Below are 55524 nucleotides of genomic sequence, written 5' to 3' on the forward strand. Positions count from 1 at the left end.
CCTCGCACCTACCGTCCGCATCTGACGCTGGCGCGCGATAGTTGCCTGCCAGTGCAGATCGGCTCGCCACGCTTTGCCTGGCGTGCGGAGGAGCTGGTGCTGTACCGGTCCGAGCAGGGTCGCTATCGGTCATTGGCCACATGGCCCTTGGGCTGACCCGCCACCCCAGACAGAGCTGCCGGCAGCGGTCACCCTCCCTTGGAGGGGGAGCGCCTGTTTCCCTAGGTAACAATACTTAACCGAAGCGGCGACCTTTGAGCCATGCGGCCTGTGCCGCAAACGCCCGTTTAGAGCCTTTGTTCTAAATACGCCCTTATTGGCACAGTTCATGCCCTTCAGCTCCTGCTGCAGTACCGCATCCAGGACGGAAGCGGGTGGCTGACGCAAGGACGGATCACTGCCTATCTCACCGTTCGAGAGCACCCCATGAATAATAAGAAGACTCTGCTCGCCCTCTTTGTCGGAAGCAGCCTGCTGCTGTCCGGCCAGGCCGACGCCGGCCTGTTCGGCTCCACCGGCTACACCAAGACCAAGTACCCGATCGTGCTCACCCACGGCATGCTCGGTTTCGACAGCATCCTCGGCATCGATTACTGGTACGGCATCCCGTCGTCCCTGCGTTCGGACGGTGCCAGCGTCTACATCACCGAAGTCAGCCAACTGAATACCTCCGAGCTGCGTGGCGAAGAGCTGCTCGATCAGGTGGAAGAAATCGCCGCCATCAGCGGCAAGGGCAAGGTCAATCTGGTCGGCCACAGCCATGGCGGCCCGACCATCCGCTACGTCGCCGCCATCCGTCCGGACCTGATTGCCTCGGTCACCAGTGTCGGCGCACCGCACAAGGGCTCCGACACCGCCGACTTCCTGCGTCAGATTCCGCCGGGCTCGGCCGGTGAGGCGCTGGTCGCCGGTATCGTCAACGGCCTGGGCGCACTGATCAACTTCCTCTCCGGCAGCCCCAGCACCACCCCGCAGAATGCCCTCGGCGCCCTCGAGTCGCTCAACAGCCAGGGCGCGGCGGCATTCAACGCCAAGTACCCGCAGGGCATTCCGACCAGCTCCTGCGGCGAAGGCGCCTACAAGGTCAACGGCGTCAGCTACTACTCGTGGAGCGGCACCAGCCCGCTGACCAACATCCTGGACGTCAGCGACGTTCTGATGGGCGCCAGCTCGCTGACCTTCGACGAGGCCAACGACGGCCTGGTCGGCCGCTGCAGCTCGCACCTGGGCAAAGTGATCCGCGACAACTACCGGATGAACCACCTCGACGAGGTCAACCAGACCTTCGGCCTGACCAGCCTGTTCGAGACCGACCCGGTCACCGTGTACCGCCAGCAGGCCAACCGCCTCAAGCTGGCCGGCCTCTGAGCCATCGATCGGGGCCCGCTCGGGCCCCGATGTTTTTCTCCTGCCGAGTCTCGCCGTGAACAAGCCACTGCTATTGGCCGTGCCCCTGCTGATCGGGGCGGGCGTCGCCGCTACCCTCTACTTCAATCCGCTTGATCCACAAGGCCAGCCGCCTGCGCCGCCAACGCCCGCCGAGGCTCCCGCGCCGCTGGCGCCGCCACAACCGGAGCAGGCTGCCCAACAGCCACCGGCGCTGACCGCCGGTATTACCCCGCTGCCCCCCTCCTTCGCCGGCACCCAGGTGGACGGTCAGTTCCGCGTCGACGCCAACGGCAATCTGCTGATCAGCATCGATATCCGACGCATCTTCGATTACTTCCTCAGCGCCTATGGCGAAGAGAGCATCAAGGTCAGCATCGAGCGCCTGCAGGCCTACGTGCGCAGCCAGCTCGACGAGCCGGCGGAAGGCCAGGCCCTGGCCTTGCTGGCGCAATATCTGGACTACAAACGCCAACTGATCCAACTGGAGAAGGACCTGCCGCAGATGGCCAGCCTGAACGCCATGCGCCAGCGTGAGCAGGCGGTGCAGAACCTACGCGCCAGTCTGTTTAGCTCCGAGGCGCACCAGGCCTTCTTCGCCCAGGAAGAGGCCTACAACCAGTTCACTCTGCAGCGCCTGGCAATCCGCCACGACCAATCGCTGAACGACCAGCAGAAAGCCGAGGCCATTGACCGCCTGCGTGCCGGCCTGCCGGAAGAGCTGCAGGAAATGGTGGTACCGCAGCTGCAGGCCGAACTGCGCCAGCAGACCGCCGCCCTGCAGGCCGAAGGCGCCAGCCCGGCGCAGATCCAGCAGCTGCGCCTGCAGCTGGTCGGCGCCGAAGCCACCGCACGCCTGGAGGCGCTGGACCAGCAACGCCAGCAGTGGCAACAGCGACTCAACGGCTATCGCCAGGAAAAGGCCCGCATCGAAGCCAACAGCGGGCTCAGCGAAGCGGATAGGCAGAGCGCCATCGCCAGCCTGGCAGCTGAGCGCTTCGACGAGCGCGAACGCCTGCGCCTGGAAGCCGCCGAGCAACTGGCCGAGAGTCGGGAGAAAAAGCTCTGAACGCAAAAAGGCCCGCAATGGCGGGCCTCTTTACTGGCGGTCGGATCAGCGAGCGATGGCGCGATCCAGGGACAGCTTGCCGGCGCCTTCGATGACCAGCACGGCGCTGATCAGGCCAAGGATCATGGCGTACTCGAAGCCGTTGTTGGTGATGAAGAAGCCGTTGGCCCAGTGCACGGTCACCGCGGCAACCACCATGGAGACCAGCAGGGAAACTGCCGCCGGGCGAACCAGCAGGCCGACCACCAGAGCCAGGCCGCCGAAGAACTCGGCGCTACCGGCCAGCGCGGCCATCAGGTAGCCAGGGGTGATGCCGATGCTTTCCATCCACTGGGCGACGCCTTCCAGGCCGTAGCCACCGAACCAGCCGAACAGCTTCTGCGCGCCGTGGGCGGCGAAGGTCAGGCCGGTGACGATGCGCAGCAGGGTGATGCCGTAGCCGGCGTTGGAGGACATCAGGGTGGAGATCAGCTTGTTCATGTGCCAGTTCCTTGTGGAGGAGTTGTTTGAGTTGGTGAGGCACATATTATTCGAATTTAACGATCATGAAAGCGCAAATTTGCACTTATAAGAATCAGATAATTCGATTAATTACTGCTACTGAGCTTTTGTTTCTGCGGCTCCAGCAGAAAGCGTTCCCGATCATAGGCAAGGTAGTACTTGTTAACCGCGTTGACGTAGCTGACCACCCCCATGCCCATCTGCTCCATGGCCACCCGTTCCACCTGGAAGAACCAGCGGTTGGAGTTCAACCCGCGGCGCCGCGCCTCGGCGCGCAGCCCCTGCACGCGTTGTGGCCCCATGTTGTAGGCGGCCAGGACGAAGGCCATGCGTTCGGCCTCGGCGATCTGCCGGCTGGAGAAGAACTCGCGGCGGATGCGCGCCATATAGCGGGTGGCGGCCAGCACGTTATTGTCCAGTGCCTGGATATTGCCGACGCCCACGCTGCGCGCCGCCGCCGGGGTGATTTGCATCAGCCCGGTGGCACCCGAGGCACCACGCGCCGCCGGGTTGAGGGTGGATTCCTTGTAGGCCACGGCGGCCAGCTGCAACCAATCCAGGTCCTGCTTCTCGCCGTGCTTCTGCAGCACGCTGCGTACTCGCTCCAGGCGTTGCCGGTCGCCCCGGGTCACAATTGGGTTGCGCACCTTGTAGGAGCGCCGATAGACGCGCTGGAACGCCGAATCCTGGTCGCTCGGCGCCCGGTAGCCGGCCAGAAAACGATCGACGCTGGCGCGCAGCATGGGTGACTCGCGGCGCACGAACCAGCTCATGTCGCCCTTCTCGCCCACTACCAGTTGCCGTTCGATACGCAGCCCCGGCATGACCTTCTGCCAGCGCTCGGCGATCGGCAGCTCCACTGCCGTCCAGGGATAGATGCCGGCCTGGACCATCTCCAGCACATCCTCGACGGCCAGGCTGGAGTCGGCCCACTCCACCACTATCGGCGGCCTCTTGTGCTGGGCCAGCTGCTGATTGACCTCGCGCAGGGCATCGCTGACGGCGCTGCCGACCGGCAGCGTCAGGCTGCGCCCGGACATGTCCTGCAGATGCTTGTAGTGGCGGTTACGCCGATTACCGACCACCACCAGCGGCACGTCGCTGCGGATCGCCGCGCTGGCGCTGATGCCGAGCCCCGGGTGGGCATCGAGCAGCTCGCCGGGGGCCACCAGATCGCCCTCGCCCTTCTGCAGGGCGGCGACCAGCTGATCCTTGGGCTTGGGGATGATCTTCAAACGCAGGTCACGACCATTGCGCGCATTGCGGTTGAGGTACTGACCGAAGGCACGCAGGCGCTGGTATTCGAGGCCGATGGCCTGGCCCTTGATTTCGGCGGAACTGTTGCGGCTCTGGTTGACTAGCACACGCAGCTCACCACTCTTGCGGATCTCAGCGAGGTCGCGCTGGCTACCCGCGTGCGGCAGGTTGCCCCCGAGGCCGCTCAGACGAGCATGGGCCGGGACAATTGCCAGGCAGCAGAGCAGGAACAGCAACGCTCGCGTCATCGGGCCTCAGGGTGAAACCGGGTCAAAGCTTGGCCCAGCCGGGCGACAGATGGTTCCGCCGCGAGGGCCGCGGAGGTTGGCACAGCGGCTTTCAATCCGCCAGTCCGAGCTGGTAATAAACATTAACAAGCATACATAACCACCTGTAATTACTTGCTTTATTACGGGAAGCAAGGCTCTGGTATGCTGCCCCGCTCGGCTTGTGAGGGTAGCACCATGCAACTCATCGACATCGGCGTCAATCTGACCCACCCCAGCCTCGCTCGGGAGCGTGACGCGGTACTCGCTCGCGCCCGCGCAGCCGGCGTTTGCCAATTGGTGCTGACCGGCACCAGCCTGGAGGAAAGCGAACAGGCGCTGAATTTCTGCCGGGAGCTGGATGAAAGCGGCCTGCAGCTGTTCAGTACGGCAGGTGTGCACCCCCACGATGCCAGCCAATGGAACGCCGACAGCGCGCGCCACCTGCGCGCCCTGCTGATAGAGGCGCCAGTGCGTGCCGTGGGCGAATGCGGGCTGGACTTCAACCGTGATTTCTCACCACGGCCGCAGCAAGAAAAAGCCCTGGAGGAACAGCTGGCGCTAGCGGCGGAGTTGCAGATGCCGGTATTCCTGCATGAGCGCGAGGCCGGCGAGCGCCTCATCACCATCCTCCGCCAATTCCGCGACCGCCTGCCCGCTGCGGTGGTGCACTGTTTCACCGGCGAGAAGGCGACGCTGTACAGCTACCTGGATCTGGACCTGCACGTCGGCATCACCGGCTGGATCTGCGACGAGCGCCGCGGCACCCACCTGCACCCGCTGATGCGCGACATTCCGGCCGGACGCCTGATGCTGGAAAGCGATGCGCCCTATCTGCTGCCACGCAGCCTGCGGCCCAAGCCGAAGAGCGGGCACAACGAGCCGGCCTTCCTCACCGAGGTACTGCGCGAGGTGGCCCTGCACCGCGGCGAGAGCCAGGAGGCCCTGGCAGCGCACAGCACAGCCGCGGCCAGAGCCTTCTTCGGGCTACCGCAGATCGAGGCTTAGTCGAATACCGTGGTGGTCTGCCGGCTCAGGGCCAGCAGCTGGCCATCGGGCGTCCACAGGCGCGCGGCGATGTGGCCGTAGCCATCGAGGGCGTGTTCGATCTCGGCCCGGTACAGGCACCAGTTATGGGTGGTAAGGCTGGGGATGGGGTGCACGAACTCGATGGTCCAGGTCAGCGAGCTGCCGGGGACTGGCGTACTCAGGTGCGACAGCACCGCCGGCGGCCAGGCATCCACCAGCGCCAGCAGGTGGGCCTCGGTGACCTTGTCGTGGCTCACGTCGCTGCGCAGGCGCACCCAGCCCCCCATATGGCGCGACGGATTGTTGGTGAAGGGCATGCCGCCCTCGCCCCAGCGCATGGCCAGGAAGCGGGTGAACTCCGGGGTGACGCCGGCCAGATACGGCAGCTCCGGGCATTCTTCCACCGCCTTCATGGCTGGCGCCGCCTCGGCTTCCACATGCACGGCAGAGGCACGCGAAGCGCCGAAGCTGCCCTGGGCCATGGCCACCACTGCGCCATTCTGTACCGCGCGCCCTACCACCTGACTGACCGACTTGCCCTCACGCAGCACTTCCACCTCGAACGCCACCGGCTCGCCCATCAGCATGGGGCCGACGAAGGTGATGGACAGCGAGCGCACCGGGCGCCCGGCCGGTACCTTGAGGCGCATCGCCTCGTAGACCATGGCCGCCACCAGGCCGCCGAAGGTGGCGCGGCCCTGCCCCCACAGGCCGGGAACGACGACGTGCTGCGGATGGGTATGCACCGCGTGGATCAGTTCAGCGAAGGTCATGCGCAATCTCCTTTCATACAGACTGAAGCTTAGAGAAAAGCGCGCCGCCGCGGGAGGGACTGAGCGGCCAATTCAGCGGCGATATTGCCGGCCATTCAGCTCTGCGCCGGGGCTTCCGGGAAATGCTCCAGCAACGCCTGCAAAGCCAGATCGGCGACAGCCTCGGCCTGCTGCAGGCGTTCGCGCCAGACTTCGGCGCAGGGCGCCAGGTCCGGTTCGGTATGCAGGCGCTGCAACCATTGCCAGTGATCGTGCCAGTCGCCAAGGGCGCTCTGCGCGTAACGCAACGCCCTGAGCGCCGCGGAAGGCAGATCCGCATGTTGCGGCCATGCCTCGTTGCAATACCGCAGGCGCTTGATCAGCAGGCGCAGACGGTGCCGGTCATGCGCGGGGTCGCGCAATGCCTCGGCCAGTTGCCGGCCCTGCTTGCGCATGTACTTGGCCACCGCCTTGCCCCGAGCCTGCCACTCGCCTAGGCGCAGCGCCTGGCGCTGATCCTCGGACCAGTCGTCGAGCAGGATCAGCAGACGCTTTAACGGCAGACCCTCCAGCAGGCGGACATAGCTTTGCGCCAGATGGGCTCGCCGTCGCCGGGCAGCTAGCGGCAGGCTTTGTTTCTCCAGCTCGTTAGCCAGCACCTCCAGATCGCGCAACGGGCCACTGGCATCGCCCAAGGTTCCGGCGACCTGTTCCAAGGCTGCGCACAGTTTCTCGCTGCGTAATGGTCGCAACAGGCTGCGCAAGCGGCGCAGGGCGATGCGCAGATCGTGCAGGGCCTCGTCGTCGCTATCAGCCTGCAACCCAGACACGCAGGCATAGATACGGATATGCAGGACAATGACCTGCCGCGCCAGCTCACGCTGGAAGCCGGCCATGTCAGTGCTGCCCTCGCAGCGGGCGCCAGGGCAACTCGCGACGCAGACGGCGTAGCAAAGCCTTCAGTTGATCCGTCGACTGCGGCTGTCCCGCATAGCGCTGAGCCTCGAAGGCTTGGGCAAAGGCGGAAATCGCCCGCGCCTGCAACGGCATCAGCCCTGCCGCCCGTGCAGCAAAAGCGTGCACACCCTCTCCCTTGTCGCGACGCACACCGTGCCTCAACAGCAAGGCCTCATAGCGCTGCAACAGCCGCTGCTGCGGATCACGCTCGCGCTGCCAGGGCTTGAACAGCCAAAGCGCCAGCAGGCCAAGCAGCATGCCGCCGCCACCGACCAGCGCTATTGCCAGGCAACTCCAGTCGAGAGTGCCAAACCAGCGCTGCAGCAACCTGAGCTGTTGCTCTGTCTTATAACCCAGCACCCAGCGCTGCCAGTTGTAGTTGATGCTATCCCAACCCAAGCGCAGCTCATTGAGCCAGGCGATATCGCGATAATGCAGCGGCGAAAACGGAGAGTCCTCAAGGAATGCTTCGTCGTCGGACAACGCTTCATCCGCACCTAGCTCGATACGCTCCGGTGCCACCTGGAACGTGGGATCAACGGTGACCCAGCCCCTTCCTTCTTGCCAGTACTCCACCCAGGCATGGGCATCCAGTTGGCGTACTGACAGGTAGTTGCCGGCAGCATTCAATTCGCCGCCCTGATAACCCGCTACTACCCGTGCCGGGATACCAGCAGCACGTAAAACGAAGACCATGGCCCCGGCGTAGTGGGCACAGAAACCCTTGCGCGTCCGGAAGAGGAACTCGTCGATACTGTCGAAGCCAACCGGCGGAGGTTTCAACGTGTAGCCGTAGGGCTCGCGATTGAAGTGCCGCAGCACTGCCGCGACCAGGCTTTGGCTATCGGCATGTTCGCCTCTGAGCTGCTGCGCCCATTCACGGCTAAGCGGGTCCCCCTCTCTTGGCAACTGTAGGGTCCTCTTCGCCGCGGCAGCAGGCAGTTCGGGCTGACGCACGGCCTGAGGCCAGGATTGCACTTGGTAGAGCAGGTTCTGGAATACCGGACGATCACTTTCCAAATGGAAGTCGGCCATCTGCCGGGCTCCCGGCAATGTGGTCATACCCGTATCCAGAGCAAACAACCAAGACTGGCCACTTGGCTGCATCACAATGCTGTAGCTGATTGGCTCGCCCTGCTTTTGCCATTTCGGTGGTTCTGGTTGCCTGGCGGCCAGCGATTGCGACCAGCGGCGCCCATCGAATTGCTCGAGCGTAAGCGCACGCCAATAGAGTGCCACTCGTGGCGGAACCTCGCCCTCGAAGCTAGCGCGAAATGCGAGGGCCGAGGAACGACTGAGCTCCGCCACATCCGCAGGGGCCATGCTGTCGGACAGGCCGGTCAGCCCCTTCTGCATATTAGGCAGGCTCCACAGCGGCCCTAGGCGCGGGAAGAACAGGAACAACAGCAACATCAAGGGCACTGCCTGCAGCATCATCGATACCGCCAGCTTGAGGGTGGCCGCCGGACGCTCGGCCAGGCCGCTCTGCTGCATACCGATCAGCGCCGCCAACAGCGCCGTGACCGGCAGCAGGCTGTAAAGCGCCGACAGCAGGCCATCGTCGAACAGATAGCTGGTGACCACCACGAAGAAGCCAAGGAAGATCAGTAGCAGGGCGTCGCGCCGGCTACGCAGCTCCACTAGCTTGAGGATGAACGCAGCCACCAGTAGCAGCACACCACCATCCAGACCGATCAGGCTGCCGCTGGAGAAGAACACCGCAGCCGCCGTGGCGATCATCAACCCTGCGCGCTCTAGCCCCGAGGGGAAGCGCGCACGCATGCGGAACACCTGCACCCGCCAACCAGCGCAGGCCAGCCATAGACCGATGATCCACAGCGGCAGATGCAGCAAATGCGGCAGTATCACCAGCACCTGGGCCACCAGCAGCCAGGTCAGGGCGATACGTGGAATCGGTTGAATCGCATTCATGGCTGCTCACCATAAAGCGCCAGGGCCCGTAGGCAGGCTTCGCGATGGGGCTCACCAAAGTCTGGCGCCAGCTCCACACCCGGCAGGCGCAAGCCATAGGGCTGCTGGCGGTCATCCAGCTGCAGGACCCAGTAGCAAAGTCGCGATAGGCGCTCCTCGGCCTCGCCACCTAGGGCTTGGAAATCCAGCCACAGATCGCGCCCAGCTAGTGCGGCGAAGTCCTTGACCAACAGGCCCTGGCCCCGCGAGAAAGCCTTCCAGTGCAGACGGCGTTTCGAGTCACCCGGCTGGTAGCTGCGCAGCCCCTGATAGTCATCCGCGCCCTGCCCCGCGGCCTTGCGACCCTCATCTTCCTCATCAGCGCCACCACCGATGGCCAAGGGCAGATCGCCTTCCAGAGGGCGCGGATAGACCAGCACCGCCTGATCCAGATCGACCCAGCTCCAGGCCACCAGGATGCCGAGGGGAAAATGGCTCTCCACCCGCATGCGCTCCGGGCGCAACCAGCCACGACGTATCGCTGGCAAGCTCAGCTCGCACTCGCGCTGACCATTGGCCGGGACATCCATGATCTGCAATGGCTGCGGCGGCCAGCCAAGGCCAACGGCCTGGTGGGCGTGGCCATCGCTTTCCAGGCGCACCTTGAAACGCGCTTGCTCGCCGGCGAATACCGCCCCGCTGGCACCGGCCTTAAGAATCAGGCCGGCAAAGTTACGATAGGTATGCAGGATGGCGACCACGAATACGGCCGCCAGCAGGAAGGTCAGACCATAGGCCAGACTGTTCTCATAGTTGATGCCGGCCAACAACATCAGCACCAGAGCGAGCGAAAACGCGGCCCCCACTCGATCGGGCATGATGAAAATGCGCCGCTGGTTGAGCTGCACCTGCGACGCCGCCGGAATGCGCCGTACCACCCAGCGCCGCCAGCGGGCCTTAAGCGAAATCGGCTGCATCACACCGCCGAAACTTCGCGCAGCAGCCACTGAACTAGCGCACCGCCGCCGTGTCCCGCGGGGTCGGCGCGCTCGCGCAGACGGTGGCCGACCACCGCCGGCAGCACAGCCTGCACATCTTCGGGAATCACGTACTCACGATTGGCCAGGAAGGCCCAGGCACGCGCCGCCGCCAGCAGTGCCAGGCTGGCCCGTGGCGACAGGCCCCAGGCGAACTGCGGCTCGCTGCGGGTGGCCTCGACCAGGCGCAGCACGTAGTCGACCAGGGCATCGCTGGCGCGCACCTGAGGAATCAAGGCCTGGATCGCCGCCAGCTCGCTATGGTCGAGCAAGGGTTCCAGCTTCGGCAGCAGCTCGCGCCGTGCCTCGCCCAGCAGCAGGGCCTTTTCCGCCGCCTTGGCCGGATAGCCCAGCGACAGGCGCATGAGGAAACGGTCCAGCTGCGACTCCGGCAAGGCGAAGGTGCCGCCGGAGCTGACCGGGTTCTGCGTGGCAATGACGAAGAACGGCTCCGGCAGCGGCCGAGTCGCACCCTCGATGGTCACCTGGCCCTCCTCCATCGCCTCCAGCAGCGCGCTCTGGCTCTTCGGCGTGGCACGGTTGATCTCATCGGCCAGCACCAGTTCGGCGAAGATCGGTCCGGGGTGGAAGACGAACTGCCCGCTGTCCTTGTCGAACACCGAAGTGCCGAGGATGTCGCCGGGCAGCAGGTCGGAGGTGAACTGGATGCGCTGGAAGCTCAATCCCAGCACCCGTGCCAGAGCCTGGCTGAGGGTGGTCTTGCCCATGCCAGGCAGGTCTTCGATCAGCAAGTGTCCACGGGCCAGCAGGCAGGTCAGCGCCAGGCGCACCTGCGGTTCCTTGCCCAGCAGCACCTGATTCACCTCATGCAGCACCGCATCCAGTTTCGTCCGCATCGTTCGCTCCTGTTCGATCCGTCGATGCTACTGGTCAACACGGACCGGGCAAAGCACCGCGAAACAGTTGCTCATGAAACTGTGCGGCGAGTCAGGCCGGGCGCTGCAGATGGAATATGTCGCGAGTGTGGGTATAGCCGCTGCCGGCGAGGCGGCCGACCAGGTCGAGCCTGGCGGGATCAATACGCCCGTTGGTATCCAGTACTCCGTCGTCGATATGGGCCAGCAGCACCTCGGCGAAGATCAGGTGACAGCTCGGCGCCTGCCGTGGATAGGGCTGGATCTCCGCCACCCGGCACTCGAAGGCCACCGGTGCACCCAGCACCCTAGGCGGAGCAACCCGCTGCGACGGCTGGGTAGCGATATCGCAGTGCAGGAACTCGCTCTGCCCAGGCGCCAGGCTGGCCGATGAGGCGTTCATCGCTTCGGCCTGGGCCATACCGACCAGATGAATCACCAGCTCGCCGGTTTCCTGGGCATTGCGCAGGGTGTCCTTGAGGCTACCGTCGACACGGCTGCCGACATTGACCATCAGGGTCGGCGGCTCGTCGCTGATCACCTGGAAGAAGCTGAATGGCGCCAGGTTGTCGACGCCCTCCCGCGAGCGAGTGGAAACCCAGGCGATCGGCCGCGGGGTGACGGTGGAGGCCAGCCAGCGATAGGCCTCCAGCGGAGTCAGCGCGGTGAAGTCCAGCTGCATCTCAGCGCCCGGCGCGCGATTCGCGGATATAGAAGCGCGCCTTCTCGGCATTCTTGGTGCAACTCTCGTAGCCCTCGAACTGCTGCGAGGTCTTGGCCCCGGTCAGCAGCGTCAGTGCCTTGGAGTAGCTGACCGTGCCGGCAAAACCTTCGGCCTTGGCCAGGTCCAGTTCGCGCCAGGCGGCGTTCGATTGGCTGGCGCAGCTGTCGCGGTAGGCGGTCTTGGCCGCGCAACCGGTCAGGGCCAGCAGCAACGAGGCGATGAGGATGGTCTTTTGCATGATGTTCTCCCGAATGCTGAAACCGGCTTGGACGTCAGCGCAACGGCAAAGTGCCCTGTCACAAGGAGTCTGGATTCTAGTGCGGACGCGCGAAAATAGCCGTTCAATTCTGTCCCTGCACATGACTCCTGCACGACCAGTTCAACAAAAGCCAGCTTGGCGCCACCGCTTTGGGCGGGTATGTTCGCGGCATTGGTGGGGAGATCGGCAATGAGCAAGAGAGTGGCCCTGGTACTGGGCTCCGGTGGCGCACGGGGTTATGCGCATATCGGCGTGATCGAGGAACTGGAAGCCCGCGGCTACGAGATCGGCTGTATCGCCGGCTGCTCCATGGGCGCGGTGATCGGTGGCATCTACGCCGCCGGCAAGCTGAGCGAATACCGCGAGTGGACGGAGAGCCTGGACTACCTGGACGTGCTGCGCCTGCTCGACGTCAGCTTCCGCCTCGGTGCCATCCGCGGCGAGAAGGTATTCGGCAAGATCCACGAGATAGTCGGCGAGATCGACATCGAACAACTGGCCATTCCCTACACGGCCGTCGCCACCGACCTCACCAACCAGCAGGAAATCTGGTTCCAGGAAGGCTGCCTGCACAAGGCCATGCGTGCCTCGGCGGCCATCCCCAGCCTGTTCACCCCGGTCATCCAGGGCTCGCGCATGCTGGTCGACGGCGGCCTGCTCAACCCGTTGCCGATCGTGCCGGTGGTCTCCAGCCACTGCGACCTGATCGTTGCGGTAAACCTCAACGCCCTGAACCAGAAGCAGTACAGCCTGCCGGTGATCGAGCGGCCGGCGGCGATCAAGGGCAAGATCGACCAGCTGATGGGCTCGATCAGCGCGAAGCTGCCGTTCCTGCGGCGCGACGACGAGGACGAAGACGAACTGCAGGCCGAGCCCGCGGTGCCCAACCCCTGGCTGGACGACAGTCGCGTGCCCAAGGCCACGGAGGAAGCCGCCCCCAAGTCGGCCAGCGACTCCCGGGTGCTCGGCAATGTCGGCCCGGCCTCGTTGCTGGAGCTAGTCAACCAGAGCTTCGAGACGATGCAGACCTCGCTGGCCCAGTACAAGATCGCCGGCTATCCGCCGGACATCCTGATCAACGTGCCCAAGCGGGTCTGCCGGTTCTTCGAGTTCCACAAGGCACCGGAGCTGATCCAGCTCGGCCGGCAGATCGCCAGCGACACCCTGGACAAGTACGAGCGCGACCACGCGTGACGCGTGGTCACTGCAACTCGAGCAGGCGGTAGCCGACCCCCGCCTCGGTGACGATGAAGCGCGGCGCCGCCGGATCATCGCCGAGCTTCTGCCGCAGATGGCCGACCACCACGCGCAGGTAGTGGCTGTCCTCGACATGGGTCGGCCCCCAGATGTCCTTGAGCAGCTGTTGCTGGGTCACCACCCGCCCCAGATGCCGCGCGAGCATTGCCAGCACCGCGTACTCCTTGCGCGTCAGCGCCACCTCGACGCCCTCCAGCGTCACCCGCCGATAGGCGAAATCCACCTGCAACGGGCCGCTCTGCGCCGAGGCTTCCTGGGGTTCGCCGCCATTGCCCTGGCGCAGCAGCGCGCGCACCCGGGCGAGGAATTCCTGGATGCCGAAGGGTTTGGTCACGTAGTCGTTGGCGCCACTGTCCAACGCTTTGACCTTCTCCCCCTCACTGGCGCGGACCGAGAGCACCAGTACCGGCACCTGCGACCACTCGCGCAGTTCACTCAGCATCTGCTGGCCGTCCATGTCCGGCAGGCCGAGGTCGAGCACCACCAGGTCCGGGCGTTCCAGCGCGGCCTGGGCCAGGCCATCGCCGCCATTGCCGGCTTCCAGCACTCGATAGCCGTGGGCGCTGAGGCTGATGCGCAGGAATTTGCGGATCTGAGGTTCGTCGTCGATAACCAGGATGGTCGAGAGATTAGTGCTCATGGTCTTGGCTCGTCATTGCAAGGAGACTTGCCCCGGACTGAAGTCCGGGCTACCGAGCCCGTGCCACGTCGTAGCCCGGACTTCAGTCCGGGGTGAACTCGGCTCATACCTCTCCCTCCGCCTGCGGTTGCGCATGCAACGGCAGGTGCAGGGTCAGGGTCGCGCCGCGCCCATCAAGCCCCTCGCCCACCGTCACCTTGCCGCCATGGGCGCCGACCATGCCCTGGCAGATCGCCAGGCCCAGCCCGGTGCCCTGGCCGCCACGGTCGCCACGCGCCGCCGTGTAGAACATGTCGAAGATCTTCTCCCGCTCGGCCTGCGGAATACCGGGGCCCTGGTCGCTTACGGCGAAGCGTAGCTCGGCCTCGTCGCTGGCGATGCTCACCCGCAGGCGGCCCTGGGCCGGCGAGAAACGCGCGGCGTTTTCCAGCACGTTGACCAGCGCCTGTTCGATCAGCGCTGCGTGCACATAGAGCAGCGGCAGCTCGGCCGGCACCTGCAGTTCCACCTGCAGCGGCGCCAGCACCGGGCGCAAGCGCTGCACAGCGCTGGCGACTATGTCCGCCGGCGCCACCCAATCACGGGCCAGCTTGAGGCCGCCGTGGCCCAGGCGGGTCATATCGAGTAGGTTCTGGATATAGCGATCCAGGCGCTCGGCCTCGTCGCGCGTGCCTTCCAGCAACTCACGGCGGTCGGCCAGGGGAATCTGCTCGCCGAGGGCCAGCAGGCTGTCGATGGAGCCGCGCATGGCGGTCAGCGGCGTGCGCAGGTCGTGGGACACCGACGCCAGCAGCGCGCTGCGCAGCTCCTCGGTCTGGCCGTGCAGGCGCGCCGCCTCCAGGTCCGCCGCCAACTGGGCACGCTCCAGGGCCTGGGCAAGCGGCTGACCGAGCGCGGCGATTAGGCGGCGTTGCTCGGGACTTAGCGGCCGCTCGTTCTTCGGCGCCACGCCGAGCATCGCCAGCGGCCCCTCCTCGCCGGCCAGCGGCCACCACCACCAGCGCCCGCCCGGCAAGGTGTCGGTACCGAGCCCGGACGGCTGCAACTGCAGCCAGGACCAGTCGGCGGCGGCACGTTCCTGCTCGGTGAGCAGGCGCTGTACGCCGGCCTCGACCTTCCACACGCCGTCGCGATCACGCGACTGCAGGCTGATCTCGACGTCCTGCCACAGGCCGAGCTGCTGGGTGGCGGCGGAGAACACCGCCTGACGGTCGGTGGCTACGGTGAGCTTGCGCGACAGCTCGAGCAGCGCCGTGGTCTCCGCCTGGGTCTGGCGCAGGGCCTGCAGCTGACGACGCTGACGGCTGGCCAGGTTGCCGGTCAGCCCAGCCATCAGCAGGAAGAACAGCAGGGTCAGCACGTCCTGCTGGCGAGCGATCTTCAGCGACAACAGCGGCTCGATAAATAGCAGGTTGTAGGCCAGGAACGACAGGCCGGCGCACAGTAGCGCCGGGCCCAGGGAACTGCGCACCGCCACCACCAGCACGGCGGCGAGGAAGACCAGCGAGATATTCGGCAACTGGATGAAGTGCGCCAGGCCCAGGGCGGTACTGCTGGCCACGGCGGTGGCCAGCGCTGCCAGCAGATAGTCGCGCCAGGCCAGCGGTGCCCGTGCCCTTGGCCGCGCCGGAGCCAGCTCGGCCTCGGTGTCCAGCACGCTGATCTCCAGGCCCTTGCCGGCGGCCAGCAGGCGCTCGGCCAGACCTCGACCGACATGCCAGCGACGACGCAGGCGCTGGCGGCTGCGACCGACCAGGATCAGGCTGGCGCGGCGTTCGCGGGCATGGGCGATCAATGTGCTGGCGACCTCGCCGGCGCGCAGGTTCACCACCTCGCCGCCGAGGCGCTCGGCCAGCTGCTGCGCAGCCTGCAGATTGCCCAGGCGCTCCTCGTCACGCGGTCCACCGGTATCCACGTGCACCACCGACCAGGGCAAATGGCGCCGTTCGGCCACCCGGCTGGCGTGGCGCACCAGGCGCTCGGCCTGGCCGTCACCGTCGATGCCGACCAGCAGGCGACCGCGCACGGTCGGTGCCTCCTGGCCCTGCTGGCGATAGCGGCGATTGAGGTCAGCATCCACCCGCGCAGCGGCGGTGTGCATGGCCAGTTCGCGCAATGCGGTGAGGTTGGTCTGCGAGAAGAACGCGTCGATGGCCGCCCGGGCCTGTTCGGGCACATAGACCTTGCCCTCGCGCAGGCGCTCGAGCAGCTCGCGTGGCGGCAGGTCGATCAGCAGGATCTCGTCGGCCTCCTGCAGCACCCAGTCCGGCAGGGTCTCGCGCACCTGTACGCCGGTGATGTCGCGCACCTGGTCATTGAGCGCCTCAAGGTGCTGCACGTTGACCGTGGTGTACACGTCGATGCCGGCGCCGAGCAGCTCCTGCACGTCCTGCCAGCGCTTGGCGTGGCGGCTGCCGGGGGCGTTGCTGTGGGCCAGCTCGTCCACCAATACCAGCTGTGGCGGCTTGGCCAGGAGGCCATCGAGGTCCATTTCCTGCAGCGGCCGCTCGCGGTATTCCACACGCTTGAGTGGCTGCTGCGGCAGGCCGGCGAGCATCGCCTCGGTCTCCGCCCGGCCGTGGGTCTCGACCACACCCACACGCAGGTCGATGCCCTGGCGCAATTGCGCCTGGGCCGCCTGCAGCATGGCGTAGGTCTTGCCTACGCCAGGCGCCGCACCGAGGAAGACCTTCAGCCGGCCGCGGCCCTCGCGGGGCATCTCGGCCAGCAATGCATCGGCGCGTAGCGCATCACTCATGGGCTGTTCTCGTTCACGGCGAAGGCGCGATTGTCCGCCAGCGCCAGGTTCAGCGCCAGCACGTTGACCACGTCAGGGCCGATTGCAGAGCGCTCGGTGTGTTGTTCGATCAGCCGTTCCAGGCTGGCACTCGGCAAATGCCGGGCGGCGGCGATGCGCGCCACCTGCCAACGCGCGGCGGCCGGCGACAGGTGCGGGTCGAGACCGCTGGCCGACGTAGTGACCAGCTCCAGCGGCACCGGCGCACTGCCCTCGCCGAGCAGGCGCTGGACATCCTTGGCGATGCGTTCGGCCAGCGCCGGGTTGCTCTGCGCCAGGTTGCTGGCGCCGCTGGCCACGGTGGCAAATCCGGCGGCCGAGGGACGTGGCTGGAACCACTCGGCTCCTTCGAAGTTTTGTGCCAGCAGCGTACTGCCCCGCACCTCGCGCCGGGCGTCGCGCACCAGGCTGCCATTGGCCTCTTCGGGGAAGGCCAGCTGAGCGATGCCGGTGATGGTCAGCGGATAGATCACCCCGGTGATCAGGGTCATGAACGCCAGCACGCCGAGGGCTGGGCGGAGTTGTTTGAGCATGATGCCTCTCCAAACTTGTGTAGCCCGGATGAAATCCGGGGCGACATTCCCGGATTTCATCCGGGCTACGAACTCTTCCCCTCTCCGAGTGAGAGGGAGACAAGCGTCAGACCAAACCGACCGCCACCAGCAGCGCGTCTATCACCTTGATCCCGACAAAGGGCGCGATCAGCCCACCGAGGCCATAGATCAGCAGGTTGCGCCGCAGCAGGCTGGCCGCGTCCGCCGCCTGCACGCGCACCCCGCGCAGGGCCAGGGGGATCAGCGCGATGATGATCAGGGCGTTGAACACGATGGCCGAGAGGATCGCGCTCTGCGGGCTGTGCAGCTGCATGATGTTGAGCGTGCCGAGCTGCGGGTAGATACCGGCGAACAGCGCCGGCAGGATGGCGAAGTACTTGGCCACGTCGTTGGCCACCGAGAAGGTGGTCAGCGCGCCGCGGGTCACCAGCAACTCCTTGCCCACCTGCACCACATCCAGCAGTTTGGTCGGGTCACTATCCAGGTCCACCAGATTGGCGGCCTCGCGGGCGGCCTGGATGCCGTCGTTCATCGCCAGGCCCACGTCGGCCTGGGCCAGTGCCGGGGCGTCGTTGGCGCCATCGCCACACATGGCCACCAGCTTGCCGTCGGCCTGCTCGCTGCGGATGCGCTGCAGCTTCTTCTCCGGCGTGGCCTCGGCAATCACATCATCCACGCCCGCCTCGGCGGCGATGGCGGCCGCCGTCAGCGGGTTGTCGCCGGTGACCATCACGGTGCGGATGCCCAGCTGGCGCAGCTCGGCGAAGCGCTCGCGGATGCCTGGCTTGACCACGTCCTTGAGGTGGATGGCGCCGAGCAGGCGATTGTCTCCGGCCACCAGCAGCGGCGTGCCTCCACTCTGGGCGATCTTGTCGACCTCGCGAGCCAGGTGCTCGGGCATCTGCTCGCGGCTCATGCCCAGGTACAGCAGCACCGCGTCCACCGCGCCCTTGCGGAAGCTGCGGCCGCTCCAGTCGGCGCCGGACAGGCGCGTCTCGGCGGTGAAGGCAACGCCGCGCACCGAACCCCGCTCCGGCGCCTCGAGCGGGCTCAGGCCGCGCAGGTACTCGACGATGGACTTGCCCTCGGCCGTGTCGTCGGCCAGCGAGGCCAGCAGCGCCGCCTCGGCCAGGTCGCGACCGTTGACGCCCTGCGCCTTGACCAGCGCGCTGCAGCGGCGGTTGCCGAAGGTGATGGTGCCGGTCTTGTCCAGCAACAGGGTATGCACGTCGCCCGCCGCTTCCACGGCACGGCCGGACTTGGCGATCACGTTGAGGCGCACCAGACGATCCATGCCGGCGATACCGATGGCCGAGAGTAGCCCGCCGATGGTGGTCGGGATCAGCGTCACCAGCAGCGCCACCAGGTACACCAGCGGCAGGTCGCCGCCGGCATAGCGGGCAAACGGCTGCAGCGTGGCCACCACCAGCAGGAAGATCAGGGTCAGACCGATCAGCAGGATGTCCAGCGCCACCTCGTTCGGCGTCTTCTGCCGCTTGGCGCCTTCGACCAGAGCGATCATGCGGTCCAGGGTCGACTCGCCGGGGTTGGCGGTGATCTGCACCAGCAGCCAGTCCGACACCACGCGGGTGTTGCCGGTGACCGCCGAGCGATCGCCGCCGGACTCGCGGATCACCGGAGCGGATTCGCCGGTGATGGCCGCTTCGTTGACCGCGGCGATACCTTCGATCACCTCGCCGTCACCTGGGATCAGCTCGCCGGCCTCGACGCGGACGATATCGCCGCGCCGCAGCTGGCTGGCGGCCACCGCCTGGAACTGCTCGCCGACCTTACGCCGCGCGGTGAGGCCCTGGCTGCCGGCCTTGAGGCTGTCGGCGCGTGCCTTGCCGCGACCCTCGGCCAGGGCCTCGGCGAAGTTGGCGAAGAGCACGGTGAACCACAGCCACAGGGCGATCTGCACGGCCAGGCCGACGCTCACCTCAGGGTTGGGGATAAAGCACAGCACAGTGGTGAGAATGGCGGTCAGCTCGACCACCAGCATCACCGGCGCCCGCTTGAGCTTGCGCGGATCGAGTTTGACGAAGGCCTGCTTGAGCGCCGGTTGCCACAGCGCCTGGAAGCTGGTCTTGGAGGTTTGCGCACTGGGTACGCGAGTGGGGGCATTCATCATGGTTCTCCGTTAGAACGCCAGGTGTTCGGCCAGCGGGCCCAGGGCCAGCGCAGGCAGGAAGGTCAGGCCGCCGACCAGCAGGATGGTCAGGGTCAGCAGGGTGACGAACAGCGGGCCGTGGGTCGGGAAGCTGTTGTCGCCCAACGGCGCGCGCTTCTTCGCCGCCAGGCTGCCGGCGATGGCAAGAATCGGCAGGATGTAGCCGAAGCGCCCGAGCAGCATGGCCAGGCCGATCAGCAGGTTGTGGAGCGCCGTGTTGGCGCCGAAGCCGCCGAAGGCCGAACCGTTGTTAGCGGTGCCCGAGGTGTAGGCGTACAGCGCCTGGCTGAATCCGTGCGGGCCGGGGTTGCTGATCGAGGCCGCAGGACCCGGCAGGCTCACCGCCAGCGCGCAGAACACCAGTACGCCGACCGGCATCACCAGCAGCGTTGCCACCAGCAGGCGTACCTCACGGGCTTCCAGCTTCTTACCCAGGTATTCCGGGGTACGGCCGATCATCAGGCCGGCGAGGAACACGGCAATCAGCACGAACAGCAGCATGCCGTAGAGGCCGGCGCCGACGCCTCCGAAGATCACCTCGCCGAGCATCATGTTGAACATCGGCACCAGCCCACCGATGGCGCTGAAGCTGTCGTGCATGGCGTTGACCGAGCCATTGGACGCGGCCGTGGTGGTCACCGCCCAGAGCGCCGAGGCAGCCACGCCAAAGCGGCTCTCCTTGCCCTCCAGCGAGCCGGCCTGCTCGATCGGCAGCGCCGCCAGGGCCGGGTTCGGCTGGTGCTCGGCCCACAAGGTGACGACCAGGCCGATGGCGAACAGGATCAGCATGCAGGCGAGGATCGCGCGGCTCTGGCGCAGGTCTTTGACGTAGTGGCCGAAGCTGAACACCAGCGCCACCGGGATCAGGATGATCGGCGCCAGCTCCAGCAGGTTGCTCAGCGCCGTGGGGTTCTCGAACGGGTGCGCCGAGTTCACGCCGAAGAAGCCACCGCCGTTGGTGCCGAGCTGCTTGATGGCGATCTGGCTGGCTGCCGGGCCGAGCGGGATGGTCTGGTCGGCGCCCAGCAGGGTCTTGGCCTGGGCATAGTCCATGAAGGTCTGCGGCACGCCCTGCCAGACCAGCAGCAGCGCCAGGATCACGCAGAACGGCAGCAGGCCGTAGAGGGTGGCGCGAGTCAGGTCGACCCAGAAGTTGCCGATGCCGGCGCTGGACTTGCGCGAGATGCCGCGGGCGAAGGCCACCAGGATGGCCAGACCCACGGCCGGGCTGACGAAGTTCTGCACAGTGAGACCGATCATCTGGCTAAAGTAGCTCAGCGACGCCTCGCCGCTGTAGGCCTGCCAGTTGGTGTTGGTGACGAAGCTCACCGCCGTGTTGAACGCCAGGGTCCACTCCAGGCCCGGCAGCTGCTGCGGATTGAGCGGCAGCACGCCCTGCAGCAGCAGGATGGCGAACAGCAGTACCAGGCTGGCCATGGTGAAGGCCAGCAGCGCCAGGGCGTAGGTCTGCCAGCTCTGCTCGTGCCTCTGGTCGACACCGGCGATGCGGTAGCAGGCGCGCTCGATGGGTTGCAGCAGCGGCGTCAGCAACGTGCGCTCGCCCTCCATGACGCGGTACAGGTAACGTCCCAGCCAGGGCGCGGGCGCCAGTACCAGGACGAAGAAGGCCAGGATCAGACCGTAGTCTTGAAGTTGCATGGGGCCTCCTAGCCGCGTTCGGCGCGTAGCAGCGCCACCAGCAGGTAGATGAACAGCCCCAGGGCCAGGCCCAGGGACACCCCGTCGAGAATGCTCATGTGATCGCTCCGTGATGCGGACTGCGCCGCCGTGGGCGAATTCTTCGTCCGGCCGGCGTAAAGGAGCGATTCCGCAACGGGGTGCGGGCGATAAAGAATGCGTAAAGATCGCGGCTCGCGGGCGTGTATGGCGGCCTATACGTGGCCGGCGCTCTGCCGAGGCTTGGTTTGGCTACCCCCGCCTTTTGCTAGCCGAGCGCAAATCACAGCGGTGGCATGAGCCAGGACGAGCCGAGCAGCTCGCAGGTGATTGGAAACCTACTCAGGCTGATCAGGCCAGCGCTAGCAGCCGAGCATTTGCCTGAAAAACAAAAAAGGCCCGCATCTCCAGTGGAAATGCGGGCCTCTTGGCACCTGCGAAGGTTATTCGGCCGGAGCCTCTTCCTCGGTGACTTCTTCTTCCAGTTGCAGACCTTCCATCTCGGGCTCCTCCGCGCCCAGGTCCGCGCCGCCCATGCCACCCAGGCCGGCGCCGCTGGCGAAGGCCATGGCGACGAACTCCTCGACGGACATCTGCTTGCCGTTGAAGTCGACCTTGTCGTTGGCGTAGTGCAGGCTGGTGACGATGTTGTCACCTTCCAGCTTGGCCAGCTCTGTGGACAGGGCCATGCCGCTGGCCATCTCGGTCATCATCGATGCCTGCTGTGCAACGGCTTCCTTGTCGGTCTCGCCGCCGATAGTGGCCTGCAGGCCGATGACGTCGCCGATCATGGCCTTGGAAACGCTGACCTTGGCGTCCAGCTGAGCGATCAGCTGCTTGGCCAGTTGATCCGGCGGCAGCTCGAAGGACTCGGGCTTGTTCAGGTCAACGGCCAGGCTCAGGCTGCTCTCGCCGTTGGCGGTCTTGAACGCCAGCTTCTCCAGAGCAACGCTCGGCTTGGCGGCCAGCAGTTTATCCACGTCCACCATCAACTGGGCCTGCTGCGCTTCGCTCAGCTCCGGCAGGTTGGCCTCGTCTTCCAGGCTGGCCTGTTGCAGCTGGCCAGTGCTCTTGATGATGTCGCTGTACAGGGCGAGCATCGATTGCAGGGCAGCGGCATCGATGTTCTTCACGCTGGAGATCATTTCCAGGCCGCCGATATCGTGACCCTGGTAGCTGACCATGCCGACGTTGTAGGTGGAGCGGCCGGCCAGTTTGCCGTCGGCTTCGCTGGTTTCGTCGCGCTGTACGAAGTCTTTCAGCAGTACCGGGGCGGCTTCGCCGACCTTGACCTCGACGACCTGCAGCTTGACCTCGTTCTGGCCCAGATAGAAATCGCTGGCGCTCTTGGCGGTCTGGCTGTTCAGGGTCAGGCCCTTGAGCTCGATGGTCATCGGCTCGCCGCTGGACGGCAGCTTGGAGCTGACCTTGACGCTTTCCATCAGGCCGCTGGCGTCGATTTCCTTGGCACCGGCAGACGTATCGAAGTCGACGGTCAGGCCGCTGAAGTCCAGGTTGCTGTCTTCATCCAGGGCCAGTTGCAGCGGGTTCAGGCGCACGCTGCCTTCCACGGACTGGTCGTAGCCCAGGCTGGCCTGGCCTTCCAGCGGCGAGACGCCCTTGCTGGCGGCGAACCATTTTTCCAGGGCCGGGTTGGCTTCCAGGGCGTAGTTGCTGGTGGCCATGACCGGCATCAGCTTGAACGCCTTGAGGCGCGACAGCGGGAAGGGACCGTGCTCGATACGGTCGGTGATCACCCACTCCAGCTGCTGCGCGGTCTCGCCGTCCAGCGAGCCGTTGAACTTGACGCGATAGCGCGCGTCGCTGTTGAAGAAGTGGCGATCCAGCGAGAGCAGCTCGACGGAAACGTCGAGACCGAGTGCCGGCAGGGTCTTGGCCATGTCGGCGTTGAACTGCTTGATCGATGCGTCCAGCACCGTGGGCAGCTGGTTGCCGGTGTACCAGGCTCCGGCCGTGCCGAGGGCGCCGGCGGCCACGATGACGCCTACTGCGATACCTGCAGATTTTTTCATGGGATGACTCGCAAATTGTCCGTTGTGTTGTGTTGGTCTTTCTTCCCTGAACCGCGCGAGGCCTCTGTGGACCCGATAATCACGGTCTGAGGCGGGGCTGGTGCCCGGCTTCGGCCATGCCGGCCGAAAAGCCGCACAAGGCTATCACCGCAGCATTCCGCTCACCAAGGTCGGTGAGCAGAATTCTGCACAGGATGCCAACTACTCCCCGTCCTTGCGCTCAGCATCCACCGCGGCGACCCGCGGCGTGTTGCCGACCCAGTCGCCGAGCAGGCTGTAGGCCACGGCCAGCAGGGTCGGGCCAAGGAACAGGCCCATGAAGCCGAAGGCTAGGATGCCGCCGAACACGCCGAGCAGCACCACCACCAGCGGCAGGTTGCCGCCACGGCTGATCAGGTAGGGCTTGAGCACGTTGTCCACGCCGCTGATGACGAACATGCCCCAGATGCCGAGGAACACCGCCATGCCGTAATGCTCCTGGCTGACCAGCCAGGCGGTGGCGGGAATCCACACCAGCGGCGGGCCCATCGGGATCAGGCTGAGGATGAAGGTGATGATGCCCAGCACCAAGGCCCCGGGCACACCTGCGATGTAGAAGCCGATCATGGCCAGCAGGGCCTGGGCCGCCGCGGTGCCAATCACGCCGTTGACCACCCGCTGCACGGTGCCGGCCACCAGGCTCAGGTAGTGCTCGGCGCGGTCGCCGATCAGGCGCTCCAGCAGGCTGTGGACGAAGGCGGCCATGCGCGGGCCGTCGCGGTAGAAGAAGAATACCAGCACCAGGCTCAGGGCCAGCTCCAGCATGCCGCCGCCGATCTGCGCGCTGCGCGCCAGCAGCCAGTTGCCGACCTGGCCCAGGTAGGGCCGAACGGTGGCGAGCAGGGCCGCGCCCTCCTCGTCGATGCGCGTCCAGAGGTTGACCAGGCGATCGCCCACCAGCGGCAGGCCGCCCAGCCAGCTGGGCGGGTCCGGCAGGCCGTCGCCCTGGAAGTCCTTGAACATCTCGGTGGCGTCGCGGATATGGTCGGCCAGGTTGAAGCCCAGCCACACGAGCGGCACCGCCACCAACACCATCCAGCCAGCGGTGAGGATGGCCGCGGCGGTGTTTTCCCGGCCATTCAGGGCGCGGGTCAGCAAGCGCATCAGCGGCCAGCTGGCGAAGGCCAGCACGGCGGCCCAGAACAGCGCAGAAAAGAACGGTGCCAGCACCCAGACGCAGGCACCGAGCAGCGCCAGCAGAAGGATCTGCACCAGCAGGCGATCATTGTTCAGCATAGTTCGATATTCCCAGAACCCGGGCGGAAAGCGGCCCGGCTCGCCTCATTGTTCAGCGTAGTTGTTGCAGACTCAGGCCCGCGCCCTCGCTCGCCACCACCTGCAGACGATTGCCCCGCACGCCGCGGCGCTCCAGCTCCGTGCGCCAGGCCTCGGCTTGCGCCCCGGCCAGACCGACGCGCAGGGTGCTGTCCAGGCTCAGGGTGCGGGCCAGCAGATCGCCCCACTGCTCGTCCGGTGCGCTCAGCTGCGGCAGGCTCAGCTCGCCGCTGCTCTTGAGCTGGCGCAACAGGGTGCCGGCGGTGGGCAGCAGCGCCGGCAACGCCGTGCCGGCGTCCAGCTGCTCCACGTGCAGATAGGAACGGCGATTGCCGCGGGTGATGCCGTACAGGGCCAGCAGGCTGTCCTGTTGCGGCTCGGCCAGGCGTAGCAGCAGGTAGCTCTGCCGCTCCTCGGGACCGTACAGCTTGGCGTTGCCGAAGATAGCGTTGGCGAACAGGCTGCTGGAACCGCAGTCGCGCCCTTCGCACCAGAACAGCAGCTGGGCGCCCTGCCCCTGCAGATGCTCACGCGCGGCCGTCAGCGCCTCGCGCGGAGAATGTTCTTCCGGCAGGCGATAGGTCAGCGCGCGCAGGCGGCCCTCGGCAAGCACCTCGGTGGCGCGCAGCTGGCCGCTGATGCGGCGCAGGCTGTCCTGCGGATAGCGCTTCTCCGCAGTGGGCTGATCGCGGTAGTCGACGATTTCGGCGCGCGGGAAGCGCTGCAGGCTGTCCAGATCCTGGCTGCCGGGCAGGTCAGCGGCCAGCAGTGGCGTACAGATCAGAGTCAGGCAAAAAGCGAAATAACGCATGCGGCTCCTTAGCGTGTCAGCATGCTTTGCGCGGTTTTCACCACGCGATCATCGTCCTTGGCCCGCTCCGGTATCAGCAGGCCGCGCTGCACCGCTGGACGCGCGTCGAGCGCCGCCATCCAGCGTTGCAGATGCTCCAGGCCGTCCACCGAGACGCCGGCCCAGTCGTGCACACGCACCCAGGGATAGGTGGCGATATCGGCGATGCCGTAGTCGCCGGCCAAGTACTCGGCCTCGCCCAGGCGACTGTCGAGCACCTCGTAGAGGCGGCGGGTCTCGTTCTGGTAGCGTTCGATGGTGCCCTGCAGCTTCTCCGGGAAATAGCGGAAGAACACGTTGGCCTGGCCCTGCATGGGCCCTACTCCGCCCATCTGGAACATCAGCCACTGGATCGCCAGCGAGCGACCCTTGACGTCACTGGGCAGCAGCTTGCCGGTCTTCTCGGCCAGGTAGATGAGGATGGCGCCGGACTCGAACACGGCGAAGCCGTCGTCGACGATGGCCGGGATACGGCCGTTGGGGTTGATGCGCAGGAACTCGGGGGTCTTCTGCTCCTTCTTGTCGAAGGACAGCGCGTGCACCTGATACGGCAGGCCCAGCTCCTCCAGCGCGATGGACACCTTATGTCCGTTCGGCGTGGCGGCGGTGTACAGATCGATCATGGCAATCTCCGATACGACCTGCACAGCCTCGGCAGTTGCCGAGGCCGCGTCAAGCGCGGCGGAAGAATGGATTGAAACAGTCTGCGACCTGCTGCGCGCCAGCCTCGTCGTTGAGGTGCAGGTGATGGCCGCCAGCCAGGATGTGGGTCTCGAAGGCGGTGCCCTCGACCAAACTCTTCAGGCGCGGCTCGACATTCATCTGCCCACCCTCGGCAAGGATCAGGCTGACCGGACACTGCACGGCGCGGACGAAATGCTCGACATGGGCGAAGGTCAGGCGCATCACCGAGGGCAGCGTCAGGCGGATATCGGTGCGCCAGGTGTAGCCACCCGGCACCGGTTCCAGGCCACGCTGCGCCAGCAGCTCGGCCGCCTCGCGGCTGACCGCCACCACACCACGCATGCGCGCCTCGGCAGCCTTGTCCATGTCGGCATAGACCGGCTTCTGCTTATCGCGCACCGCGAGACGCGCACGCAGCGCATCACCCAGGCGCTTGGGCGCGCTGTCCGCCTCGGCCGTGTAAGGCACCAGACCGTCGATCAGGGCCAGGCGCTCGATGCGCTCTGGCACCGCCGCCGCCAGCAGCGTGGAGATGATGCCGCCCAGCGAATGGCCGAGCAGCGAGAAGCGCTGCCAGCCGAGCTGCTCGGCGACCAGCAGCACATCCTCCAGATACTCCCACATGCTGTAGCTGGAATTACTGGCGTAGTGGCCGGAATGCCCATGCCCGGGAAAGTCCAGGGCGACGATGCGTAGGCCTTCCAGCTTTGGCGCCAGGCGCGCGTAGGTCATGGCGTTGTCCAGCCAGCCATGCAGAGCGATGACCGGGATGCCGTCCTCGGGACCGAACAGGTGGGCCGCCAGCTCCACATGCGGCAGGCTGAAGCGGGTTTCCTCTACCTTGAGGCTCATGCGGAACGCTCCATGCCCTGCCCTTGCCAGCGACTGAACAGCTCGCGCAGCAGGCGCGCGGTGTCCTGCGGACGTTCCAGCGGGAACATGTGCCCACCGGGCAGGCTCAGATATTCGCCCTGGCGCACGCGGCTGACCTGGCGGGCATGGTGCGGCAACACCACCTTGCTATGGCGACCACGCACCACGGCTAGCGGCACGGCCAGCTGCTGCGGGCGACCCGGCACCGTGTGCGGCACGCTACGGTAGATGCTGATCTCGGTGGCCGGATCGAAACGCAGGCGCAGCCCCTTGCCATCCTCGCGCAGACCGTGACGCACATAGGCGTCCAGGCAGTCCGGGTCGAAGCGGCGGAACAGGGTCTTACCGGCGAAGTAGTCGCGGGCCTCGCTGAAATCGCCAAAGGCATCGCGGCGGCCGACGGTACGGCCGGCCGGGGTGATCTTGTCGATAAAGCCGAAGCGCTTGGCCGCACGAATCACCATGCGGTCGACACCGGTGAGCAGCGGCGAATCCAGCATCACCACACCGCGGTACAGCTCGGGCCTACGCAGCGCAGCGTGATAGTGCAGCACGCCGCCGAGGGAGTGGCCGACGCCCCATACCGGCTCGGCGCCCTGCTCCAGATGCAGGATCAGCTCATCCACCAGGTTGTTCCAGTTGTCGTCCACCGGGAAGCGCGGGTCATGCCCGTGCTGCTCCAGGTGCTGCACCTGGTAGTCCGGCGCCAGGGCGGCGAACAGCTTGCCGTAGGTGGCCGAGGGAAAGCCGTTGGCGTGGGCGAAGAAGATGGTTTGCGACATGGCTGATGGACTGCAGAGGGATTCCGGGAGATTGTCCGGCACGTCTGGCCGAGCGGCAATCGGCAGAAGATGCCAGAAGCGCCAAACAACAGGTGCAGCGCGCCAAAAGGCGCGTCGCAGAGAGTCCGGGGCCGCATTGCGCGGCCCCGACTCAGGCTCAGGCGGTCCGGGTCGCCGGCTCGCCGCGCAATCGGTCGAACACCGCCGCGACCAGCAGGGTCATCGCCACCGGCGCCAGCCAGCCCAGGCCCTCGGCGGCCATCGGCAGATGGGCGAAGACATTCGGTACCAGGCCGCTGAAGCCAGCCGCATTGAGGGCATCGGCCAGGCCGAACACCAGGGTCACGGTCATGGTCGGTACGAACACCCGTGGCGCCGAGCACCAGAAGCTGCCCAGCAGGCTGAGCGCCACCAGCACGATGGCCAGCGGATAGAGCCCTACCAGCACCGGCACCGAAACGCTGATCAGCTGGGTCAGGCCCTGGTTAGATACCACCAGGCTGAACAGACCGAACACCAGCACCATGGTCTTGTAGGAGAACGGCAGCAGCTTGCTGAAGTACTCGCCACAGGCGGTCAGCAGGCCGACGGCGGTGGTCAGGCAGGCCAGGGTGATCACCACCGCCAGCAGCAGGCTGCCATAGGTGCCGAACGTGTGCTGCACGTAGGTGGTGAGAATCTGCACGCCATTCTGTGCATCGCCGGCGATGTCCTGGCTGGTGGCGCCGAGGTAGAACAGCGCCAGGTACACCAGGGACAGGCCGGTGGCGGCGATGATGCCGGCGATCACCGAGTAGCGGGTGACCAGGCTGCTATCGCGGACACCGCGATCCCTGATGGCGGTGGCGATGACGATGCCGAACACCAGCGCGCCTAGGGTATCCATGGTCAGGTAGCCCTCCAGGAAACCCTTGACGAAAGGCGCGGCCTGGTAGGCCTCAGTGCTCTGGCCGATCTCGCCGGCCGGCGCCAGCAGCGCCGCCCCACCCAGCACCAGCAGCGCGGCGATCAGCACCGGGGTGATGAACTTGCCAATGCTGTCGACCAGCTTGCCCGGGTTGAGGGCGAGGAACAGCACGGCGGCGAAATAGGCCGCGCTGTACAGGGCCAGCGGCAGCGGCTCATTGCCAGTGAACGGAGCCACGCCCATCTCGAACGACACCACGGCGGTGCGCGGCGTGGCGAACAGCGGGCCGATAGCCAGGTATACGGCCACCGCCAGCAGGGTGCCGGCCTTGCGCCCGAGTGGCGCGGTCAGCTCGTCCATGCCGCCGCCGACGCGAGCCAGGGCCACTACGGTGAGCAGCGGCAGGCCGACGCCGGTGATCAGGAAGCCGAAGGCGGCGGACCAGACATTGTCGCCGGCGGCCATACCGGCACTGGGCGGAAAGATGATGTTGCCGGCACCGAGGAACAAGGCAAAGGTCATGAAGCCCAGGGCCAGAAGGTCGAGGCTTTTCAAACGAGTCATAGCAGGAAGTACCACAGACAGAATTTCATGGGAAAACGGCAGGGTTTCCGCTGGATTGGGAAACTCGATCACCCCGCGTTCGGGGCTATCGAAGGGCTCCCTGTCCTGCCCTTGTGGGGCTGGATGGGAAAATACTTGCGAGCCTAACGATTTTTCTCGCAGGCCGCGGCTGACAGCGGTCGATCTGTCGATACGGGGCAACTATCTGTCGCCTGGCTGCAAAGTTTCTGACCGGCAGGCCAGAAATGAAAAAGGCCACCCGAAGGTGGCCTCTTTCAGATCAAGTCAGCCTTAGGCCTTCTTGACTTCCCAGCCGGTCAGCTCGGCCAGGGCCTTGCCGATGTCGGCCAGCGAACGCACGGTTTTCACACCAGCGTCCTGCAGGGCGGCGAACTTCTCGTCCGCGGTGCCTTTACCACCAGAGATGATGGCGCCGGCGTGGCCCATGCGCTTGCCGGGCGGCGCGGTCACACCAGCGATGTAGGACACTACAGGCTTGGTGACGTTGGCCTTGATGTAGGCAGCGGCTTCTTCTTCAGCGGAACCGCCGATCTCACCGATCATGACGATCGCTTCGGTCTTCGGGTCTTCCTGGAACAGCTTCAGGATGTCGATGAAGTTGGAGCCCGGGATGGGGTCGCCACCGATGCCCACGCAGGTGGACTGGCCGAAGCCGGCGTCGGTGGTCTGCTTCACGGCTTCATAGGTCAGGGTGCCGGAACGCGACACGATGCCTACTTTGCCCGGCAGGTGGATGTGACCCGGCATGATGCCGATCTTGCACTCGCCGGGAGTGATCACGCCCGGGCAGTTCGGGCCGATCAGGCGTACGCCCAGCTCGTCACACTTGACCTTGGCGTCCAGCATGTCGAGGGTCGGGATGCCTTCGGTGATGCACACGATCAGCTTGATGCCGCCGTAGGCCGCTTCCAGGATCGAGTCCTTGCAGAACGGAGCCGGAACGTAGATCACCGAGGCGGTAGCGCCAGTAGCTTCCACGGCTTCCTTGACGGTGTTGAACACCGGCAGGCCCAGGTGAGTGGTGCCGCCTTTGCCCGGGGTCACACCGCCAACCATCTTGGTGCCGTAGGCGATGGCTTGTTCGGAGTGGAAAGTACCCTGCGAGCCGGTGAAGCCCTGGCAGATGACTTTGGTGTCTTTATTGATCAGGACGCTCATTACTTGCCCTCCGCGGCTTTGACGACCTGCTGGGCAGCGTCGGTGAGGCTGGTAGCCGCGATGATGTTCAGACCGCTGTCGGCCAGGACCTTGGCGCCCAGCTCGGCATTGTTACCTTCCAGACGAACCACGACCGGGATCTTCACGCCGACTTCTTTCACGGCGCCGATGATGCCTTCGGCGATCATGTCGCAGCGCACGATGCCGCCGAAGATGTTCACCAGTACGGCAGCCACGTTGCTGTCGGACAGGATGATCTTGAAGGCCTCGGTCACGCGCTCTTTGGTAGCGCCGCCGCCGACGTCGAGGAAGTTGGCCGGCTTGCCGCCATGCAGGTTGACGATGTCCATGGTGCCCATGGCCAGGCCAGCACCGTTGACCATGCAACCGATGTTGCCTTCCAGCGCGACGTAGTTCAGTTCCCACTTCTGCGCATGGGCTTCACGAGCGTCGTCCTGGGACGGGTCGTGCATGGCGCGCAGCTTGGGCTGACGGTACATGGCGTTGGCGTCGATGTTGATCTTGGCGTCCAGGCAGTGCAGGTTGCCGTCTTTCTTGATCACCAGCGGGTTCACTTCCAGCAGCGCCAGGTCGTAGTCCTGGAACAGCTTGGCCAGGCCAACGAAGATGTGGGTGAACTGCTTGATCTGGTCGCCCTGCAGGCCCAGCTGGAAGGCCAGCTCGCGGCCCTGGTACGGCTGAGCGCCGACCAGCGGGTCGATGGTGGCCTTGAGGATCTTCTCAGGAGTCTCGTGAGCGACTTTCTCGATGTCCACACCACCTTCGGTGGAAGCCATGAACACGATACGGCGGCTGGAACGGTCGACGACGGCGCCGAGGTACAGCTCCTTGTCGATGTCGGTGCAGGACTCGACCAGGATCTTGGTGACCGGCTGACCATTGGCGTCTGTCTGGTAGGTCACCAGACGCTTGCCCAGCCAGTTGGCGGCGAACGCCTTGGCGTCTTCCTTGTTCTTGACCAGCTTGACGCCGCCCGCTTTACCGCGGCCACCGGCGTGCACCTGGGCTTTGACAACCCACTCGCTGCCACCGATCTTTTCGCAGGCCGCAGCCGCTTCTTCCGGGGTGTCAACGGCGAAGCCAGTGGAAACCGGCAGGCCGTATTCAGCGAACAGCTGCTTACCCTGATACTCGTGAAGATTCATGCTTATCTACCGTTCTTCGTTTAGGTATTGCGCATTTCGGCGCTGCGCTCGAGGCGCCGCGCCACCTGTGACTGCACTGGTTAGCAGTCCGACGGACATTCCTGCGACTGGTCCTTGCGAACCGCCACGGGCCGTCCGCCGTGGTTTTTCCTGAAGCGCCCCACGTTTAGGCGGGGCGCGGCACGCATCAGCGCTTCTTGCGATTGGCGATGTGGATGGCGTGGCCATTCACCGCCAGGGCTGCTTCATGAAGCGCCTCGGACAGGGTCGGGTGCGAGAACACCATCATGCCCAGGTCTTCGGCACTGGTGCCGAACTCCATGCCGATGGCGCCCTGCTGGACCAGCTCGGCAGCGCTCGGGCCGATCACGTGAACGCCCAGCACGCGGTCGGTCTTGGCATCGGCGATTACCTTGACCAGACCGGCGGTGTCATTGGCAGCCATGGCGCGGCCGCTGGCGGCGAACGGGAAGGTGCCGACGTTGATCTCGACACCTTCGGCCTTGAGCTGCTGCTCGGTCTTGCCGACCCAGGCGATTTCCGGGTGTGTGTAGATGACCGACGGGATCAGGTCGTAGTTCATCTGGGCCTTGTGGCCCTTGATGCGCTCGGCAACCATGACGCCCTCTTCCGAGGCCTTGTGCGCGAGCATCGCGCCACGCACCACGTCACCGATGGCGTAAACGCCCGGCACACTGGTTTCGCACTGATCGTTGACGAAGATGAAGCCACGCTCGTCCAGGGTCACGCCACTGTCGGCGGCCAGCAGGTCGGTGGTCACCGGGCGACGGCCGACGGCGACGATCAGCTTGTCGAAGGTCAGCTTCTGCTCGCCGGTGGCGTCGGTGAAGGTCACGGTGACCTGCTTCTTCTTCACTTCGCTGCCGGTGACGCGGGCGCCCAGGCGGATGTCCAGACCCTGCTTGCCGAGGATCTTCAGGGCTTCCTTGGAAATCTGCTCGTCGGCGGAAGCGAGGAACTTGTCCATGGCTTCCAGCACAGTGACTTCGGCACCCAGGCGGGCCCAGACGGAGCCCAGCTCAAGGCCGATGACACCGGCGCCGATCACGCCCAGCTTCTTCGGCACGGCCTGGAATTCCAGGGCGCCGGTGGAGTCGACGATCACGTCCTGATCGACCGGAGCCGGCGGGATGTCGACCGGACGGGAACCGGAAGCCAGGATCACGTTGTCGGCTTCGACGATCTGGGTCTTGCCGTCCAGACCGGTGACCTCAACCTTCTTGCCGGCCAGCAGCTTGCCGTGGCCTTCCAGCAGAGTCACACCGTTGGACTTGAACAGGCCGGCGACGCCGCCGGTCAGGTTCTTGATGATGGTGTTCTTGCGCGCAACCATCTGCGGTACGTCGATGGTGACGCCTTTGGCCTCGATGCCATGGACTTTGAAGCCCTCGTGGGCCTCATGGTACTTGTAGGAGCTGTCCAGCAGCGCCTTGGACGGAATGCAGCCGACGTTCAGGCAGGTACCGCCCAGGGCGACCTTGCCATCCTTGTCCTGATACTTCTCGATGCAGGCGGTCTTCAGACCGAGTTGCGCGGCCTTGATGGCGGCCACGTAGCCCCCGGGGCCAGCGCCAATCACTACCACGTCGAATTTCTGGGTCATAACTCATTCCTTCTCGAATAAAACCGGGTGGCCCCTTGTGGGGGCCACCGCGTTGCGCAGCCGTGGGATCAGATGTCCAGCAGCAGGCGAGCCGGGTCTTCCAGCAGATTCTTGATGGTCACCAGGAAGCTCACCGCTTCCTTGCCATCGATCAGGCGGTGATCGTAGGACAGTGCCAGGTACATCATCGGGCGGATGACGACCTGGCCATTGATGGCCACCGGGCGCTGGATGATGTTGTGCATGCCGAGGATCGCGGCTTGCGGCGGATTGACGATCGGGGTCGACATCATCGAACCGAAGGTGCCGCCGTTGGTGATGGTGAAGGTGCCACCGGTCATCTCTTCGATCGACAGCTTGCCATCACGGGCCTTCTTGCCGAAGGTGGCGATGCCGTTCTCGACTTCGGCCAGGCTCATCAGCTCGGCGTTGCGCAGCACCGGAACCACCAGGCCACGGTCGCTGGATACGGCAACGCCGATATCCTGGTAGCCGTGGTAGACGATGTCGTTGCCGTCGATCGAGGCGTTGACCGCCGGGAAGCGCTTCAGCGCCTCTACAGCGGCCTTGACGAAGAAGGACATGAAGCCCAGGCGCACGCCGTTGTGGGTCTTCTCGAACAGGTCCTTGTACTTCGAACGCAGGGCCATGACTTCATGCATGTCCACTTCGTTGAAGGTGGTCAGCATTGCCATGGTGGACTGGGCTTCGACCAGACGCTCGGCAACCTTGGCACGCAGGCGGGTCATCGGTACGCGCTTCTCGACGCGGTCGCCAGCGGCGAACACCGGAGCCTCGGCAGCCGGAGCGGCCGGCTTGGCGGCAGCGGCCGGAGCGGACTTCTTGGCGGCGACGGCAGCAACGGCGTCTTCCTTGGTCACGCGGCCACCCTTGCCGGTACCGGTGATACTGTTCGGGTCGATACCGCCCTCTTCGGCGATCTTGCGCGCGGCCGGCGACAGGATGGCGTCGTCATCGGAGGCGGCAGCAGGAGCAGCGGCAGCGGCCGGTGCGGCAGCAGGAGCAGCAGCCGGTGCGGCGACGGCAGCGCCGGCGTCACCCAGTTTGCCCAGCAGTTCGCCGGAGAGGACGGTGTCGCCCTCGTTCTTGACGATTTCGGCGAGAACGCCGTCGGCTTCGGCGAGTACTTCCATCACCACCTTGTCGGTTTCGATGTCGACGATAAGCTCATCGCGCTTGACCGCATCGCCCGGCTTCTTGTGCCAGGTAGCGACGGTGCCGTCGGCAACCGATTCCGGGAAGGTTGGGGCTTTGATCTCGATAGCCATTGTGTGTGTTTCCTTAAATTCGGTTTCTTCAAGGAGGCGACGGCCCGTGCCGCCGCCTCGATACGCGAAGGCGTTAAACAGTAAAGGCGTCGTTCAGCAGTTTTTCCTGCTGTTCGGCGTGCATCGAAGCGTAACCACAGGCCGGAGCAGCCGAGGCATCGCGGCCGGCGTACTGAAGGAACAGCTCCTTCTTGTGCGCGGAAGCGACACGGCGCATGTGGTGCTGGCTGCAATACCAGGCGCCCTGGTTCATCGGCTCTTCCTGACACCAGACGATGTGCTTGAGGTTCTTGTACGGCGCCAGAATCTCGGCCAGGTCGTCTTCCGGGAACGGATAGAGCTGCTCGATACGCACGATGGCAATGTCCTCGCGACCTTCCGCACGGCGCTTGGCCAGCAGGTCGTAGTACACCTTGCCGCTGCACAGCACGAGACGTTCGACCTTCTTCGGATCGATCTGATCGATCTCGCCGATGGCAGTCTGGAACGAGCCTTCGGCCAGTTCTTCCAGGGTCGAGATGGCCAGCGGGTGGCGCAGCAGCGACTTCGGCGTCAGCACTACCAGTGGCTTGCGCAGCGGGCGAATCACCTGGCGACGCAGCATGTGGTAGACCTGCGCCGGGGTGGTCGGCACGCAGACCTGCATGTTGTGCTCGGCACACAGCTGCAGGAAGCGCTCCAGACGCGCGGAGCTGTGCTCCGGGCCCTGCCCTTCATAGCCGTGCGGCAGCAGCATGGTCAGGCCGCACAGACGGCCCCACTTGTGCTCGCCACTGGAGATGAACTGGTCGAACACCACCTGGGCGCCGTTGGCGAAGTCGCCGAACTGGGCTTCCCAGATCACCAGCGCGTTGGGCATGGTGGTGGAGTAGCCGTATTCGAAGGCCAGTACCGCTTCTTCCGAGAGGAAGGAGTCGTACAGCTGGAAGCGCGGCTGACCTTCATAGAGGTTCTGCAGCGGCAGGTAGGTGGTCGCGTCCTTCTGGTTGTGCAGCGCCGCGTGGCGGTGCGAGAAGGTGCCGCGGCCGACGTCCTGGCCGGTCATGCGCACAGGATGGCCTTCGAACAGCAGGCTCGCGTACGCCAGGTTCTCGGCGTAGCCCCAGTTGATCGGCATAGCGCCGGCGGTCATCTTGGCGCGGTCCTCCAGCACCTTGGAGACCTGACGCTGAAGGACGAAGCCTTCCGGGATCTCCAGCAGCTTGCCGGCCAGATCCTGCAGGGTCTTCAGATCGCAGCGGGTGTCGTGACGCGCAGTCCAGGCATGGCCCAGGTACGGACGCCAGTCGACGAACAGCTCCTTGTTCGGCTCCTTGACCAGGCTCTTGACCACGTGCTGGCCGTTGTCCAGCGCGCTGCGGTACTCCTCGATGCGGGCGTTCACCGCATCTTCGGCGACACGGCCGGACTGCACCAGGCTCTCGGCATACAGCTCACGGGTGGTGCGCTGCTTGGCGATCTGCTGGTACATCAGCGGCTGGGTGCCACTCGGTTCGTCGGCCTCGTTGTGGCCGCGACGGCGGTAGCAGACCAGGTCGATGACAACGTCACGCTTGAACTGCATGCGGTAGTCGACGGCCAGCTGGGTGACGAACAGCACCGCCTCCGGGTCGTCGCCGTTCACGTGCAGGATCGGCGCCTGGATCATCTTCGCCACGTCGGTGGCGTACTCGGTGGAACGCGAGTCGTCGGCACGGCTGGTGGTGAAGCCAACCTGGTTGTTGATCACGATGTGAATGGTGCCGCCGGTCTTGTAGGCACGGGTCTGCGACATCTGGAAGGTTTCCATGACCACGCCCTGACCGGCGAACGCCGCGTCACCGTGGATGGAAATCGGCAGGACCTTGTCACCGGTCGAGTCCTGACGGCGGTCCTGACGGGCACGCACCGAACCCTCGACCACCGGAGAGACGATCTCCAGGTGCGAAGGGTTGAACGCCAGCGCCAGGTGTACTTCGCCACCCGAGGTCATAACGTTGGAAGAGAAGCCCTGGTGGTACTTCACGTCACCGGAGGACAGGCCTTCGACCTGCTTGCCTTCGAACTCGTCGAACAGGTCGCGCGGGTTCTTGCCAAAGGTGTTGACCAGTACGTTGAGGCGGCCGCGGTGGGCCATGCCGATGACGATTTCCTTGGTGCCGTAGGAGCCGCAGCGCTGGATGATCTCGTCCAGCAGCGGGATCAGGCTCTCGCCACCCTCCAGACCGAAGCGCTTGGTGCCCGGGTACTTGGTACCCAGGTACTTTTCCAGGCCTTCGGCGGCGGTCAGACGCTCGAGCAGATGGCTCTGCACCTCGGCCGAATAGGCCGGGCGGCCGCGCACGCTTTCCAGACGCTGCTGGAACCACTTGCGCTGCTCGGAATCGACGATGTGGGTGAACTCGGCGCCAATGGTGCGGCAATATGTCTGCTGCAACGACTCGTGGATTTCCCGTAGAGTCGCCTCCTCCTTGCCGATGTAGAGTTCACCAGTACGGAAGGTGGTGTCGAGGTCGGCGTTGGTCAGCCCATAGTGGTGGACTGCCAGATCGGCTGGCGCAGGACGCTGCCACAGACCCAGCGGGTCGAGCGTGGAGGCCTGATGGCCGCGCATGCGATATGCCTGGATCAGGCGCAGAACTTCCACCTGCTTCTTCTCATGCTCGCTGCTCACGCTCCCGGCGGAAACCGGCTGAGCACGGCGCTGGTTCTTGGCCAGCAGCACGAAATGATCGCGGACAGTGGAGTGTGAAACGTCGGTGATGGTATTCCCATCGGCCGGCAGTTTCTGGAAGTAGGTGCGCCACTCTTCGGGCACAGCGTTGGGATCGTGCAGGTAGAGCTCATAGAGCTCTTCCACGTAGGCCGCGTTGCCACCGGATAGGTGGGCGCTGTCCCACATGCGCTGCATCACGCTTTCTTGCATGCTTGGTCACCCTCGGTAAGGGGACACCACCGGCGTAGAAGCCGTAGCTGGGCCATTCATAGTCCTGAAGCAGCGACCTGGTAAGCCACTACGGATCCCGCAGATAGTCCGGGTACCAGCCCGGATGCCCCTGCTGGTCGTCATTTTTCTTTCAAATAAGAGCCCTGGCTTTGTGAGCTGGGGCTCTGGCTTTACTGCGCCGGCGAATCGTTCCGCCGACGCAGGTGTAACGTGAAACGCTGAATCAGGTACCGCTCTGCAGCAGCATGTTACGTACGTGACCGATGGCCTTGGTCGGGTTCAGACCCTTGGGGCACACGTTCACGCAGTTCATGATGCCGCGGCAGCGGAACACGCTGAACGGGTCATCCAGGGACGCCAGACGCTCGGCGGTCTTGGTGTCGCGGCTGTCGGCCAGGAAGCGATAGGCCTGCAGCAGCGCGGCGGGACCGAGGAACTTGTCCGGGTTCCACCAGAAGGACGGGCAGCTGGTGGAGCAGCACGCGCACAGGATGCACTCGTACAGGCCGTCCAGCTTCTCGCGCTCTTCCGGGCTCTGCAGACGCTCGATGGCCGGAGCCGGCGTATCGTTCTGCAGGAACGGCTGCACCTTCTCGTACTGCTTGTAGAAGATGCTCATGTCGACGACCAGGTCACGAATGACCGGCAGACCCGGCAGCGGGCGAATGACCAGCTTGTTGCCCTTCACCACGGTGGAGATCGGGGTAATGCAGGCCAGGCCATTCTTGCCGCTGATGTTCATGCCGTCGGAACCGCACACGCCTTCACGGCAGGAACGACGGTAGGAGAAGCCTTCGTCCTGTTCCTTGATCAAGGCCAGTACGTCGAGAACCATCAGGTCCTTGCCGTCGATCTGCACCGTGAAGTCCTGCATGAACGGCGCGGCGTCTTTTTCCGGGTTGTAGCGATAAACGCTGACTTGCAAAGTGTTACCAAGAGACATGGTGGCCACCCTTAATAAGTACGTACTTTGGGTTCAAATGCAGGAACGGTCTTCGGCGCGAAGTTCACAGCGCGCTTGGCAACACGTTTCTCACCCGGGAAGTACAGGGAGTGGCACAGCCAGTTGGTGTCGTCGCGGTCCTCGTAGTCTTCGCGGGCATGGGCGCCGCGGGACTCGGTACGGGTGTCGGCGGCGATGGCAGTGGCTTCGGCCACTTCCAGCAGGTTCTGCAGCTCCAGCGCTTCGATACGCGCGGTGTTGAAGGCCTGGCTCTTGTCGGCAATCTTGACGTTGGCGATGCGCTCGCGCAGATCGGCCAGCTGAGTGATGCCCTTCTTCATGTATTCGCCGGTACGGAATACGCCGAAGTAGTTCTGCATGCACTGCTGCAGCTCTTTACGCAGCGGAGCCACATCTTCACCGCTGCTGCGCTCGTTGACGCCGGACAGGCGCTTGAGCGAAGCCTCGATGTCGGTCTCGCTGGCACCACGGACTTCCACGCCTTCTTTCAGCGCTTTTTCCAGGTGCAGGCCAGCGGCACGACCGAACACGACCAGGTCGAGCAGCGAGTTGCCGCCCAGACGGTTGGCACCGTGTACCGATACGCAGGCGACTTCACCCACGGCGAACAGACCTTCGATGATCTTGTCGTTGCCGTTGGCGTCCTGGGTGATGGCCTGGCCATGAATGTTGGTGGCAACGCCGCCCATCATGTAGTGGCAGGTCGGGATCACCGGAACCGGAGCGAGCACCGGGTCGACGTGAGCGAAAGTCTTAGACAGTTCGCAGATGCCCGGCAGACGGCTGTGCAGCACTTCTTCGCCGAGGTGGTCGAGCTTCAGCAGCACGTGGTCCTTGTCCGGGCCACAGCCGTTGCCGGCGATCACTTCCTTGACCATGGAACGGGCAACTACGTCGCGGCCGGCCAGGTCTTTGGCGTTCGGCGCGTAACGCTCCATGAAGCGCTCGCCGTGGGCGTTGATCAGGTAACCACCTTCGCCGCGGCAGCCTTCGGTAACCAGCACACCGGCGCCGGCGATGCCGGTCGGGTGGAACTGCCACATTTCGATGTCCTGCACCGGCACGCCAGCACGCAGGGCCATGCCCACGCCATCGCCGGTGTTGATCAGGGCGTTGGTGGTGGAAGCGTAGATACGACCAGCACCGCCAGTGGCCAGAACCACGGCCTTGGAGCGGATGTAGACGGTTTCGCCGGTCTCGATGCAGATGGCGATGATGCCGACGATGGCGCCGTCCTGGTTCTTCACCAGGTCGACGGCGTACCACTCGTTGAGGAACGAGGTGCCGGCCTTCAGGTTGGCCTGGTACAGGGTGTGCAGCAGAGCGTGACCGGTACGGTCAGCCGCGGCGCAGGTACGGGCAGCCTGGACGGACGGATTGTCCGGGCCCTTGGACTGGCCACCGAACGGACGCTGGTAGATGCGGCCCTGTTCGGTACGGGAGAACGGCAGGCCCATGTGCTCGAGTTCGAACACGGCCTCCGGGCCGACGGAACACATGTATTCGATCGCGTCCTGGTCACCGATGTAGTCGGAGCCCTTGACGGTGTCGTACATGTGCCAGCGCCAATCGTCGTTCGGGTCGGCCGAAGCGATGGCGCAGGTGATGCCGCCCTGGGCGGATACGGTGTGCGAACGGGTCGGGAAGACCTTGGTCACCACGGCAGTCTTGTGACCGCCCTGGGCCAGCTGCAGTGCGGCACGCATGCCTGCACCGCCGCCACCAACGATGATGGCGTCATAGGAAAGAGTACGAATGCTAGACATGGATCAGAAACCCCACAGGATCTGCACACCCCAGACGAACACGACGAACTGGAGCACGCCGCATACCGCCTGGACGAGGAAACGCACGCCGGTCGCCCAGCGGCCAATGGCCATGGGCGTCAGGTAGTCGGTGGTGATGGTCCACATACCGACCCAGGCGTGCACGATGAGAGCAACCAGAGCCAGCAGGCTGAAGATGCGCATCGCAGTGTGGGAGAACAGAGCATGCCACTCGGCGTAGCCGAGGCCCGGATGAGCTACCAGGTAGCCGATCAGGAACAGGAAATAAGCCGCGAGAACGACCGCAGATACGCGCTGGGCCATCCAGTCGTAGAGGCCCGAACGCGAGAAGTTGGTTACGTTGGTTACCATACCCAGACCCCCGCCAGAACAATGATCACCACCGAGACGGCGAGAACAATCTTCGAGCCCAGCTTGCCGCCTTCCAGCGACTCGCCGACACCCATGTCCATGATCAGATGGCGTACACCGGCCACCAGGTGATACAGCAGAGCGGACAGAAGACCCCAGACGATCAGCTTGGCCAGCGGACTGGTCAGGCACGCCTTAACTTCTGCAAAGCCTTCCTCGGAGGCCAGGGATTTATCCAGAGCGAACAGCATCAGGATGATTCCCAGGAAGAGGATGACACCGGAAATACGGTGCAGAATGGACGTATAAGCTGTGATCGGGAGTTTTATGGTCCTGAGATCTAGGTTTACAGGTCGTTGGCTATTCACGGCTTTTTTCACACTAGAGGCCCCTAACAAACAGGGCAAGTTGTCGGGAAGTGCACTGGTCAGGTACCCCTCACCAAGGGAGTGCCAGCCGTCTAATTGTAGGCCTTAAAGCCCCTGACGGCCGGGCGCAGAGTATAGACAGTTAGGTAACTAATGACAACGTAATGACCCACCCCAAAAAGCGGATTGCATGCCATTAATAAATGACGTATTAGGCCGCTCTCCCTGCCCCAAAAAAGGGCTGAAACCCCTCTGCTGTCTGGGTTCCAGTAAATTGACTTTCAGATTTATGTCTCTATAGTGTCCCGGGCCCTGCGTGGGGGGCTTCTGATGATTTCAAGCATAAACAGGAGGCCGAACATGGCTGACAAAAAAGCGCAGTTGATCATCGAGGGCAATGCCCCCGTAGAGCTGCCCGTATTGACCGGCACCGTAGGTCCCGATGTAGTTGACGTACGGGGCCTTACCGCCACGGGTCGCTTCACTTTTGATCCTGGCTTTATGTCGACCGCCTCTTGCGAGTCGAAAATCACCTACATCGACGGCGACGCCGGTGTTCTGCTGCACCGCGGCTTCCCCATCGAACAGCTGGCCGAGAAGTCCGACTACCTGGAAACCTGCTACCTGCTGCTGAACGGCGAACTGCCGACCGCAGAGCAGAAGGCCAAGTTCGTCAGCACCATCAAGAACCACACCATGGTTCACGAGCAGTTGAAGAGCTTCTTCAACGGCTTCCGCCGCGATGCCCACCCGATGGCCATCATGTGCGGCGTGGTCGGCGCCCTCTCCGCCTTCTACCACGACTCGCTGGACATCAATAACGCCCAGCACCGCGAAGTCTCGGCCATGCGCCTGATTGCCAAGATGCCGACCATCGCCGCCATGGCGTACAAGTACTCCATGGGCCAGCCCATGATGTACCCGCGTAACGACCTGAACTACGCGGAAAACTTCCTGCACATGATGTTCAACACCCCGTGCGAGATCAAACCGATCAGCCCGGTACTGGCCAAGGCGATGGACCGCATCTTCGTCCTGCACGCCGACCATGAGCAGAACGCCTCCACCTCCACCGTACGTCTGGCCGGTTCCTCCGGTGCCAACCCGTTCGCCTGTATCGCCGCCGGCATCGCCGCGCTGTGGGGCCCGGCACACGGCGGCGCCAACGAAGCCGTACTGACCATGCTGGACGAGATCGGCAGCGTCGAGAACATCGACAAGTTCATCGCCAAGGCCAAGGACAAGAACGATCCGTTCAAGCTGATGGGCTTCGGTCACCGCGTGTACAAGAACCGCGACCCGCGCGCCACCGTGATGAAGAAGACCTGCGACGAAGTGCTGGCCGAACTGGGCATCAAGAACGACCCGCAGCTGGAACTGGCCATGCGCCTGGAAGAGATCGCCCTCACCGATCCGTACTTCAAGGAACGCAACCTGTACCCGAACGTAGACTTCTACTCGGGCATCATCCTCAAGGCCATCGGCATCCCGACCAGCATGTTCACCGTGATCTTCGCCCTGTCGCGTACCGTCGGCTGGATCTCGCACTGGAAGGAAATGCTGTCCAGCCCTTACAAGATCGGCCGTCCGCGCCAGCTCTACACCGGCTACGACAAGCGCGACTACGTCAAGCTGGAAGACCGCAAGTAAGTTTTGCGGGCAAAGAAAAAGGCTGCCAATTGGCAGCCTTTTTTCATTTCCGGCCTCAGCGTTTCTCGGCCAGGTCACGCAACCCCTTCAGGGTATTGAACGGCGCATCCACCACAAAGCTGTTGGCCAGCCAGGACGGCACGCTGCCACCCGGCTCGGTGTGCACCTGGTAGATCACCTCGACCTTGCCGTCCTTCGGCACCAGGCTCCAGTAGCCCTGCAGGCTGGTGACCCGGGTGTGGTCCTGGTCGAGCGGGATGAACTTGGGCTGGCCGTCCATCTTGCGGATCAGGCTGCCATCGACGCCCTGCTCCGACACCACGTGCAGTATCGAATCCCGGGCCTCTACCGGCCAGGGCATCTCGAAGCGGGTGTAGACCCAGCTCTCGGCACCTTCATGCTTGAGTAGGCTCTGCTCGGCGCAGGCGTGAATCCAGGCACAGGAGCCCTTCACATCCTCCTGCAGCTTGCGCAATGCCGCCACATCGCTGGCGATGGTGGTCACGCCGCGATAAGCCTTGTACTTGGAGCCCGGCACCTCGCTCAGGTAGACCCTGATGCCGCCCTCGTCCTTGGCCAGCTGCCAGTCCTCGGCATGGGCCAGACCACTTGCCAGCAGGCTCAGACCACAGATGGCGGCCGCTCGACTCAATGCAATCATCATTGCTCCTTGGGGATATTGACCCGCCGGCAGCGCCGCCGGGCCTGGATTCGACTCGCTCAGGCGGTGGCTTGTTCCAGCCAGCCAATCAGGCGGATCGCCTCTTCGCGGCTGTCGCCACACACGTAGTCCGCGGCGGAAAAGGCCAAGCAAACATCCGGGCGCTCGGGGCTGCCGAAGATGGCGCAGAGGAACTCGGCAGTGAGGTGCAGGCAGCGCTCACCCGCGGCCTTGCCCTGAGGCAGACCGGGAATCGGCGAACTGATGGAAGGCGCGATGCAGCAGGCACCGCAGCCGGCACGACATTCCATGAAGACCTCTCATGCGCAGAGCGGCGGCGATCTTAACGCCTGGACGCCGTGCCTTCCATCCCCACGCCTCAGCCGCTGTGGCTTGGCCAACTGCTCACAGCTATCTAGGCTTGCTGCTTTGCCTCACGAGAACATCGCCATGCCGGTCTGGATGCAAACCGCAGCCTTGCTCACCCTGTCGAACATCTTCATGACCTTCGCCTGGTACGGCCACCTGAAGACCATGAACAGCAAGCCCTGGCTGGTCGCGGCGCTGGTCAGCTGGGGCATCGCGCTGTTCGAGTACCTGATCATGGTGCCGGCCAACCGCATCGGTTACACCGAGATGTCGGTCGGCCAACTGAAGATCATGCAGGAGGTCATCACCCTGGCGGTGTTCGTGCCCTTCAGCGTCTACGTGATGCAGCAGCCGCTGAAGCTGGACTACCTGTGGGCGGGCCTGTGCCTGTTGGGTGCGGTGTACTTCATCTTCCGTGCCTGAGGCGGGTAGCAGCTGAGCACGTCGGAACGGGCGGCGAATGACGCCAGCAAGCCCGCCCGGGGCCGGGCGGGCGGGCGCCTCAGGGACGCTGCTTGAGACGGGCGATCAGGCTGGATGTATCCCAGCGGCCGCCACCCATGGCCTGTACGTCGGAATAGAACTGGTCGACCAGCGCCGTTACCGGCAGCTGCGCGCCGTTGCGGCGGGCCTCTTCCAGCAAAATCGACAGATCCTTGCGCATCCAGTCCACGGCGAAACCGAAGTCGAACTTGCCGGCCAGCATGGTCTGGTGGCGGTTCTCCAGCTGCCAGGACTGGGCCGCGCCCTTGCTGATCACTTCCATCGCCGCATGGCCGTCGAGGCCGGCGCACTGGGCAAAATGCAGGGCCTCGGACAGGCCCTGGACCAGACCGCCGATGCAGATCTGGTTGACCATCTTGGTCAGCTGGCCGCTGCCCACCGGTCCCATCAGCTTGATCATCTTGGCGTAGGCGTCGATCACCGGCTCGGCACGCTTATAAAAGACCTCCTCGCCGCCAACCATTACCGTCAGCATGCCATTCTCAGCGCCGGCCTGGCCGCCAGACACCGGCGCATCAAGAAAGCCCAGGCCCTGCTCGGCGGCAATGGCCGCCAGCTCGCGGGCAACATTGGCAGAAGCGGTGGTGTGGTCGACCAGCACGCTACCTGCCGCCATGCCGGCGAAGGCACCGTCCGGACCGAGCAGCACGCTGCGCAGATCGTCGTCGTTACCGACGCAAGTCATCACGAACTCGGCGCCTTGCGCAGCCTCGCGCGGGGTCGGTGCCGATTCGCCGGCGAACTCGTCTTCCCACAACTGCACCTTGGCTGGCGAGCGGTTGTACACGCAGATCTCATGCCCCTCGCACGCCAGATGCCCAGCCATGGGGAAACCCATCACGCCCAGACCGATAAACGCCACCTTTGCCATGCACCACCTCCTCGCTAACTGGTGTCCAAGCATAGCCCGGATCGAGGGGCGGCCGGCCAGCACAGCTGAACGGCAAAACTGTGCACGCGGCTTTGCCCGCTGACACCGGCCCTTCCATACTGGTGAGGAGCTAAGGAGGGAACCTATGCGGCACTGGCTGATCATCGACCTGGAAGCGACCACCGAAGAAGGCGGCTGGCCGGTGGAAGACATGGAAATCATCGAGATCGGTGCCAGCCTGGTGGCGTCCGATGGCCACGAGTTGGAACACTTCCAGCGCTTCATCCGCCCCCAGCGGCGCCCGGTCCTCACCAGTTTCTGCCGCGAACTGACCCGCATCACCCAGGCGCAGGTGGATAGCGCCCCACCGTTGGGCCAGGTCTGGCCGCAGTTCGAGCGCTGGCTGGAGCCCCATCTGCCGCACCTGGCGGGCTGGGGCAGCTGGGGTGACTACGACCGCCGTCAGCTGCAGCAGGAATGGCAGCGTCACGATCTGTGCAGCTGCCTGCAGGACATCCCGCACCACAACCTCAAGCAGAGCTTCGCCGACAGTCGCCAGCTCAAGCGCGCCGTGGGCCTGCAGGGCGCGCTGCAGCTGACCGGTCTGCAGTTCCAGGGCCGCCAGCACCGGGCCCTGGAGGATGCGCGCAACACCGCCCGGCTGCTGCCGCTGATATTTGCCCCCTGAGGGCTGACTGAGGCGGGCTGGTTGGGCATACTGGCGGGCCATTTTTGACCCTTCCGAGGAGCCCGCCATGTTCAAGGTCAACGAGTACTTCGACGGCACCGTCAAATCCATCGGCTTCGCCATGAGCGAAGGCCCGGCCACCATCGGCGTCATGGCTCCGGGTGAGTACGAGTTCGGCACCGCCCAGCTGGAAGTGATGCACGTGGTCGCCGGCGCCCTGACCGTCAAGCTGCCGGGCAGCGACAATTGGGAAACCTTCGAGGCCGGCAGCAAGTTCACCGTGCCGGGTAACAGCAAGTTCCAGCTGAAGGTCGCCGTAGACACCGCCTACCTCTGCGAATACCGCTGATCTAGGCTAGGTTGAAAGAACCGGCCCCAGTGGCCGGTTTTTTATTGCGGTACCGCTCGGAATCCATCATGTCGCGCTCCACCTCCATCGCTCTGCCCATCGTCCTGCTGGTGGTCGCCATGACCTCCATCCAGAGCGGCGCCTCCCTGGCCAAGAGCCTGTTCCCGCTGATCGGCCCCGAGGGCACCACAGCCCTGCGCCTGAGCCTGGCCGCGCTGATCCTGTGCATCGTCATGCGTCCCTGGCGCAGCCGTCCCAACCTGGCTGCCTGGCGCTCGCTGCTCGGCTATGGCCTGTCGCTGGGGGCTATGAACCTGCTGTTCTACATGTCGCTGAAGAGCATTCCGCTGGGCATCGCCGTCGCCCTGGAATTCACCGGCCCATTGGCTCTGGCGCTGTTTTCGTCGCGCCGCCTGCTGGACTTCGTGTGGATCGCCCTGGCCGTGCTCGGCCTCTGGCTGCTGTTGCCGGACACCAGTGCCAGCGACCATCTCGACCCGCTGGGCATGGCCCTGGCTCTGGGCGCCGGCGTGTGCTGGGCGCTGTACATCCTGTTCGGGCAGAAGGCCGGTGCCGCCCACGGCGCGCAGACCGTGGCCTTCGGCACTGTGGTGGCGGCGTTATTGGTATTCCCGGTGGGCCTCTGGCAGGTCGGCGGCGGCCTGTTCTCCATGGACCTGCTGCCGGTGGCCCTGGCCGTGGCGGTAATGTCTTCGGCCCTGCCCTACAGCCTGGAGATGTTCGCCCTCACCCGCATGCCGGCGCGTACCTTCAGCGTATTCATGAGCCTGGAGCCGGCCATCGCTGCCCTCTCCGGCCTGATCTTCCTCAGCGAGAACCTGAGTCCGATTCAGTGGCTGGCGATCGGCGCCATCATCCTAGCTTCGGTCGGCGCTGCCGCAACCATCAGGCCCAGAAGCGAGCGTCAGATAACCAAGCCCTAGGATCGCCAACGCACCCAGAGCAATGCGACGATCTTCCAAGCCCGACCGCCATCCAAGCTCCGACCTGGCAGCAGATTGCAGCACGCCATCAGCAAATTGAAGAAGCCGAGCACTATCACCACCGGCCCGTAATAACCCAAGCGCTCGCCGAACAGCGGCAACGGCAACAAAACCAGCGCGGCCACGCCAAACTGCGCCAAAACCCCACCCCAGACCACCTTAACCTCGTCTAGGAAATCCGCCGGTTTCTGGAAAAGGCACAGGCCATGGAAAAAACCCAGCTGCACCTCGTATACGTGCAGACCCAGGCGATGGGCAACGAACGCATGCCCCCACTCGTGCAGGAGGATAATTGCGAGGTAGCAGAGCAGTGCCAGCAACCCATGCAGCCCGGCACTCCAAGACCACAACAAGCAGAGGCCAGCGAACAGGCCAACCGACCAGTGCACAAGAACGGGCGCCCCATAGATGCGTAACTTGGGCACCAACAGGTAACCGTGAATCACCCCACAGCACCGAGCTCAGGCAGCACCCTCACACCGCTAGCGATGGCCAGCCCGTCCAGCTCCGCCAGGTATTCCTCCAGCGTCAGCAAGCCCAGGCACGGCATGGCGCCACGGGCGTTCAAAGTACCAGCGGCCAGCTTGCGGGCCAGGGCGACGGCGGCCATGCAGGGGATGTTCGGGCCGTCGTTATTTTCAGCCAGCAGTTCCCAGCACAGCGTCAACGGCTGGCCTGCCTGATCGAGACCGCTCAGGCGCACGAACATGCCGCTACGGCCGTCGCCGAACGGTTCCACCGACACGGCACGACGATGCAAGAAGTCGGTCAGCGGCACGGCACTGCGTAGCAGGCCGGCGCGCACCAGCCAGGCCAGTGCCCAGGTGCCGAACTGGGTCAGGCGCAGGCCGACGCCGGCCGAAAAACGCACGCTGCGCACGCCCGGATAGCGCGCCGGAAACAGCTGCAGATCGGGGACATCGCAGTTGGCCACCCAGCGAGGGCCGAGTGGTGCGGGGAAGTCGTGACGCGCCAGGTCCTGCCAGCCGAACACCTCGCGCCAGGCGCCGTCGCGCCATTGCTGGAACGGTTTGCCACAGTAGTCCAGCACCGCCTCCAGGGTCGAAGCTCCCGGTGTTTTCTCCGAAGAGCTGATGCCGTGCCAAATATGGTCCAGGCGGGAGAAGCGCGGCAGCAGGCTGTCGATCACCCCGCCCGCAAGGGCCGGCACCGAACTGGCGCCGCCGCAGACCAGCACCCCGGCCGCTTTCGCCGCCGTATCCAGCTCGCCGATAGCGCAGACGAAGGCGCGGGCATCGGCCAGGTCGGCGTAATGCAGACCGGCCTCGATGGCGGCGCGCGCCACCCGGTAGTCCTGGCGCTGGAAGGGCCCGGCGGTCGAAATCAGCAGCTGCGCACCCAGAGCGCCCAGACGCTCGACCAGATCCGGCGCGTTCATGTCCAGCTGCAGCGCCTGGGTGCCGGTTTGCGCCGCCAGCGCCTCGGCCTTGGCCAGGTCGCGCCCGGCCACCCACACGCGCATGCCAGCGATAGCCCCCAGCTTGCGCACGATGACCTGGCCGAAGTTGCCATAGCCACCCAGCACCACCACACCGAATTCCTTGTGCACCATTGCTCCTTAACGACGCTCGGTATTGAACTGCAGCTGCGCCAGCCGTGCGTACAGCGGATTGCTCGCCACCAGCTCGGCGTGGCTGCCAATGGCCTGCAGCCGGCCGCGGTCGACCACCGCGATGCGGTCAGCATTCTGCACGGTGGCCAGACGGTGGGCGATGACCAGTGTGGTGCGCCCACGCATCAGCCCCGGCAACGCCTGCTGGATCAGGTGCTCACTCTCGGCATCCAGCGCACTGGTGGCCTCGTCGAGCAGCAGGATCGGCGCATCGGTGAGCAGCGCGCGGGCAATCGCCAGGCGCTGGCGCTGGCCGCCGGAAAGCCCCAGCCCGGCCTCGCCCAGGTGGGTCTGATAGCCCTGCGGCAGGCGCTCGATGAACTCGTGGGCATGGGCTGCACGCGCCGCGGCCCCGACCTCGGCGGCGCTGGCATCCGGGCGCCCATAGCGCAGGTTGTCCTCCACCGAGCCGAAGAAGAGCGCCGGGTTCTGCGACACCAGGGCGAAGCAGCGGCGCAGGTCGGCCGGATCGAGACGCTGGATCGGCACACCCTCGATCAGCACCTCGCCTTCCTGCGGATCGAAGAAGCGCAGCAGCAGATCGAAAAGGGTCGACTTGCCAGCGCCGGACGGGCCGACCAGAGCCAGGGTCTCACCGGCGCGTATCGCCAGATCGATGCCATCAATGGCCGGCTGCTCCGGCCGGGCCGGATAGAAGAAGCGCACGCCACGCAGCTCGACCGCGCCACTCACCCGCTCCGGCAGTTGCAGCAGGTTCTCGCTCGGCGCGGTGATGGCGTTGCGCGTGCGCAGCAGTTCGGCAATGCGCTCGGCGGCGCCGGCGGCGCTCTGCAGCTCGCCGATCACCTCGCTGATGGCACCGAAGGACATGCCGACGATCAGGCTGTAGAACACGAACGCCGCCAGGTCGCCGCCGCTGATACGCCCGGCGATCACATCCATGCCGCCGACCCAGAGCATGGCGCCCACGGCGCCGAGCACCAGCACGATGACCACGGTGATCAACCAGGCGCGCTGGCGGATGCGCTTGCCGGCGGTGGCGAACGCGGCCTCCACGGTGCCGGCGAAGCGCTGGCGATCCTGGGCCTGGTGGTTATAGGCCTGCACCGTCTTGATCTGGCCGAGGGTCTCGCCGATATAGCTGCCCACGTCGGCAACCCGATCCTGGGTCTGCCGGGACAGCGCGCGCACGCGGCGGCCGAAGATCAGGATCGGCGCCACCACCAGCGGCAGCGAACAGACCACGATGGCGCTGAGCTTGGCGTTGGTGACAAACAGCAGGATCACCCCGCCGATCAGCATGATGCCGTTGCGCAGGGCCATGGACAGCGACGAGCCGATCACCGTCTGCAGCAGCGTGGTATCGGCGGTCAGCCGCGACTGGATCTCCGAGGCGCGGTTGCTCTCGTAGAAGCCGGGGTGCAGGTCGATCAGGTGGTCGAACACCTTGCGCCGGATGTCGGCGACGAAACGCTCGCCGATCCAGCTGACCAGGTAGAAACGGGTGAAGGTACCGACCGCCAGGGCCAGCACCAGCACGAAGAACAGCGCGATGGAGTGATTCAGCGCGCTCTGCGACTGGGTCGCCAGGCCTTGGTCCACCAGCAGGCGGATGCCCTGCCCCATGGACAGGGTGATGGCGGCGGTGAACATCAACGCGGCCAGGGCTCCGACCAGGCGCCAGCGGTACGGCGCGACGAAGCGCCAGGCCATGCCCAGCGCCTGGCGCCGGTTATCCGAGAACAGGCTCATGGTCGCGGCTCGGCGGAGTCGAGGAAGCGTTGCTGGTGGTCGGCGTCGGGCAGCAGGCAGCTGTCGTAGCGACCGAACAGACGGTAGCGGTTCAGGGCGATGCGGTCGTAGCACCAGTCGCGCAAAACGCGCGGCAGGAAACGCAGCACGGCCAGCAGGCGCCAGGCACCGGGTAGCTGGGCGACGACGCGCAGTACGGCGTCGGAGCGCACGAACAGCGTCTCGCCTTCCACATAGGCCATGGTTTCGAAAGCGTCGGTCGGCAAACCGAACCAGGCCAGGATCGCCTGGCCCTCGGCCGACTGCACCGAGCACAGGCGAAAACGCCGCTCGTGGTCATGGCGAATCAGAAACTTCGCCCAGCCATTGCACAGCCGGCACACACCGTCGAACAGCACGACGCGATCGCCGGCCTGGATATGGGGTGGGAATGCCATCGAGACCTCCGAAAATCCTGCGGCGATGCTAACTCATTGAGCGCAGCGGTGACCTCAATCAACGAAGCGATAGTGGCCGGTGATGGCGAAGCCGAACAGGATGTCCTCCTCCCGCGTGCCACGGCCGATGTTGTGCAGCACCAGCGGCACACCAGCCGGGCTGCTGCGGTCGGAGACGATGCCGATATGGGTCAGGCCGCGCCCCAGGTCCCAGGTGACGATATCGCCGGCCTGGTAATCGGCCGGCCTGTCGCTGACCTTCAGCGCCATACCCTGGCGCTTGAACCAGGTCATCAGGTTGGGTACGCGGCGGTGGTCGATATTGCGGTCGGTGCGCTTGAGCCCCCAGTTCTTCGGGTACAGGGCGAAGTGCGCGCGCATGTCCTCGTGCACGCTCTTCTGCAGGTCCAGGCCCTGCTCGCGCAGGGCGCGGATCACCACATCCGTGCACACGCCGGTGCTCAGCGGCACGTCGCCGCCGGGGTAGTCCAGCTGGCGGTAGACCGGGTCATAGCTCAGGGTCACGCCGACCTGGCTGCGGGCATCGAGCACCAGGCGTTGCGGATCGATGCCCACCGCCCAGGCCGGGGCCAGCGCGAAGACCAGCAGAAGCAGGAGATGGCGCATGGTCATTCCTTGCGCGCGGCGTAGCGTGGCAGATCGTCGTGCAACTCCCACCAGTTGGCCTTGGAGTCGGCATATATGTGCCAGCCGGGCCGGCTCGCCACCTCGCCCTGCAGGCTGCCGACACGGATGCGCAGTACACCCGGCAGCTGGCTGGTGCGGCTGTAGATGGGTGAGCCGCAGCGCGAGCAGAATACCCGCTGCTTGCCTGGCGAGGACTCGAACGCCTGCAGGCGTTCGGCACCGCTGAGCAGATGGAATGCTGCTTCGCTGACCGGGATATTGCTGGCAAACGGCGTGCCTTGCGCCCGCCGGCACTGGCTGCAATGGCACAGCTGGATGGGTGCAAGCTCACCCTCAATCTGATAGCGAATCTCGCCGCACAGGCAGCTTCCCTGATGCATGACCTTCTCCTGTTTCAACGCAATGGGTAGAGCAATTCTTCCCGGTAGCCCGCCCACACCCGCACGGCGTCGGGGAAGGCCTCGTCCAGCGCCGGATCACCACTGTCGACCAGCAAGGGACGACCTTCCAGGGTGCCGAGCTTGCGCTTGGTGGCGATCACCCGCAGGTGGTCGAGACCGATGGCGCGCAATACACGCGGGCTGATCTGCTGGTTGCCGCGGCCGATGATATGGCCCTGGCCACCGATGGCAGTGACCAGCAGGCGCGCCGGATGACCGTCGATCAACTCGAACAGCTGCGCTTCGGTCACATCGCGGGCGATCACCGCGCCGTCTTCGATCACATCCACGCCCAACAGGGTGGTCTCCAGGCCGAGGTTCTGCGCCAGCCCATGCAGGGTCGAACCGGGGCCGAACACGTAGCGCACGCCGTCTTCCCAGCTTTCCTGCAGCCAGTCGGCCAGGTCCACCAGCACCAGCTCCTCGGATTCCATGCCGCCCTGTTTGACGTGCTGCATGAACTCGCCCTCCACCGGCACGCACATCTCGCCGTAATGACGCGCGCCCACCTTGCCCTCGCGCAGGGCCGCTTCATCTATATCGCGCACTTCGCCACTGGACAGGCGCACCAGGCCGCCCTCAATCAGGCGCAGGGCCATCTGCCCGGCGGCGCGCGGGCTGATGGCATAGACCCCGGAGTGGATCTTCACCCCGGCCGGGATACCCAGTACCGGCTGGTCCTCGCGCACCGCGCTGCACACGTCGCGCGCGGTGCCGTCGCCACCGGCGAACAGGATCAGCGCACAACCGGCGTCCTGCAGGGCGCGCACCGCGGCCTGGGTATCCGCCGCCGTGGTCGGGCTCTCGCCCAGGCTGCCGAGCACCCGGTGGGCGTAGCCCATTTCGTTCAGCAGGTCGGCGCCCATGGCGCCGGGAAAGGTGACGAACTGCAGGCGCTCGGCCACCGGCCGCAGGCACTCCAGGGTGATGCGCGTACGTTCGGCGGCGCGCGGTTCGGCGCCGCGAGCCAGGGCCTCGGCGGCCACGCCGTCGCTGCCCTTGAGCGCCGCTGGTCCGCCAAGGCCGGCCAGCGGATTGATGATCAGGCCCAGATGGAAAACACTCATACCTACTCCAATACGGCGCACCGTTGGGTGCCCCGAAAAAACCTCTCGCGCCCGCTGTCACAGCGCCTTCATCTGCCCGTCCTAGACTTTCCACATAGTCCGGAGGAAACGGTCATGAAAGCGCAACAGCAGCCCCCGCAGTCCCAGACCAAACCCGCCAACCCGCCACAACCGCTGGGCGGCGCCATCATCGATGCAGAGGGTCGGGAGATTCCCATTACCGAGCAGATGATCCAGCAGGCCTGCCGCGAGCTGGACAAGGCTTGGCAGACACCTCACCACTGGCACTGACCCACCGCCTCAGCGCGGGTGGCAACCCAGCGCCGCCGCCAGCGCCGCCAGGTGCGGTGCATCGCCCTCCAGACGCACCTGCAGACCGTCGATCTCGCGACGATAGGGATAGTGTTTACGCAAATGGTCGAAGGCCGCCTTGCGCTGAGCCGCATCGCCAACCAGGCTGCGGCGGAAATCGGCATCGTCACGGCGCGGGTCGTATACCGCACGACACAGGGTGGCCAGCGCCCAGCCGATATCGGCGTCCTCGTGCAATAACAGCTCACCCAGCCAGGCCGACGGCAGCAGGTCGGCCAGTTGCACCGTCTCCTCCAACCCCATGGCCTTGCAGTAAGCCTGATAGATCTGCGCCGTACCGCGCAGCTTGCCATCCAGGCTGTAGCCGGCGATGTGCGGGGTGGCGATCTGGCACAGCGCGGCCAGTTCGGGATCGGCCAGCGGCTCCCCCTCCCACACGTCCAGCGCCACCTGCAGGTCGGCGCCATTCTGCAGATGAGCCTTAAGCGCAGCGTTGTCCACCACCGGGCCGCGGCTGGCATTGATCAGCCAGGCGCCCGGCTTTAGTTGGCGCAGCTGCTCGGCACCGAGCAGGTGGCGGGTGCCGGCATCCAGCGGAGTGTGCAGGCTGATGGCATCGCACTCGCGCAGAATGGTGTCCAGGTCGACGAAGTCGCCGCCCTCGGCGGCCTGACGCGGCGGATCGCAGACCAACAGGTTCCAGCCCAGCCCGCGCAGCACTTCGACCAAGCGCCCACCGACCTGGCCGGCGCCGACCACGCCGTAGCGCAGCTCGGGCAGCTTGGCGCCGGTGCTTTCCGCCAGCGCCAGCAGGCAGCCCAGCACGTAGTCCACCACACCGCGGGCGTTGCAGCCGGGGGCGCTGGACCAGGCGATGCCGGCCTCGGCGAAATAGTCCAGGTCGAGATGGTCGGTACCGATGGTGCAGGTGCCAACGAAGCGCACCTTGCTGCCTTCCAGCAACGCACGGTCGACCTTGGTCACCGAGCGCACCAGCAGCACTTCGGCATCGCCCAGCGCGGCGCGGTCGATGCTGCGACCGGAATGGCGGCTGATCGGGCCGAAAGCGGCGAAGAACTCGTCGAGCAGCGGGATGTTTTCGTCGGCGACAATCTGCATGAGGCACTCCAATCACGAGCCGCCATTCTAGGCGCAGAGCGGTGCGCCGGGTAAGCCACGCTTTCCTGACCAGGCAGACAGGGCTAGACTAGCGCGCCTCCTCTGCTCCATCTCGCCGGACCATCCATGCACGCCCTCTCCCGCTCCGCCCGCACCCTGGCCGAAATTCGCGCCCTGCTGGCGCTGGCCACGCCGATCATCATCGCCCAGCTGGCATACACCTCGATGGGCTTCGTTGATACGGTGATGGCCGGCCGGGTCAGCGCGCGTGACTTGGCGGGCGTAGCCCTGGGCAACTCGTTGTGGGTGCCGGTGTTCCTGCTGATGAACGGCACCCTGCTGGCCACCACGGCCAAGGTGGCGCAACGCTTCGGCGCCGGCAAGGAGGCGGAAAACGGCCCGCTGGTGCGCCAGGCATTGTGGCTGGCCCTGGCCATCGGCGCGTTGTGCGCGGTGCTGTTGTGGAACGCCGAGCCGGTGCTGCGCCTGATGGGTGTGGACGCCGAGCTCAGTGCCCTGGCCATGGGCTACCTGCGCGGTGTGGCCTGCGGCTTCCCGGCCACTGCGCTGTATCAGGTACTGCGCTGCTTCAGTGATGGTCTCGGCCGTACCCGGCCGAGCATGGTACTGGGCATCTGCGGCCTGCTGCTGAACATCCCGCTCAACTACGTGCTGATCTATGGCCACCTGGGTTTCCCTGCTTTGGGCGGCGTCGGCTGCGGCTGGGCCACGGGCGCGGTGATGTGGTGCAGCCTGCTGGGCATGTTGTGGTGGGTGCGCTGGGCGCCGGCGTATCGCCCCAGCGAGCTGTTCAAGCACTTCGAGTGGCCGCAGTGGCCGGTGATCCGCCGCCTGCTGAGCGTCGGCCTGCCCATCGGCGTGTCCATCTTCGCCGAGTCGAGCATCTTCTCGGTGATCGCCCTGCTGATCGGCGGCCTCGGCGCCACCGTGGTGGCCGGGCACCAGATCGCCCTGAACTTCAGCTCGATGATCTTCATGATCCCCTACTCCCTGGCCATGGCCGCCACGGTACGGGTCGGCCAGTCCATCGGCCGCGGTACGCCGCGCGATGCGCGCTTCGCCGCTGGCGTGGCAATGGGCACGGCGCTGACCTACGCCTGCCTGTCGGCGAGCCTGATGCTGTTGTTGCGCGAGCAGATCGCCGCCATCTACAGCCCGGACCCGACGGTGATCGCCATGGCCGCCACCCTGCTGGTGTACTCGGCGCTGTTCCAGTTCTCCGACGCGGTGCAGGTCACCGCCGCCGGTGCCCTGCGCGG

General features: G+C 65.2%; 54 protein-coding genes (2 of these 54 cut by a window edge). 12 read left to right on the top strand and 42 right to left on the bottom strand.

Going from position 1 to position 55524, the window contains the following annotated elements; translation table 11 throughout:
- The 3 genes from thpR to IB232_RS09785 all read left to right on the top strand — a co-directional run.
- Positions 1-156, top strand: the 3' portion of a protein-coding gene (thpR, locus tag IB232_RS09775; RefSeq protein WP_192398312.1) for an RNA 2',3'-cyclic phosphodiesterase. Its footprint begins 342 nt before the window's first position; 156 of the gene's 498 nt are visible here — the last part of the coding sequence; its start codon lies off the left edge, out of view; the stop codon is at positions 154-156.
- Positions 157-426: 270 nt separating this feature from the next.
- Positions 427-1368, top strand: a complete 942-nt coding sequence (locus IB232_RS09780) for a triacylglycerol lipase (RefSeq protein WP_137973020.1) — start codon at positions 427-429, stop codon at positions 1366-1368.
- Between the two features lie 55 nt (positions 1369-1423).
- Positions 1424-2455 carry a lipase secretion chaperone gene (locus IB232_RS09785; RefSeq protein WP_318652253.1) on the top strand — a complete coding sequence of 344 codons (1032 nt, stop codon included), beginning with the start codon at positions 1424-1426 and terminating at the stop codon, positions 2453-2455.
- A gap of 45 nt (positions 2456-2500) precedes the next feature.
- Here the strand turns inward: IB232_RS09785 and IB232_RS09790 are convergent, their stop codons facing one another.
- Positions 2501-2935, bottom strand: a complete 435-nt coding sequence (locus tag IB232_RS09790) for a DoxX family protein (RefSeq protein WP_192398313.1) — start codon at positions 2933-2935, stop codon at positions 2501-2503.
- A 107-nt stretch (positions 2936-3042) separates the two neighbouring features.
- Positions 3043-4461: a transglycosylase SLT domain-containing protein gene (locus IB232_RS09795; RefSeq protein WP_192398314.1), complete on the bottom strand. Its 1419-nt coding sequence runs from the start codon at positions 4459-4461 to the stop codon at positions 3043-3045.
- 216 nt (positions 4462-4677) lie between these two features.
- Between IB232_RS09795 and IB232_RS09800 the strand changes: the two genes are divergently transcribed.
- Entirely contained in the window at positions 4678-5487 is an 810-nt protein-coding gene (locus IB232_RS09800) for a TatD family hydrolase (protein ID WP_192398315.1), read from the top strand.
- Here IB232_RS09800 and IB232_RS09805 read toward each other — a convergent pair.
- The 7 genes from IB232_RS09805 to IB232_RS09835 all read right to left on the bottom strand — a co-directional run bounded on the left by IB232_RS09805 (position 5484) and on the right by IB232_RS09835 (position 12002).
- Positions 5484-6281, bottom strand: a complete 798-nt coding sequence (locus IB232_RS09805) for an acyl-CoA thioesterase (RefSeq protein ID WP_192398316.1) — start codon at positions 6279-6281, stop codon at positions 5484-5486. The genes IB232_RS09800 and IB232_RS09805 overlap by 4 nt on opposite strands.
- Before the next feature lie 95 nt (positions 6282-6376).
- A complete protein-coding gene (locus IB232_RS09810; protein ID WP_192398317.1) occupies positions 6377-7156 on the bottom strand; it encodes a CHAD domain-containing protein in 780 nt (259 codons plus the stop codon).
- A gap of 1 nt (position 7157) precedes the next feature.
- On the bottom strand, positions 7158-9149 hold the full coding sequence (locus IB232_RS09815; protein ID WP_192398318.1) for a DUF3488 and DUF4129 domain-containing transglutaminase family protein: 1992 nt from the start codon (positions 9147-9149) through the stop codon (positions 7158-7160).
- A complete protein-coding gene (locus IB232_RS09820; RefSeq protein WP_192398319.1) occupies positions 9146-10105 on the bottom strand; it encodes a DUF58 domain-containing protein in 960 nt (319 codons plus the stop codon). The genes IB232_RS09815 and IB232_RS09820 overlap by 4 nt, the downstream gene beginning before the upstream one ends.
- Positions 10105-11022: an AAA family ATPase gene (locus tag IB232_RS09825; protein ID WP_192398320.1), complete on the bottom strand. Its 918-nt coding sequence runs from the start codon at positions 11020-11022 to the stop codon at positions 10105-10107. Before IB232_RS09825 ends, IB232_RS09820 begins: the two co-directional genes overlap by 1 nt.
- A 91-nt stretch (positions 11023-11113) precedes the next feature.
- On the bottom strand, positions 11114-11722 hold the full coding sequence (locus IB232_RS09830) for a flavin reductase family protein (RefSeq protein WP_192398321.1): 609 nt from the start codon (positions 11720-11722) through the stop codon (positions 11114-11116).
- 1 nt (position 11723) lies between these two features.
- Positions 11724-12002 carry a lipoprotein gene (locus IB232_RS09835; protein ID WP_137973010.1) on the bottom strand — a complete coding sequence of 93 codons (279 nt, stop codon included), beginning with the start codon at positions 12000-12002 and terminating at the stop codon, positions 11724-11726.
- A gap of 210 nt (positions 12003-12212) precedes the next feature.
- On the opposite strand from IB232_RS09835, the gene IB232_RS09840 reads away from it, so the two are divergent.
- Positions 12213-13217, top strand: a complete 1005-nt coding sequence (locus IB232_RS09840; RefSeq protein ID WP_192398322.1) for a patatin-like phospholipase family protein — start codon at positions 12213-12215, stop codon at positions 13215-13217.
- Between the two features lie 7 nt (positions 13218-13224).
- On the opposite strand, the gene IB232_RS09845 is transcribed toward IB232_RS09840, so the two are convergent.
- From IB232_RS09845 to sdhC, 22 genes are all read right to left on the bottom strand, one after another.
- Positions 13225-13920 (bottom strand): response regulator, encoded by a 696-nt coding sequence (locus IB232_RS09845; protein ID WP_192398323.1) that lies wholly within the window; start codon positions 13918-13920, stop codon positions 13225-13227.
- Between the two features lie 103 nt (positions 13921-14023).
- Positions 14024-16678: a sensor histidine kinase gene (locus IB232_RS09850; RefSeq protein ID WP_192398324.1), complete on the bottom strand. Its 2655-nt coding sequence runs from the start codon at positions 16676-16678 to the stop codon at positions 14024-14026.
- Positions 16675-17250 (bottom strand): potassium-transporting ATPase subunit KdpC, encoded by a 576-nt coding sequence (gene kdpC, locus IB232_RS09855; protein ID WP_192398325.1) that lies wholly within the window; start codon positions 17248-17250, stop codon positions 16675-16677. Before kdpC ends, IB232_RS09850 begins: the two co-directional genes overlap by 4 nt.
- 106 nt (positions 17251-17356) lie before the next feature.
- Positions 17357-19399, bottom strand: a complete 2043-nt coding sequence (gene kdpB / locus IB232_RS09860; RefSeq protein WP_192398326.1) for a potassium-transporting ATPase subunit KdpB — start codon at positions 19397-19399, stop codon at positions 17357-17359.
- A 12-nt stretch (positions 19400-19411) separates the two neighbouring features.
- Entirely contained in the window at positions 19412-21100 is a 1689-nt protein-coding gene (kdpA, locus tag IB232_RS09865; RefSeq protein WP_192398327.1) for a potassium-transporting ATPase subunit KdpA, read from the bottom strand.
- 8 nt (positions 21101-21108) lie between these two features.
- A complete protein-coding gene (kdpF, locus tag IB232_RS09870) occupies positions 21109-21198 on the bottom strand; it encodes a K(+)-transporting ATPase subunit F (RefSeq protein ID WP_081963146.1) in 90 nt (29 codons plus the stop codon).
- Positions 21199-21561: 363 nt separating this feature from the next.
- Positions 21562-23151 carry a YdgA family protein gene (locus tag IB232_RS09875; protein WP_192398328.1) on the bottom strand — a complete coding sequence of 530 codons (1590 nt, stop codon included), beginning with the start codon at positions 23149-23151 and terminating at the stop codon, positions 21562-21564.
- A 201-nt stretch (positions 23152-23352) separates the two neighbouring features.
- Positions 23353-24426, bottom strand: coding sequence for an AI-2E family transporter (locus IB232_RS09880; protein WP_192398329.1), 1074 nt, complete (start codon positions 24424-24426; stop codon positions 23353-23355).
- 52 nt (positions 24427-24478) lie between these two features.
- Positions 24479-25276 carry a DUF4892 domain-containing protein gene (locus IB232_RS09885; RefSeq protein ID WP_192398330.1) on the bottom strand — a complete coding sequence of 266 codons (798 nt, stop codon included), beginning with the start codon at positions 25274-25276 and terminating at the stop codon, positions 24479-24481.
- An 8-nt stretch (positions 25277-25284) separates the two neighbouring features.
- On the bottom strand, positions 25285-25938 hold the full coding sequence (locus IB232_RS09890) for a glutathione S-transferase family protein (protein ID WP_192398331.1): 654 nt from the start codon (positions 25936-25938) through the stop codon (positions 25285-25287).
- Between the two features lie 49 nt (positions 25939-25987).
- The gene (locus IB232_RS09895; RefSeq protein WP_192398332.1) at positions 25988-26851 is read right to left on the bottom strand and encodes an alpha/beta fold hydrolase; all 864 of its coding nucleotides are present in this window, start codon (positions 26849-26851) and stop codon (positions 25988-25990) included.
- Positions 26848-27654 carry an alpha/beta fold hydrolase gene (locus IB232_RS09900; RefSeq protein ID WP_192398333.1) on the bottom strand — a complete coding sequence of 269 codons (807 nt, stop codon included), beginning with the start codon at positions 27652-27654 and terminating at the stop codon, positions 26848-26850. The genes IB232_RS09895 and IB232_RS09900 overlap by 4 nt, the downstream gene beginning before the upstream one ends.
- Before the next feature lie 157 nt (positions 27655-27811).
- Positions 27812-29125 (bottom strand): branched-chain amino acid transport system II carrier protein, encoded by a 1314-nt coding sequence (brnQ, locus tag IB232_RS09905; RefSeq protein WP_192398334.1) that lies wholly within the window; start codon positions 29123-29125, stop codon positions 27812-27814.
- A 291-nt stretch (positions 29126-29416) separates the two neighbouring features.
- Positions 29417-30304 (bottom strand): succinate--CoA ligase subunit alpha, encoded by an 888-nt coding sequence (sucD, locus tag IB232_RS09910; RefSeq protein WP_192398335.1) that lies wholly within the window; start codon positions 30302-30304, stop codon positions 29417-29419.
- Positions 30304-31470, bottom strand: a complete 1167-nt coding sequence (sucC, locus tag IB232_RS09915; RefSeq protein ID WP_192398336.1) for an ADP-forming succinate--CoA ligase subunit beta — start codon at positions 31468-31470, stop codon at positions 30304-30306. Before sucC ends, sucD begins: the two co-directional genes overlap by 1 nt.
- Positions 31471-31657: 187 nt before the next feature.
- A complete protein-coding gene (gene lpdA / locus IB232_RS09920; protein WP_137972994.1) occupies positions 31658-33094 on the bottom strand; it encodes a dihydrolipoyl dehydrogenase in 1437 nt (478 codons plus the stop codon).
- A gap of 68 nt (positions 33095-33162) precedes the next feature.
- A complete protein-coding gene (odhB, locus tag IB232_RS09925; protein WP_192398337.1) occupies positions 33163-34383 on the bottom strand; it encodes a 2-oxoglutarate dehydrogenase complex dihydrolipoyllysine-residue succinyltransferase in 1221 nt (406 codons plus the stop codon).
- Positions 34384-34456: 73 nt separating this feature from the next.
- Positions 34457-37288, bottom strand: a complete 2832-nt coding sequence (locus IB232_RS09930; RefSeq protein WP_192398338.1) for a 2-oxoglutarate dehydrogenase E1 component — start codon at positions 37286-37288, stop codon at positions 34457-34459.
- Positions 37289-37532: 244 nt separating this feature from the next.
- Positions 37533-38252 (bottom strand): succinate dehydrogenase iron-sulfur subunit, encoded by a 720-nt coding sequence (locus IB232_RS09935; RefSeq protein ID WP_137972991.1) that lies wholly within the window; start codon positions 38250-38252, stop codon positions 37533-37535.
- A gap of 11 nt (positions 38253-38263) precedes the next feature.
- Positions 38264-40039, bottom strand: coding sequence for a succinate dehydrogenase flavoprotein subunit (gene sdhA, locus IB232_RS09940; protein ID WP_192398339.1), 1776 nt, complete (start codon positions 40037-40039; stop codon positions 38264-38266).
- A 3-nt stretch (positions 40040-40042) separates the two neighbouring features.
- Positions 40043-40411 carry a succinate dehydrogenase, hydrophobic membrane anchor protein gene (gene sdhD / locus IB232_RS09945; RefSeq protein ID WP_137972989.1) on the bottom strand — a complete coding sequence of 123 codons (369 nt, stop codon included), beginning with the start codon at positions 40409-40411 and terminating at the stop codon, positions 40043-40045.
- Positions 40405-40791, bottom strand: coding sequence for a succinate dehydrogenase, cytochrome b556 subunit (sdhC, locus tag IB232_RS09950; protein ID WP_192398340.1), 387 nt, complete (start codon positions 40789-40791; stop codon positions 40405-40407). The genes sdhD and sdhC overlap by 7 nt, the downstream gene beginning before the upstream one ends.
- Positions 40792-41139: 348 nt before the next feature.
- Here sdhC and gltA point away from each other — a divergent pair, with 348 nt between their 5' ends.
- Complete coding sequence (gene gltA / locus IB232_RS09955) at positions 41140-42429, top strand: citrate synthase (protein ID WP_192398341.1); 1290 nt, start codon at positions 41140-41142, stop codon at positions 42427-42429.
- Between the two features lie 55 nt (positions 42430-42484).
- On the opposite strand, the gene IB232_RS09960 is transcribed toward gltA, so the two are convergent.
- Positions 42485-43090, bottom strand: a complete 606-nt coding sequence (locus IB232_RS09960) for an START domain-containing protein (RefSeq protein ID WP_192398342.1) — start codon at positions 43088-43090, stop codon at positions 42485-42487.
- 59 nt (positions 43091-43149) lie between these two features.
- Positions 43150-43401 (bottom strand): YkgJ family cysteine cluster protein, encoded by a 252-nt coding sequence (locus tag IB232_RS09965; RefSeq protein WP_137972986.1) that lies wholly within the window; start codon positions 43399-43401, stop codon positions 43150-43152.
- 139 nt (positions 43402-43540) lie between these two features.
- Between IB232_RS09965 and IB232_RS09970 the strand changes: the two genes are divergently transcribed.
- Positions 43541-43882, top strand: a complete 342-nt coding sequence (locus IB232_RS09970) for a DMT family protein (RefSeq protein WP_192398343.1) — start codon at positions 43541-43543, stop codon at positions 43880-43882.
- A gap of 79 nt (positions 43883-43961) precedes the next feature.
- Here IB232_RS09970 and IB232_RS09975 read toward each other — a convergent pair whose 3' ends face one another.
- Entirely contained in the window at positions 43962-44834 is an 873-nt protein-coding gene (locus IB232_RS09975; protein ID WP_192398344.1) for an NAD(P)-dependent oxidoreductase, read from the bottom strand.
- A gap of 145 nt (positions 44835-44979) precedes the next feature.
- Between IB232_RS09975 and IB232_RS09980 the strand changes: the two genes are divergently transcribed.
- The 3 genes from IB232_RS09980 to rhtA all read left to right on the top strand — a co-directional run bounded on the left by IB232_RS09980 (position 44980) and on the right by rhtA (position 46815).
- Positions 44980-45522: an exonuclease domain-containing protein gene (locus IB232_RS09980; RefSeq protein WP_192398345.1), complete on the top strand. Its 543-nt coding sequence runs from the start codon at positions 44980-44982 to the stop codon at positions 45520-45522.
- Between the two features lie 67 nt (positions 45523-45589).
- On the top strand, positions 45590-45871 hold the full coding sequence (locus IB232_RS09985; RefSeq protein WP_137972982.1) for a pyrimidine/purine nucleoside phosphorylase: 282 nt from the start codon (positions 45590-45592) through the stop codon (positions 45869-45871).
- A 68-nt stretch (positions 45872-45939) separates the two neighbouring features.
- Entirely contained in the window at positions 45940-46815 is an 876-nt protein-coding gene (gene rhtA / locus IB232_RS09990) for a threonine/homoserine exporter RhtA (protein ID WP_192398346.1), read from the top strand.
- Here rhtA and IB232_RS09995 read toward each other — a convergent pair.
- The 7 genes from IB232_RS09995 to IB232_RS10025 are packed head-to-tail and all read right to left on the bottom strand — an operon-like array spanning position 46812 to position 52813.
- On the bottom strand, positions 46812-47321 hold the full coding sequence (locus tag IB232_RS09995) for a hypothetical protein (protein ID WP_192398347.1): 510 nt from the start codon (positions 47319-47321) through the stop codon (positions 46812-46814). The genes rhtA and IB232_RS09995 overlap by 4 nt on opposite strands.
- Positions 47318-48445 carry a saccharopine dehydrogenase family protein gene (locus tag IB232_RS10000; protein ID WP_318652254.1) on the bottom strand — a complete coding sequence of 376 codons (1128 nt, stop codon included), beginning with the start codon at positions 48443-48445 and terminating at the stop codon, positions 47318-47320. Before IB232_RS10000 ends, IB232_RS09995 begins: the two co-directional genes overlap by 4 nt.
- Positions 48446-48454: 9 nt before the next feature.
- Entirely contained in the window at positions 48455-50221 is a 1767-nt protein-coding gene (locus IB232_RS10005; protein WP_192398349.1) for an ABC transporter transmembrane domain-containing protein, read from the bottom strand.
- Complete coding sequence (locus tag IB232_RS10010; RefSeq protein ID WP_192398350.1) at positions 50218-50658, bottom strand: thiol-disulfide oxidoreductase DCC family protein; 441 nt, start codon at positions 50656-50658, stop codon at positions 50218-50220. Before IB232_RS10010 ends, IB232_RS10005 begins: the two co-directional genes overlap by 4 nt.
- Before the next feature lie 54 nt (positions 50659-50712).
- Entirely contained in the window at positions 50713-51285 is a 573-nt protein-coding gene (locus IB232_RS10015) for a DUF1287 domain-containing protein (protein ID WP_192398351.1), read from the bottom strand.
- 2 nt (positions 51286-51287) lie between these two features.
- Entirely contained in the window at positions 51288-51686 is a 399-nt protein-coding gene (locus IB232_RS10020; RefSeq protein ID WP_192398352.1) for a GFA family protein, read from the bottom strand.
- Positions 51687-51700: 14 nt separating this feature from the next.
- Positions 51701-52813: an ATP-NAD kinase family protein gene (locus IB232_RS10025; RefSeq protein WP_192398353.1), complete on the bottom strand. Its 1113-nt coding sequence runs from the start codon at positions 52811-52813 to the stop codon at positions 51701-51703.
- Positions 52814-52927: 114 nt separating this feature from the next.
- Between IB232_RS10025 and IB232_RS10030 the strand changes: the two genes are divergently transcribed.
- A complete protein-coding gene (locus IB232_RS10030) occupies positions 52928-53104 on the top strand; it encodes a PA1571 family protein (protein WP_192398354.1) in 177 nt (58 codons plus the stop codon).
- Between the two features lie 9 nt (positions 53105-53113).
- On the opposite strand, the gene pdxB is transcribed toward IB232_RS10030, so the two are convergent.
- On the bottom strand, positions 53114-54244 hold the full coding sequence (gene pdxB, locus IB232_RS10035; protein ID WP_192398355.1) for a 4-phosphoerythronate dehydrogenase PdxB: 1131 nt from the start codon (positions 54242-54244) through the stop codon (positions 53114-53116).
- Positions 54245-54370: 126 nt separating this feature from the next.
- Between pdxB and IB232_RS10040 the strand changes: the two genes are divergently transcribed.
- Positions 54371-55524, top strand: partial view of an MATE family efflux transporter gene (locus tag IB232_RS10040; RefSeq protein WP_192398356.1) — the 5' portion only. The gene runs 253 nt beyond the window's last position; the window shows 1154 of its 1407 coding nt (coding positions 1-1154); its start codon is at positions 54371-54373; the stop codon falls past the right edge of the window.

It is taken from the genome of Pseudomonas sp. PDM15 (genome assembly GCF_014851565.1).
Lineage (GTDB): Bacteria > Pseudomonadota > Gammaproteobacteria > Pseudomonadales > Pseudomonadaceae > Aquipseudomonas.

What these genes read in the sequence shown, in the direction of transcription:
- IB232_RS09835 (WP_137973010.1), bottom strand. Translation starts at nt 12,002, where the DNA reads ATGCAAAAGACCATCCTCATCGCCTCGTTGCTGCTGGCCCTGACCGGT.
- IB232_RS09840 (WP_192398322.1), top strand. Translation starts at nt 12,213, where the DNA reads ATGAGCAAGAGAGTGGCCCTGGTACTGGGCTCCGGTGGCGCACGGGGT.
- IB232_RS09845 (WP_192398323.1), bottom strand. Translation starts at nt 13,920, where the DNA reads ATGAGCACTAATCTCTCGACCATCCTGGTTATCGACGACGAACCTCAG.
- IB232_RS09795 (WP_192398314.1), bottom strand. Translation starts at nt 4,461, where the DNA reads ATGACGCGAGCGTTGCTGTTCCTGCTCTGCTGCCTGGCAATTGTCCCG.
- pdxB (WP_192398355.1), bottom strand. Translation starts at nt 54,244, where the DNA reads ATGCAGATTGTCGCCGACGAAAACATCCCGCTGCTCGACGAGTTCTTC.
- IB232_RS09820 (WP_192398319.1), bottom strand. Translation starts at nt 10,105, where the DNA reads ATGCAGCCGATTTCGCTTAAGGCCCGCTGGCGGCGCTGGGTGGTACGG.
- sucC (WP_192398336.1), bottom strand. Translation starts at nt 31,470, where the DNA reads ATGAATCTTCACGAGTATCAGGGTAAGCAGCTGTTCGCTGAATACGGC.
- IB232_RS09850 (WP_192398324.1), bottom strand. Translation starts at nt 16,678, where the DNA reads ATGAGTGATGCGCTACGCGCCGATGCATTGCTGGCCGAGATGCCCCGC.
- IB232_RS09830 (WP_192398321.1), bottom strand. Translation starts at nt 11,722, where the DNA reads ATGCAGCTGGACTTCACCGCGCTGACTCCGCTGGAGGCCTATCGCTGG.
- kdpC (WP_192398325.1), bottom strand. Translation starts at nt 17,250, where the DNA reads ATGCTCAAACAACTCCGCCCAGCCCTCGGCGTGCTGGCGTTCATGACC.
- IB232_RS10015 (WP_192398351.1), bottom strand. Translation starts at nt 51,285, where the DNA reads ATGCGCCATCTCCTGCTTCTGCTGGTCTTCGCGCTGGCCCCGGCCTGG.
- IB232_RS09970 (WP_192398343.1), top strand. Translation starts at nt 43,541, where the DNA reads ATGCCGGTCTGGATGCAAACCGCAGCCTTGCTCACCCTGTCGAACATC.
- odhB (WP_192398337.1), bottom strand. Translation starts at nt 34,383, where the DNA reads ATGGCTATCGAGATCAAAGCCCCAACCTTCCCGGAATCGGTTGCCGAC.
- IB232_RS10020 (WP_192398352.1), bottom strand. Translation starts at nt 51,686, where the DNA reads ATGCATCAGGGAAGCTGCCTGTGCGGCGAGATTCGCTATCAGATTGAG.
- IB232_RS09935 (WP_137972991.1), bottom strand. Translation starts at nt 38,252, where the DNA reads ATGTCTCTTGGTAACACTTTGCAAGTCAGCGTTTATCGCTACAACCCG.
- kdpF (WP_081963146.1), bottom strand. Translation starts at nt 21,198, where the DNA reads ATGAGCATTCTCGACGGGGTGTCCCTGGGCCTGGCCCTGGGGCTGTTC.
- IB232_RS09980 (WP_192398345.1), top strand. Translation starts at nt 44,980, where the DNA reads ATGCGGCACTGGCTGATCATCGACCTGGAAGCGACCACCGAAGAAGGC.
- IB232_RS09975 (WP_192398344.1), bottom strand. Translation starts at nt 44,834, where the DNA reads ATGGCAAAGGTGGCGTTTATCGGTCTGGGCGTGATGGGTTTCCCCATG.
- IB232_RS09885 (WP_192398330.1), bottom strand. Translation starts at nt 25,276, where the DNA reads ATGCGTTATTTCGCTTTTTGCCTGACTCTGATCTGTACGCCACTGCTG.
- sucD (WP_192398335.1), bottom strand. Translation starts at nt 30,304, where the DNA reads ATGAGCGTCCTGATCAATAAAGACACCAAAGTCATCTGCCAGGGCTTC.
- IB232_RS09965 (WP_137972986.1), bottom strand. Translation starts at nt 43,401, where the DNA reads ATGGAATGTCGTGCCGGCTGCGGTGCCTGCTGCATCGCGCCTTCCATC.
- IB232_RS09790 (WP_192398313.1), bottom strand. Translation starts at nt 2,935, where the DNA reads ATGAACAAGCTGATCTCCACCCTGATGTCCTCCAACGCCGGCTACGGC.
- IB232_RS10005 (WP_192398349.1), bottom strand. Translation starts at nt 50,221, where the DNA reads ATGAGCCTGTTCTCGGATAACCGGCGCCAGGCGCTGGGCATGGCCTGG.
- IB232_RS09875 (WP_192398328.1), bottom strand. Translation starts at nt 23,151, where the DNA reads ATGAAAAAATCTGCAGGTATCGCAGTAGGCGTCATCGTGGCCGCCGGC.
- IB232_RS09930 (WP_192398338.1), bottom strand. Translation starts at nt 37,288, where the DNA reads ATGCAAGAAAGCGTGATGCAGCGCATGTGGGACAGCGCCCACCTATCC.
- brnQ (WP_192398334.1), bottom strand. Translation starts at nt 29,125, where the DNA reads ATGACTCGTTTGAAAAGCCTCGACCTTCTGGCCCTGGGCTTCATGACC.
- IB232_RS09825 (WP_192398320.1), bottom strand. Translation starts at nt 11,022, where the DNA reads ATGCGGACGAAACTGGATGCGGTGCTGCATGAGGTGAATCAGGTGCTG.
- IB232_RS09800 (WP_192398315.1), top strand. Translation starts at nt 4,678, where the DNA reads ATGCAACTCATCGACATCGGCGTCAATCTGACCCACCCCAGCCTCGCT.
- rhtA (WP_192398346.1), top strand. Translation starts at nt 45,940, where the DNA reads ATGTCGCGCTCCACCTCCATCGCTCTGCCCATCGTCCTGCTGGTGGTC.
- IB232_RS09780 (WP_137973020.1), top strand. Translation starts at nt 427, where the DNA reads ATGAATAATAAGAAGACTCTGCTCGCCCTCTTTGTCGGAAGCAGCCTG.
- IB232_RS09900 (WP_192398333.1), bottom strand. Translation starts at nt 27,654, where the DNA reads ATGTCGCAAACCATCTTCTTCGCCCACGCCAACGGCTTTCCCTCGGCC.
- IB232_RS09895 (WP_192398332.1), bottom strand. Translation starts at nt 26,851, where the DNA reads ATGAGCCTCAAGGTAGAGGAAACCCGCTTCAGCCTGCCGCATGTGGAG.
- IB232_RS09810 (WP_192398317.1), bottom strand. Translation starts at nt 7,156, where the DNA reads ATGGCCGGCTTCCAGCGTGAGCTGGCGCGGCAGGTCATTGTCCTGCAT.
- kdpA (WP_192398327.1), bottom strand. Translation starts at nt 21,100, where the DNA reads ATGCAACTTCAAGACTACGGTCTGATCCTGGCCTTCTTCGTCCTGGTA.
- IB232_RS09805 (WP_192398316.1), bottom strand. Translation starts at nt 6,281, where the DNA reads ATGACCTTCGCTGAACTGATCCACGCGGTGCATACCCATCCGCAGCAC.
- sdhA (WP_192398339.1), bottom strand. Translation starts at nt 40,039, where the DNA reads ATGTCTAGCATTCGTACTCTTTCCTATGACGCCATCATCGTTGGTGGC.
- IB232_RS09815 (WP_192398318.1), bottom strand. Translation starts at nt 9,149, where the DNA reads ATGAATGCGATTCAACCGATTCCACGTATCGCCCTGACCTGGCTGCTG.
- IB232_RS09890 (WP_192398331.1), bottom strand. Translation starts at nt 25,938, where the DNA reads ATGATCGATCTGTACACCGCCGCCACGCCGAACGGACATAAGGTGTCC.
- IB232_RS10010 (WP_192398350.1), bottom strand. Translation starts at nt 50,658, where the DNA reads ATGGCATTCCCACCCCATATCCAGGCCGGCGATCGCGTCGTGCTGTTC.
- IB232_RS10025 (WP_192398353.1), bottom strand. Translation starts at nt 52,813, where the DNA reads ATGAGTGTTTTCCATCTGGGCCTGATCATCAATCCGCTGGCCGGCCTT.
- IB232_RS09985 (WP_137972982.1), top strand. Translation starts at nt 45,590, where the DNA reads ATGTTCAAGGTCAACGAGTACTTCGACGGCACCGTCAAATCCATCGGC.
- sdhD (WP_137972989.1), bottom strand. Translation starts at nt 40,411, where the DNA reads ATGGTAACCAACGTAACCAACTTCTCGCGTTCGGGCCTCTACGACTGG.
- gltA (WP_192398341.1), top strand. Translation starts at nt 41,140, where the DNA reads ATGGCTGACAAAAAAGCGCAGTTGATCATCGAGGGCAATGCCCCCGTA.
- IB232_RS09960 (WP_192398342.1), bottom strand. Translation starts at nt 43,090, where the DNA reads ATGATTGCATTGAGTCGAGCGGCCGCCATCTGTGGTCTGAGCCTGCTG.
- lpdA (WP_137972994.1), bottom strand. Translation starts at nt 33,094, where the DNA reads ATGACCCAGAAATTCGACGTGGTAGTGATTGGCGCTGGCCCCGGGGGC.
- kdpB (WP_192398326.1), bottom strand. Translation starts at nt 19,399, where the DNA reads ATGAATGCCCCCACTCGCGTACCCAGTGCGCAAACCTCCAAGACCAGC.
- IB232_RS09880 (WP_192398329.1), bottom strand. Translation starts at nt 24,426, where the DNA reads ATGCTGAACAATGATCGCCTGCTGGTGCAGATCCTTCTGCTGGCGCTG.
- IB232_RS10030 (WP_192398354.1), top strand. Translation starts at nt 52,928, where the DNA reads ATGAAAGCGCAACAGCAGCCCCCGCAGTCCCAGACCAAACCCGCCAAC.